The 55505-nt window shown below is 66.8% G+C and carries 55 protein-coding genes and 1 pseudogene (2 of these 56 only partly in view); 12 read left to right on the forward strand and 44 right to left on the reverse strand.

Annotated features, from left to right (window positions below):
• A protein-coding gene (locus DRB17_RS04810; protein WP_114581045.1) for an AEC family transporter crosses the window boundary here: on the forward strand, window positions 1-749 show its 3' portion. 163 nt of this gene lie to the left of the window's left edge; 749 of the gene's 912 nt are visible here — the last part of the coding sequence; its start codon lies beyond the left edge, outside the window; it ends in the stop codon at window positions 747-749.
• Between the two features lie 9 nt (window positions 750-758).
• Here the strand turns inward: DRB17_RS04810 and phoB are convergent, their stop codons facing one another.
• From phoB to DRB17_RS04850, 8 genes are all read right to left on the reverse strand, one after another.
• On the reverse strand, window positions 759-1478 hold the full coding sequence (phoB, locus tag DRB17_RS04815) for a phosphate regulon transcriptional regulator PhoB (protein WP_114581046.1): 720 nt from the start codon (window positions 1476-1478) through the stop codon (window positions 759-761).
• Window positions 1475-2230: a phosphate signaling complex protein PhoU gene (phoU, locus tag DRB17_RS04820; RefSeq protein ID WP_114581047.1), complete on the reverse strand. Its 756-nt coding sequence runs from the start codon at window positions 2228-2230 to the stop codon at window positions 1475-1477. Before phoU ends, phoB begins: the two co-directional genes overlap by 4 nt.
• A gap of 23 nt (window positions 2231-2253) precedes the next feature.
• Window positions 2254-3090, reverse strand: coding sequence for a phosphate ABC transporter ATP-binding protein PstB (gene pstB, locus DRB17_RS04825; protein WP_114581048.1), 837 nt, complete (start codon window positions 3088-3090; stop codon window positions 2254-2256).
• A 22-nt stretch (window positions 3091-3112) separates the two neighbouring features.
• Window positions 3113-4420 (reverse strand): phosphate ABC transporter permease PstA, encoded by a 1308-nt coding sequence (pstA, locus tag DRB17_RS04830; RefSeq protein ID WP_114581049.1) that lies wholly within the window; start codon window positions 4418-4420, stop codon window positions 3113-3115.
• Window positions 4413-5795 (reverse strand): phosphate ABC transporter permease subunit PstC, encoded by a 1383-nt coding sequence (pstC, locus tag DRB17_RS04835; protein WP_114581050.1) that lies wholly within the window; start codon window positions 5793-5795, stop codon window positions 4413-4415. The genes pstA and pstC overlap by 8 nt, the downstream gene beginning before the upstream one ends.
• Window positions 5796-5937: 142 nt before the next feature.
• Complete coding sequence (locus tag DRB17_RS04840; RefSeq protein ID WP_114581051.1) at window positions 5938-6984, reverse strand: PstS family phosphate ABC transporter substrate-binding protein; 1047 nt, start codon at window positions 6982-6984, stop codon at window positions 5938-5940.
• A gap of 308 nt (window positions 6985-7292) precedes the next feature.
• Window positions 7293-8747: an ATP-binding protein gene (locus DRB17_RS04845; RefSeq protein ID WP_241503744.1), complete on the reverse strand. Its 1455-nt coding sequence runs from the start codon at window positions 8745-8747 to the stop codon at window positions 7293-7295.
• Window positions 8748-8905: 158 nt separating this feature from the next.
• Window positions 8906-11185, reverse strand: a complete 2280-nt coding sequence (locus DRB17_RS04850) for an NADP-dependent malic enzyme (protein ID WP_114581053.1) — start codon at window positions 11183-11185, stop codon at window positions 8906-8908.
• 200 nt (window positions 11186-11385) lie between these two features.
• On the opposite strand from DRB17_RS04850, the gene DRB17_RS04855 reads away from it, so the two are divergent.
• The gene (locus tag DRB17_RS04855) at window positions 11386-12558 is read left to right on the forward strand and encodes a PQQ-dependent sugar dehydrogenase (RefSeq protein ID WP_161958703.1); all 1173 of its coding nucleotides are present in this window, start codon (window positions 11386-11388) and stop codon (window positions 12556-12558) included.
• Between the two features lie 12 nt (window positions 12559-12570).
• Here DRB17_RS04855 and DRB17_RS04860 read toward each other — a convergent pair whose 3' ends face one another.
• The 8 genes from DRB17_RS04860 to DRB17_RS20140 form a co-directional block, all read right to left on the reverse strand.
• The gene (locus DRB17_RS04860; RefSeq protein ID WP_206607782.1) at window positions 12571-13716 is read right to left on the reverse strand and encodes a M20 family metallopeptidase; all 1146 of its coding nucleotides are present in this window, start codon (window positions 13714-13716) and stop codon (window positions 12571-12573) included.
• 15 nt (window positions 13717-13731) lie between these two features.
• Window positions 13732-14442, reverse strand: a complete 711-nt coding sequence (locus DRB17_RS04865; protein ID WP_114581056.1) for an ABC transporter ATP-binding protein — start codon at window positions 14440-14442, stop codon at window positions 13732-13734.
• Window positions 14443-14448: 6 nt separating this feature from the next.
• Window positions 14449-15225: an ABC transporter ATP-binding protein gene (locus DRB17_RS04870; RefSeq protein WP_114581057.1), complete on the reverse strand. Its 777-nt coding sequence runs from the start codon at window positions 15223-15225 to the stop codon at window positions 14449-14451.
• Window positions 15222-16412: a branched-chain amino acid ABC transporter permease gene (locus DRB17_RS04875; protein WP_206607783.1), complete on the reverse strand. Its 1191-nt coding sequence runs from the start codon at window positions 16410-16412 to the stop codon at window positions 15222-15224. The genes DRB17_RS04870 and DRB17_RS04875 overlap by 4 nt, the downstream gene beginning before the upstream one ends.
• Before the next feature lie 4 nt (window positions 16413-16416).
• Window positions 16417-17337, reverse strand: a complete 921-nt coding sequence (locus tag DRB17_RS04880; RefSeq protein WP_114581059.1) for a branched-chain amino acid ABC transporter permease — start codon at window positions 17335-17337, stop codon at window positions 16417-16419.
• 104 nt (window positions 17338-17441) lie between these two features.
• Window positions 17442-18611 carry a branched-chain amino acid ABC transporter substrate-binding protein gene (locus DRB17_RS04885; protein ID WP_114581060.1) on the reverse strand — a complete coding sequence of 390 codons (1170 nt, stop codon included), beginning with the start codon at window positions 18609-18611 and terminating at the stop codon, window positions 17442-17444.
• Between the two features lie 216 nt (window positions 18612-18827).
• Window positions 18828-19427, reverse strand: coding sequence for a cupin domain-containing protein (locus tag DRB17_RS04890; RefSeq protein ID WP_114581061.1), 600 nt, complete (start codon window positions 19425-19427; stop codon window positions 18828-18830).
• A gap of 373 nt (window positions 19428-19800) precedes the next feature.
• Entirely contained in the window at window positions 19801-19965 is a 165-nt protein-coding gene (locus DRB17_RS20140; protein WP_153242357.1) for a hypothetical protein, read from the reverse strand.
• A gap of 342 nt (window positions 19966-20307) precedes the next feature.
• On the opposite strand from DRB17_RS20140, the gene DRB17_RS04895 reads away from it, so the two are divergent.
• Window positions 20308-20556, forward strand: coding sequence for a hypothetical protein (locus DRB17_RS04895; RefSeq protein ID WP_114581062.1), 249 nt, complete (start codon window positions 20308-20310; stop codon window positions 20554-20556).
• Between the two features lie 61 nt (window positions 20557-20617).
• Here the strand turns inward: DRB17_RS04895 and DRB17_RS04900 are convergent, their stop codons facing one another.
• The 11 genes from DRB17_RS04900 to rsmI form a co-directional block, all read right to left on the reverse strand.
• Entirely contained in the window at window positions 20618-21649 is a 1032-nt protein-coding gene (locus tag DRB17_RS04900) for a histone deacetylase family protein (protein WP_114581063.1), read from the reverse strand.
• Window positions 21646-22578 (reverse strand): nitrilase-related carbon-nitrogen hydrolase, encoded by a 933-nt coding sequence (locus DRB17_RS04905; protein ID WP_114581064.1) that lies wholly within the window; start codon window positions 22576-22578, stop codon window positions 21646-21648. The genes DRB17_RS04900 and DRB17_RS04905 overlap by 4 nt, the downstream gene beginning before the upstream one ends.
• A 69-nt stretch (window positions 22579-22647) precedes the next feature.
• Complete coding sequence (locus DRB17_RS04910; RefSeq protein WP_114581065.1) at window positions 22648-23688, reverse strand: extracellular solute-binding protein; 1041 nt, start codon at window positions 23686-23688, stop codon at window positions 22648-22650.
• Window positions 23689-23754: 66 nt separating this feature from the next.
• Window positions 23755-24546 (reverse strand): ABC transporter permease, encoded by a 792-nt coding sequence (locus tag DRB17_RS04915; RefSeq protein WP_114581066.1) that lies wholly within the window; start codon window positions 24544-24546, stop codon window positions 23755-23757.
• Complete coding sequence (locus DRB17_RS04920) at window positions 24543-25448, reverse strand: ABC transporter permease (RefSeq protein ID WP_114581067.1); 906 nt, start codon at window positions 25446-25448, stop codon at window positions 24543-24545. The genes DRB17_RS04915 and DRB17_RS04920 overlap by 4 nt, the downstream gene beginning before the upstream one ends.
• Window positions 25448-26557 carry an ABC transporter ATP-binding protein gene (locus tag DRB17_RS04925; RefSeq protein WP_114581068.1) on the reverse strand — a complete coding sequence of 370 codons (1110 nt, stop codon included), beginning with the start codon at window positions 26555-26557 and terminating at the stop codon, window positions 25448-25450. Before DRB17_RS04925 ends, DRB17_RS04920 begins: the two co-directional genes overlap by 1 nt.
• Before the next feature lie 135 nt (window positions 26558-26692).
• Window positions 26693-27655 (reverse strand): glutathione synthase, encoded by a 963-nt coding sequence (gene gshB / locus DRB17_RS04930; RefSeq protein WP_114581069.1) that lies wholly within the window; start codon window positions 27653-27655, stop codon window positions 26693-26695.
• 89 nt (window positions 27656-27744) lie between these two features.
• Window positions 27745-28581 carry a SirB1 family protein gene (locus DRB17_RS04935; protein ID WP_114581070.1) on the reverse strand — a complete coding sequence of 279 codons (837 nt, stop codon included), beginning with the start codon at window positions 28579-28581 and terminating at the stop codon, window positions 27745-27747.
• Entirely contained in the window at window positions 28578-29207 is a 630-nt protein-coding gene (locus DRB17_RS04940) for a BON domain-containing protein (RefSeq protein WP_241503745.1), read from the reverse strand. The genes DRB17_RS04935 and DRB17_RS04940 overlap by 4 nt, the downstream gene beginning before the upstream one ends.
• 37 nt (window positions 29208-29244) lie before the next feature.
• Window positions 29245-29628: a YraN family protein gene (locus DRB17_RS04945; protein ID WP_114581072.1), complete on the reverse strand. Its 384-nt coding sequence runs from the start codon at window positions 29626-29628 to the stop codon at window positions 29245-29247.
• Window positions 29625-30566, reverse strand: a complete 942-nt coding sequence (gene rsmI / locus DRB17_RS04950; protein ID WP_114581073.1) for a 16S rRNA (cytidine(1402)-2'-O)-methyltransferase — start codon at window positions 30564-30566, stop codon at window positions 29625-29627. The genes DRB17_RS04945 and rsmI overlap by 4 nt, the downstream gene beginning before the upstream one ends.
• Between rsmI and DRB17_RS04955 the strand changes: the two genes are divergently transcribed.
• Window positions 30566-31972 carry a penicillin-binding protein activator gene (locus DRB17_RS04955; protein ID WP_161958704.1) on the forward strand — a complete coding sequence of 469 codons (1407 nt, stop codon included), beginning with the start codon at window positions 30566-30568 and terminating at the stop codon, window positions 31970-31972. The genes rsmI and DRB17_RS04955 overlap by 1 nt on opposite strands.
• 18 nt (window positions 31973-31990) lie before the next feature.
• Here the strand turns inward: DRB17_RS04955 and hemW are convergent, their stop codons facing one another.
• Genes hemW through rph form a run of 3 tightly spaced genes read right to left on the reverse strand, consistent with a single transcriptional unit; the run spans window position 31991 to window position 34520 of the window.
• Window positions 31991-33199, reverse strand: coding sequence for a radical SAM family heme chaperone HemW (gene hemW / locus DRB17_RS04960; protein ID WP_421778455.1), 1209 nt, complete (start codon window positions 33197-33199; stop codon window positions 31991-31993).
• Window positions 33196-33795: an RdgB/HAM1 family non-canonical purine NTP pyrophosphatase gene (gene rdgB, locus DRB17_RS04965; protein ID WP_114581075.1), complete on the reverse strand. Its 600-nt coding sequence runs from the start codon at window positions 33793-33795 to the stop codon at window positions 33196-33198. The genes hemW and rdgB overlap by 4 nt, the downstream gene beginning before the upstream one ends.
• A gap of 5 nt (window positions 33796-33800) precedes the next feature.
• Window positions 33801-34520, reverse strand: a complete 720-nt coding sequence (rph, locus tag DRB17_RS04970) for a ribonuclease PH (protein WP_114581076.1) — start codon at window positions 34518-34520, stop codon at window positions 33801-33803.
• 206 nt (window positions 34521-34726) lie between these two features.
• Between rph and hrcA the strand changes: the two genes are divergently transcribed.
• Together hrcA and DRB17_RS04980 are read left to right on the forward strand one after the other, a co-directional pair.
• Window positions 34727-35797, forward strand: coding sequence for a heat-inducible transcriptional repressor HrcA (gene hrcA / locus DRB17_RS04975; protein ID WP_114581077.1), 1071 nt, complete (start codon window positions 34727-34729; stop codon window positions 35795-35797).
• A 40-nt stretch (window positions 35798-35837) separates the two neighbouring features.
• Window positions 35838-36530: a nucleotide exchange factor GrpE gene (locus DRB17_RS04980; RefSeq protein ID WP_114581078.1), complete on the forward strand. Its 693-nt coding sequence runs from the start codon at window positions 35838-35840 to the stop codon at window positions 36528-36530.
• A gap of 125 nt (window positions 36531-36655) precedes the next feature.
• Here the strand turns inward: DRB17_RS04980 and DRB17_RS04985 are convergent, their stop codons facing one another.
• The 3 genes from DRB17_RS04985 to DRB17_RS04995 all read right to left on the reverse strand — a co-directional run bounded on the left by DRB17_RS04985 (window position 36656) and on the right by DRB17_RS04995 (window position 40982).
• Complete coding sequence (locus tag DRB17_RS04985; protein WP_147274805.1) at window positions 36656-37285, reverse strand: hypothetical protein; 630 nt, start codon at window positions 37283-37285, stop codon at window positions 36656-36658.
• A 107-nt stretch (window positions 37286-37392) separates the two neighbouring features.
• Window positions 37393-39057, reverse strand: a complete 1665-nt coding sequence (locus tag DRB17_RS04990) for a tetratricopeptide repeat protein (RefSeq protein WP_147274806.1) — start codon at window positions 39055-39057, stop codon at window positions 37393-37395.
• Between the two features lie 23 nt (window positions 39058-39080).
• A complete protein-coding gene (locus DRB17_RS04995; RefSeq protein WP_114581081.1) occupies window positions 39081-40982 on the reverse strand; it encodes an Lcl C-terminal domain-containing protein in 1902 nt (633 codons plus the stop codon).
• Between the two features lie 325 nt (window positions 40983-41307).
• Here DRB17_RS04995 and DRB17_RS05000 point away from each other — a divergent pair, with 325 nt between their 5' ends.
• Window positions 41308-41775 carry a hypothetical protein gene (locus tag DRB17_RS05000; protein WP_147274807.1) on the forward strand — a complete coding sequence of 156 codons (468 nt, stop codon included), beginning with the start codon at window positions 41308-41310 and terminating at the stop codon, window positions 41773-41775.
• Between the two features lie 2 nt (window positions 41776-41777).
• Entirely contained in the window at window positions 41778-41990 is a 213-nt protein-coding gene (locus DRB17_RS19840; protein ID WP_147274808.1) for a hypothetical protein, read from the forward strand.
• Here DRB17_RS19840 and DRB17_RS05010 read toward each other — a convergent pair.
• The 6 genes and pseudogenes from DRB17_RS05010 to DRB17_RS05035 form a co-directional block, all read right to left on the reverse strand.
• A pseudogene (locus tag DRB17_RS05010) lies at window positions 41987-42535 on the reverse strand (IS1 family transposase); the annotation flags it as partial. The gene DRB17_RS19840 and the pseudogene DRB17_RS05010 sit on opposite strands and share 4 nt — an antisense overlap.
• A 59-nt stretch (window positions 42536-42594) precedes the next feature.
• Window positions 42595-44187, reverse strand: coding sequence for a bifunctional phosphoribosylaminoimidazolecarboxamide formyltransferase/IMP cyclohydrolase (purH, locus tag DRB17_RS05015; RefSeq protein WP_114581085.1), 1593 nt, complete (start codon window positions 44185-44187; stop codon window positions 42595-42597).
• A 95-nt stretch (window positions 44188-44282) separates the two neighbouring features.
• Window positions 44283-44963: a B3/B4 domain-containing protein gene (locus tag DRB17_RS05020; protein WP_147274809.1), complete on the reverse strand. Its 681-nt coding sequence runs from the start codon at window positions 44961-44963 to the stop codon at window positions 44283-44285.
• The gene (locus tag DRB17_RS05025; RefSeq protein WP_114581086.1) at window positions 44960-46693 is read right to left on the reverse strand and encodes a heparinase II/III family protein; all 1734 of its coding nucleotides are present in this window, start codon (window positions 46691-46693) and stop codon (window positions 44960-44962) included. The genes DRB17_RS05020 and DRB17_RS05025 overlap by 4 nt, the downstream gene beginning before the upstream one ends.
• Before the next feature lie 3 nt (window positions 46694-46696).
• On the reverse strand, window positions 46697-47362 hold the full coding sequence (gene rpe, locus DRB17_RS05030) for a ribulose-phosphate 3-epimerase (RefSeq protein ID WP_114581087.1): 666 nt from the start codon (window positions 47360-47362) through the stop codon (window positions 46697-46699).
• A gap of 42 nt (window positions 47363-47404) precedes the next feature.
• Window positions 47405-48607 (reverse strand): TauD/TfdA family dioxygenase, encoded by a 1203-nt coding sequence (locus tag DRB17_RS05035; protein ID WP_206607784.1) that lies wholly within the window; start codon window positions 48605-48607, stop codon window positions 47405-47407.
• A 115-nt stretch (window positions 48608-48722) separates the two neighbouring features.
• Between DRB17_RS05035 and DRB17_RS05040 the strand changes: the two genes are divergently transcribed.
• On the forward strand, window positions 48723-49619 hold the full coding sequence (locus DRB17_RS05040; RefSeq protein WP_114581171.1) for a LysR substrate-binding domain-containing protein: 897 nt from the start codon (window positions 48723-48725) through the stop codon (window positions 49617-49619).
• Here the strand turns inward: DRB17_RS05040 and rsmB are convergent.
• Window positions 49616-50941: a 16S rRNA (cytosine(967)-C(5))-methyltransferase RsmB gene (gene rsmB / locus DRB17_RS05045; protein WP_114581088.1), complete on the reverse strand. Its 1326-nt coding sequence runs from the start codon at window positions 50939-50941 to the stop codon at window positions 49616-49618. The genes DRB17_RS05040 and rsmB overlap by 4 nt on opposite strands.
• Before the next feature lie 44 nt (window positions 50942-50985).
• Complete coding sequence (gene htpX / locus DRB17_RS05050) at window positions 50986-51885, reverse strand: zinc metalloprotease HtpX (RefSeq protein ID WP_114581089.1); 900 nt, start codon at window positions 51883-51885, stop codon at window positions 50986-50988.
• Window positions 51886-52010: 125 nt separating this feature from the next.
• Here htpX and DRB17_RS20905 point away from each other — a divergent pair, with 125 nt between their 5' ends.
• Both DRB17_RS20905 and DRB17_RS05060 read left to right on the forward strand, forming a co-directional pair.
• Entirely contained in the window at window positions 52011-52268 is a 258-nt protein-coding gene (locus tag DRB17_RS20905) for a DUF1674 domain-containing protein (protein ID WP_114581090.1), read from the forward strand.
• Window positions 52269-52371: 103 nt separating this feature from the next.
• Window positions 52372-52833, forward strand: coding sequence for a c-type cytochrome (locus tag DRB17_RS05060; protein ID WP_114581172.1), 462 nt, complete (start codon window positions 52372-52374; stop codon window positions 52831-52833).
• Window positions 52834-52847: 14 nt separating this feature from the next.
• Here the strand turns inward: DRB17_RS05060 and DRB17_RS05065 are convergent, their stop codons facing one another.
• Window positions 52848-53183, reverse strand: coding sequence for a cupin domain-containing protein (locus DRB17_RS05065; RefSeq protein WP_114581091.1), 336 nt, complete (start codon window positions 53181-53183; stop codon window positions 52848-52850).
• 11 nt (window positions 53184-53194) lie between these two features.
• Window positions 53195-53872 (reverse strand): pyridoxamine 5'-phosphate oxidase family protein, encoded by a 678-nt coding sequence (locus DRB17_RS05070; protein ID WP_114581092.1) that lies wholly within the window; start codon window positions 53870-53872, stop codon window positions 53195-53197.
• 104 nt (window positions 53873-53976) lie between these two features.
• On the opposite strand from DRB17_RS05070, the gene pdxR reads away from it, so the two are divergent.
• Complete coding sequence (gene pdxR, locus DRB17_RS05075) at window positions 53977-55461, forward strand: MocR-like pyridoxine biosynthesis transcription factor PdxR (RefSeq protein ID WP_114581093.1); 1485 nt, start codon at window positions 53977-53979, stop codon at window positions 55459-55461.
• Here the strand turns inward: pdxR and DRB17_RS05080 are convergent.
• Window positions 55458-55505: the 3' portion of a bifunctional transcriptional activator/DNA repair enzyme AdaA gene (locus DRB17_RS05080; protein WP_114581094.1), read on the reverse strand. It continues 846 nt past the right edge of the window; only the last 48 of its 894 coding nucleotides appear in the window; the start codon falls outside the window, past its right edge; it ends in the stop codon at window positions 55458-55460. The genes pdxR and DRB17_RS05080 overlap by 4 nt on opposite strands.

Here is a 55505-nt window from a genome sequence, read left to right on the forward strand (position 1 = left end):
AGGCGACGATCCCGCTCAGCCAGGTGCAGGGCACGGCGATCTTCACGGTCGTGCAGTTCTTCGCGCTACTGGCCGTGGGTTGGTGGATCGGCGCGGGGCTTAAGCTGAGCCGGGAACTGCGGGTGATCGTGGCACTGGCCTGTGCCTTTCCCAACAGCGGCAACTTCGGCATCCCGGTGATCGAGCTGGCTTTTGGCCGGGATCTGGTGATCCATCAGGTGGTCATCACCTCGATCCACACGGTTATCATGCTGATCGTGACGCCGGTCCTTTTCGCCGGCGGCCAGGGCGGCTTTACCGATCATTTGAAGGCGATCTTCAAGACGCCGCTGATTCCGGCGGTCCTGCTGGGGCTGGGCCTGAACGCGCTGGGCTGGCGCCTGCCGCAGGTCATCGAGACGCCGATGGACACCCTGGGCAAGGCCTATGTCGGCATCGCGCTGTTCAGCCTGGGCGCGCAGCTTGCCGCGACGAACCTGCGCGTGCCCGTCGGATCCGCCGGCCTGGCGGTTGCACTACGCCTGCTGCTAGCGCCGCTACTGACGGGGCTGGCGCTCTTGGCCATGCCGATGCCGGCCGAGGTGAGGGCGCTGCTGCTGGTCGGCGCCTGCGCCCCCGTGGGGGTCCTGCTCACCATCTTTGCCGCCGAGTTCCGCGGCAATGTGGAACTATCGTCGGCGGTGGTGATCGCCTCGACCTTGGCGAGTCCGATCGTCGTCACCGGCGCGATGGTGGCCGTGCAGCTCTGAATCCCAGTTTCAGGGCGTTTCCGTCTGTTCCGCCGGCTGATTGGCGGGGTGGTCCAGCGCATAGCCCGCCGCGCGCACCGTGCGGATCAGGTCCGATTCCTCCCCGGAATTCAGCGCCTTTCGCAGACGCCGGATATGCACGTCGACGGTGCGCGGCTCGACATAGACGTCGTGCCCCCACACGGCGTCCAGCAATTGCTCGCGGCTGAACACGCGGCCCGGATGCTGCAGAAGGTGGCGCAGCAGGCGGAACTCGGTGGGACCCAGATGGACGTCGCGATTGTTCCGCCTGACGCGGTGTGCCGCCAGGTCCATCATCAGATCCTCGAAGGACAGCGTCTCGCTGGTAAGCTGCGGCTGCGAGCGGCGCAGCACCGCACGGATGCGGGCGATCAACTCCGCCGGCGAGAACGGCTTGGTGACGTAGTCGTCGGCTCCGCTATCCAGGCCGCGAACCTTGTCGGCCTCCTCTCCGCGCGCGGTGAGCATCAGGATCGGGGTATCGCGCGTCTCCTGCTGCCGGCGCAGGCGACGGCAGACCTCCAGGCCCGAGGTCAGCGGCAGCATCCAGTCCAGAAGGATCAGGTCCGGCCGCTCCTCGGCGGCCATCACCAGCGCTTCCTCACCGTCCTGCGCGGAAGCGACGCGGAACCCCTCCCTCTCAAGGTTGTAGCGCAAGAGGGTGACCAGGGCGGTCTCGTCCTCGACAACCAGAACCAAAGGCTTCATTCGTCGTCGCCTCCGTTGCCGTCTTCATCCGGACGCGGCGGCTCCATCACCGCGTAGGAGGAAGTGTCGCCCTTCGGGCGGCCGCCTTCGATGTACTCGCCGGTGACAAGGTAGTGCACGGTCTCGGCGATGTTGGTGGCGTGGTCGCCGATACGCTCGATGTTCTTGGCGATGAACAGCAGATGCGTTCCCGGCGTGATGGAGCGCGGATCCTCCATCATGTAGGTCAGCAGCTCGCGGAAGAGAGAGGTGTACATCTCGTCCACCTCCTCGTCGCGATGCCAGACGTCGATCGCCTTCTCCGCGTCCCTTTCGACATAGGCGTCGAAGGTGTCCTTGACGATGGACTGCACGAGGCGCGCCATCCGGGGCACGGTATAGACCGGCTGCACCGGCGGCATCTGGTTCAACGCCAGCGCCCGCTTGGCGACGTTCACGGCATAGTCGCCGATGCGCTCGGTGTCGCTCGCGATCTTGAAGGCGGCGATGATGTCGCGCAGGTCGGTCGCCACCGGCTGGCGCAGCGCCAGGATCCGCACCACCGCCTCCTCGACATCGTGCTCCAGGTTGTCGAGCCCGGTGTCGGCGTTGACCACCCGCCCGGCCAGGTCGCTGTCGCGTTTGACCAGGGCCTCCACCGCGGATGCGAGCTGGCTTTCCGCCAGACCGCCCATGCGTGCGATCTGCTGGTTGACGCTCTTGAGCTGCTCGTCGAACGACTTGACGATGTGTTCGTGCTGCTGTCTTGCCACGATGCCTCCTCGCCGGCCCCGCCTCAGCCGTAGCGGCCGGTGATGTAGCCGAGCGTGCGCTCGTCCTTGGGATTGGTGAAGATCGCCTCGGTCTCGTCGGCCTCGACCATCTCGCCCAGGTGGAAGAAGGCGGTGCGCTGCGAGACGCGGGCGGCCTGCTGCATATTGTGCGTCACGATGACGATGGTGTAGTTGCCGCGAAGCTCGTCGATCAGCTCCTCGATCTTCGCCGTCGCGATGGGGTCGAGGGCCGAGCACGGCTCGTCCATCAGGATGACTTCCGGGCTCACCGCGATGGCGCGCGCGATGCACAGGCGCTGCTGCTGACCGCCGGACAGGCCGGTGCCGGGGACGTTCAGGCGGTCCTTTACCTCGTTCCAGAGGCCGGCGCGCTGCAGCGAGGTGACGACGATCTCCTCCAGCTCTTCCTTGTTGTTGGCGACGCCGTGGATGCGCGGGCCATAGGCGATGTTGTCGTAGATCGACTTGGGAAACGGGTTCGGCTTCTGGAAGACCATGCCGACACGCGCGCGAAGCTGCACGACATCCAGGCGCGGGTCGTAGATATCCTCGCCGTCCAGGGTGATCCGGCCCGTGACCCGGCAGATATCGATCACGTCGTTCATGCGGTTGAGGCAGCGCAGGAACGTCGACTTGCCGCACCCCGAAGGCCCGATCAAGGCCGTCACCTCGTTGCCGCCGAGGTCCAGGTCGATGTCCTTCAGCGCCTGGTTGGTGCCGTAGAAGACGTTCACGTTGCGCGCCGCGATCTTCGCCGGCTGATCGCTTCCCGCATCGGGCGACGCGCCGGTCGCCTCGGGAATCTCGGTGGCTGCGGCAGTGGCTTGCAGTTCGGCCATATCGCTCTCCGCTAGATCGTCGCTACCAGCGCCGTTCGAAGCGCTTGCGCAGGAATACCGCGACCGCGTTCATGGTAATCAGGAACGCCAGCAACACCATGATGGCCGCGGAGGTTTTCTCGACGAATGCACGCTCGGGACTGTCGGACCACAGGAAGATCTGGACCGGCAGGACCGTCGATGCATCGGTGAAGCCGGACGGGACGGCGACCACGAAGGCCACCATGCCGACCATCAGAAGCGGCGCGGTCTCGCCCAGGGCCTGGGCCATGCCGATGATCGTGCCCGTCAGCACGCCCGGCAGCGCCAGGGGCAGCACGTGATGGGTCACGGTCTGAATGCGCGAGGCCCCGATGCCCAGCGCCGCCTCGCGGACCGACGGCGGCACCGCCTTCAGCGCCGAGCGCGCCGAGATGATGATCGTGGGCAGCGTCATCAGCGCCAGCACGATACCGCCGACCAGCGGCGAGGAGCGCGGAAACCCGAAGAAGTTGATGATCACGGCCAGGCCCAGCAAGCCGAACACGATCGACGGCACGGCAGCCAGGTTGTTGATATTGACCTCGATCAGGTCCGTCAGCCGGTTCTTCGGGGCGAATTCCTCAAGGTAGATCGCCGCCAGAACGGCCACCGGGAAACTCAGGAGCAAGGTGACGAACAGGGTCAGGAACGAGCCGACGGCGGCGCCCAGGATACCGGCCTGCTCGGGCTCGCGGCTGTCGGTGCCGGTGAAGAAGGTGGTGTTGAACTGCAGCTCGATAAGGTCCGCCTCACGCAGGCTGTCGTACCACCCAAGCGTCCGATCGTTCACAAGTCGGCGATTTTCGGGAAGCGTCCGGTCGACATAGCCCTTGTGCAGCATGTCGATTTCGTCGTCCGCCTTGACCCAGACCGTCTGCGTGGTGCCGACCAGAGCGGGGTTGTCCAGGACCATGTCCTTGATGGCACGCGGTGCCCCGCCACTGACCAGCCTGTGCAGCTCGCGCTGTTCGCCCATGTCCCGCACGGACGGGAAACGGCGTTCGATTGCCTTGAACACGAGCGCGCGATAGTTCGCGTCGGCCATCGCTTCCGGCGTATCGCCCTCCGCCATGATGACGGTTTCGTCCATATGTACGTCGAGCGCGATATGGGTCTGCAGGAACGCGCTATAGCCATTGAGAACGATGCTGCCCAGCAGTACCGCCAGCATCCCGACGGCCGCCAGGACGGCAAGCAGCCCATACAGCCGGAAGCGCCGCTCCGCCGCATAGCGCTTGCGCAGCCGCGCATTTGAAAGGTCGGGCCGGCGGACGGTCGCCTCTTCCGCCGTTTGCGCCATCTCACTCATACTTTTCCCTGTACTTGCGGACGATGTGCAAGGCGACGACGTTCAGGCAAAGCGTCGCCGCGAACAGCGTGATGCCGAGCGCGAAGGCCGCCAGTGTCTTGGCGCTGTCGAACTCCTGGTCGCCGGTCAGCAATGCGACGATCTGCACCGTTACCGTGGTCACCGCCTCCAGCGGGTTGGCGGAGAGGTTGGCGGCCAGACCGGCCGCCATGACGACGATCATCGTCTCGCCGATGGCCCGGCTGATCGCCAGCAGGATGGCGCCCACGATACCGGGCAGGGCGGCGGGAAAGACGACCTGCTTGATCGTCTCCGACTGCGTCGCTCCCATCGCGTACGCGCCGTCGCGCAGCGACTGCGGCACCGCGTTCATGACGTCGTCGGACAGGGACGAGACGAAGGGAATGATCATGATTCCCATGACAGCGCCGGCGGCGAGCGCGGATTCCGACGAGGCCTCCAGCCCGAAGGCCGCGACGGCGTCGCGCACGAAGGGCGCCACCGTCAGGGCGGCAAAGAAGCCGTAAACGACCGTCGGAACGCCGGCCAATATTTCCAGCAGCGGTTTCACCGTCGCCCGGATCCGCTTGGGCGCGTAATCGGACAGGTAGATCGCCGAGAACAGTCCCACCGGCACGGCGACAAGCATGGCGATCAGCGTGATCAACAGCGTGCCGGCGAACAGCGGCACCGCCCCGAAACTGCCCTCCGCCGCCACCTGCCCCTCGCGGATGGCGGTCTGCGGATTCCACTTCAGCCCGAAGAGGAAATCGAAGAATGGAACCCGGCCGAAGAACCGCATAGCCTCGAACAGAAGCGACAGGACGATGCCCAGCGTCGTCATGATGGCGATGGTGGAGGCGACGATCATCACCACCGTCATCACCCGCTCGACCCGGTTGCGCGCGCGCAGGTCCGGCGAGATCAGCCGCCGCCCGATGGCCAGCCCGGCAATCGATGCGCACAGCGCCACCACAAGCATGACGGCGCGGCCGATCTCGAAGACGCGATTATAGGCCGCCGCCGCCGCTTCCAGTTCCGGCGTCACCTCGCGGAAGACGTTATAGCCGGCGGCGATGTTCTTCACGTCGACGATCAGCAGCGCCAGCCGATCCGCCTCCTGCTCAAGCTGCTCGGCGGGCAGGTTCTGAACCAGCACATACTCGGCGACGTGCGGCTCCACGAAGAACCAGATGGCGGCGAGCAACACACCTGGAAGGCCGCACCACAGGGCGACGAACATGCCGTGGTAGCCGGGCAGCGAATGCAGATGCGCCGGGCGCCCGCCGCTCACGGCGAAGGCCCGCCGGCGCCCCACCCAGTAACCGAACCCGACAATGAGGACCAGCGCGATCAGATACAGCGTGACTTTCATCGTGAACCCGTCGCTGCCTGCCCGGTTATCGATGCCGTCGTGAAGAACATGGTCGACCGAAAGTAGCTAAGGAAATCGGCTGAAAGCCCAAGGCGAGCGGCCCCGGCCGGGAACTCGATCCCCGGCCGGGGCCAAAGCTGCATCAACCCATGAAGTCGTCGGGATTCAGCGGCTCGAAGCTCCGCGCCTTCTCTCGCCACGCCTTGCGCTCGTCGTCGGGCAGCGGGATCAGGCCCTTCTCGACCAGATAGCCGTAGCGGCCCCAGGTGCCTTCCTTGGTGAACTCCTCAACATACTCCTTGATGCCGGGGATCACGCCGACGTGCGCGTTCTTGACGTAGAACCACAGCGAGCGCGACAGCGGATACTTGTCGGAGGAGATGTTCGACACCGTCGGCTCGAAGCCGTTGACCTTGGCCGCCTGGAGCTTGTCGCGGTTCTGGTCCAGGAAGCTGTAGCCGAAGACGCCGAAGGCATTCTCGTTCGCCGTCAGCTTCTGCACGATCAGGACGTCGTTCTCACCCGCCTCGATCCAGGCGCCGTCGGCGCGGTAGGTCAGGCAGGCCTTCTCCATCTCGCCCTCGGGCAGGCTGGCGACCGTCTCGAACTGCTCACAGCCGGCCTCCATCGCCAGTTCGTTGAAGGCGTCGCGCGTGCCGGAGGTCGGCGGCGGGCCCAGGACCTCGATCTTCCGATCCGGCAGGGAGCCGTCGATATCGCTCCACTTCTGATTGGGGTTCATCACCAGCTTGCCGTCCTGGGGGACCTTCTCCGCCAGGGCCAGCCAGATCTGCTTGGTCGTCAGGCTCACAGCCGAGGCATCGGCCGAGTTGGCGATCACGATGCCGTCGGAGCCGATCTTCACTTCGGTGACCTGCTTGATGCCATTGTCCATGCACCGCTTGACCTCGGACGCCTTGATGCGGCGCGAGGCGTTGGTGATGTCCGGGTGCTGCACGCCGATACCGGCGCAGAACAGCTTCAGGCCGCCACCCGAGCCCGTCGACTCGATGACCGGGGTCTTGAACTCGGTCTCGCGGCCAAAATGCTCGACCACGGTGCTGGCGAACGGATAAACCGTCGACGAACCGACGATGCGAATCTGATCGCGCGACTGTGCCGAGGCCGGCTGCGCGGCAACGGCGGCCACTGTCGCCATGGCAGCAATCGCAAGGCTCTTCTTTATCACGGTTGCAACTCCGTCTGTCTTGGAGTGGACTTGCCGCTCCATACCGCTTGCCCGGCACGAAACGGCTGGCCGCCCTATTCCCTCAACGGCCGTGCGCGAGTCCTAGCCCCGAACGGCCTCGCTTTTACTACAGGGCCATGACAGTTTGATGACAGCCAGCGCCTGACCATTTCCGGCCCTCAAGATACGAGTGAATGCTAACAATTTGATATTCGGGGCCTTTTGCGCTCATCCAGCGTGAAGGCGGAACCAGGGGCGGGCGTTCATGACGGTCGTCGCGCGGCGTTAACGGCCTGTCACAGTTGGCTTTATTCAGCCGCCTGATCACTTGATTCCGGCTCCCCGGTCGGCAGGTACACGGTGAACCGCGTTTCCTGCCCCGGGGTGCTGTCGATCTCAAGCTGGCCGCGATGGCGGTTGACGATGTGCTTGACGATGGCAAGCCCAAGGCCGGTGCCGCCAAGCTGGCGCGAACGCGCCTTGTCCACGCGGTAGAAGCGCTCCGTCAGGCGCGGGATGTGCTCGCGGGGAATGCCCTCGCCCTGGTCGATGACCGAGACGGCGGCCCCGCGCCGGGCGCGTCGGGACGGGCGCCCGGTCGAGCGGTCGGCGGGCTGCGCCACGACCCGGATCGGCGTACCCGCCCGCCCGTACTTGATGGCGTTGTCCACGAGGTTCTGCAGGACCTGGGTAAGCTGGTCCTCGTCCCCCACGACCGTCAGGCTGCCGCGATCCGGGGTGTCGACCTCGATGGACATGTCCTTTTCCCGGGCTTTCAACTCAAGCGCACCGACAACGCGGTCGATGACCTTGCGCAGATCGGCGCGCTCCGTCGGCGGAGTGTGCTCGTCCAGCTCGATGCGCGACAGCGACAGCAGGTCCTCCACCAACGCCGACATCCGCTTGGCCTGTTCCAGCATGATGTCCAGGAAACGGTCGCGCGCCTCTGCATCCTCCTTGGCGGGCCCCTGCAACGTCTCGATGAAGCCCAGCAGGCTGGAAAGCGGCGTGCGCAGCTCGTGGCTGGCGTTGGCGACGAAATCCGCGCGCATCTGCTCGGCACGCCTTATCGCCGTGACGTCGTGCAGCGTGACCACCGCGACGCCCCCTTTCGGCCCGGTTTCCCGCAAGGCCGCAACGCGGGCGCTGAAGTAGCGTTCGATCTCGCCCGGCGAGGTGAACTCCACCTCGCGATGGCCTTTTTCTGCAAGCACCTTGTCCACGGCCTGCAACAATTCCGGATTGCGCAGGACGGTTGCCAGCGGGCGGTCCTCGATGTTCTCTCCGAAGAGATCCCCCGCAGCCGGATTGGCCCGGGTGACGACACCGTCGGCATCGATCAGCAGAAGGGGATCCGGCAGACCTGAAAGAACCGCTTCGTTGCTGTTGATGGCCGCCCGCAGCTCCCGCCGCCGGACCTGACGTTCCCGGGCGCTTTCGGCGATGGCCTCGGCCAACTCGGGATCGATGCCGGGCGACGTCACCTGCGGCGGCTCGGGCAGCGTCGCATCGCGGTCGAGCGCGGTGCGAAGCATCTCCACGAATCGGCGCAGGCTCGCCATCTCGCTGGAATGCCGCGCCAGCAGCGCGGCGATACCGCCGGCGGTCACCACAGCGGTGACGATCGCGGGGATGAGCGGCATCACCCCGGCGACGCCAAGCACGGCCAGCGTCCCGACGGCCGGCGCGGACAGCAACGCCGTCGAGCGCATCAGGCGTTGCCTGTACTCCCGTCTGCCCGCCGCCCTTCCACGCTGCAGCATCACCGCTTCGCCTCCTCGCCTTTCCGTACGCCGCGACTGGAGGGCCCGCCGGGATATCCGCTGTCGCGCCGCGCCTCCAACCGCCTCAAGCCGGAGTATGTATCAGCGATACGGCAAGCATTATTACCACATGTGGATGAAATCTTGCCGCCGCGCCGTCAGCCGGTCCTGCGCTCCCGGATCGAATCATAGGCGGCAAGCGCCGCGGCGGTCACGGTGTCGTTCACCGTCGAGCCCATCGGCACGATCTGCGCCGGCTTCGACAGGCCAATCAACAGCGGGCCGATCACCGTGCCGCCGCCGATATGCTGCAACAGCTTCGCCGAGATATTGGCCGAATGCAGCGCCGGCATGATGAGCACGTTGGCCGGCCCAGACAGACGGCAGAACGGATAAAGCTCCCGCATCAGGTTGTGGTCGAGGGCGACATTCGCTTGCATCTCCCCGTCGTATTCGAAATCGACCGTCATTCCATCCAGCACGTCGATGGCATCACGGATCCGCCGCGCCTTCTCCCGCATCGGGTTGCCAAAGTTGGAAAAGCTCAGCAAGGCGACACGCGGCTCGTGGCCCATGGCGCGCGCATGTGCGGCCGACTGCACCGCGATGTCCGCCAGTTCCTCCGCCGTGGGCAGCTCGTGCACCGAGGTATCCGCCAGGAACACCGTGCGCCCGCCCTGCAGCACCATGGACAGGCCGAACACCCGGTGGCCCGGCTTGGAATCAAGCGCCCGCATCACGTCCTGGAACGACACGACGAACGAGCGGGTGAGCCCCGTTACCATCGCGTCGGCATCACCCTGCGCTACCATGCAGGCCGCGAAGACGTTGCGGTCCTGGTTCACCAGCCGCTGGCAGTCGCGATAGAGCATGCCGCGACGCTGGTGACGGTTGTAGAGATAGTCGGTGTAGGGCGTGTTGAAGTGGCTGAGGCGGGCATTGTGGATTTCCAGGCAGTCCGCCTCCACTCCGATGGACTGCATGGTCTCGCGGATACGCTCTTCGCGGCCGATCAGGATCGGCTGGCCGTAGCCGCCGTTGTAGAACGCGATGGCCGCGCGGATGACGCGCGCCTCCTCGCCCTCCGCGAAGACGACGCGGCAGGGATGCTGGCGCACCGTGTCGAAGATCACCTGCAAGCTGGCCGTCGTCGGATCCAGTCGCGCCGACAGCTCCTTGTCGTAGGCCTGGATATCCGCGATCGGCTTGCGCGCCACGCCGGTCTCGACTGCCGCTTTCGCCACCGCCTTCGGCACGGCGACGATGAGGCGCGGATCGAATGGCGCCGGGATGATGTAGTCGGGCCCATAGCGCAGCCGGCGGCCGGCGTAGGCCGCATCCACCTCGTCCGGCACGTCCTCCCGCGCCAGCTTGGCCAGCGCCTCGGCGGCCGCGATCTTCATCTCCATGTTGATAGTCGACGCACGGACATCCAGCGCACCCCGGAAGATATAGGGGAAGCCGAGAACATTGTTGATCTGGTTCGGATAGTCGGAGCGGCCCGTGGCAATGATGGCGTTCGGCAGGACCTCCTTCACCTCTTCCGGCAGGATCTCGGGATCGGGATTGGCCATCGCGAAGATCAGCGGGCGATCGGCCATGGCCTGGATCATCTCCTGGTTCACCGCACCCTTCACCGACAAGCCGAAGAGCGCGTCCGCGCCTTCCAGCGCCTCGCTCAGGGTGCGTCTGTCGGTCGCAACGGCGTGCGCCGACTTCCACTGGTTCATCCCGGCTTCGCGGCCCTGATGGATGACGCCGCGGGAATCGCACACCAGCACATGATCGTGGCGGGCACCCATCGCCTTCACCAGCTCGGCGCAGGCGATGCCGGCGGCGCCGGCGCCGTTGATGACGATGCGCACATCCTCGATCCGCCGGCCCGTCAAGTGCATGCCGTTGATCAACCCGGCGGCGGCGATGATGGCCGTGCCGTGCTGGTCGTCGTGGAACACCGGGATGTCCAGCAGCTCCTTCAGCCGCTGCTCGATGATGAAGCACTCGGGGCCCTTGATGTCCTCAAGGTTGATGCCGCCGAAGGACGCGCCGAGGAAACGCACGCAGTTGACGAATTCGTCCACGTCCTCGGTGCTGACCTCAAGGTCGATGCCGTCGATGTCGGCGAAGCGCTTGAACAGGACGGCCTTGCCCTCCATCACCGGCTTCGAGGCCGCAGCCCCCAGGTTGCCGAGCCCCAGCACCGCCGTGCCGTTGGAGACGATGGCGACCACATTGCCCTTGGCGGTGTAGTCGTAGGCCTGCTGCTCGTCCTCCTTGATCCTGAGGCACGGATAGGCGACGCCGGGCGAATACGCCAGCGAGAGATCGCGCTGGGTGGTCAAAGGCTTGGTCGGCCTTATTTCAAACTTGCCGCGCCGCCCGCGGGCGTGCAGGGCAAGGGCTTCCTCTTCGGTGATGCGGGAGTCGTTCTTGGCCAAACGGGACCTCCGGAAATCGGTTCGCGGCGGCGCACAATCGAATCTGCACACCACACTGAATTTTCCGTAGGTTAGACGTGTGTGCACAGCGGCGGCAAGCCTGCCTCGGCGGCGCCCCTCTCAAGGACCTGCCGAAAGCGCGCTTTCGAGGGCCTTATTCCCGTATGCCGCGCCATGCACGATGCAAAGGGAGAATGACCTTGAAGCCCTTGACCCTCGCAGCAACGGTCCTTGCGCTGTTGGCCTTTTCGCAGGTCCCGGCGGCCTGCGCGCAGACGCCCGAAGACAGCCCCGTCACGCTGGATCGCGTGTTCCCGGAGCTGAAGTTCGAGCGCCCGGTCGCGCTGATCCAGTCGCCTACGGCCGATGCCACCTGGTACGTGGTGGAACAACGCGGCGTCGTCTGGCGCGTCGAAGCCTCGCGGGGCAAGACGGACAAGACGGTCTTCGCCGACATTCGCGGCCGGGTCGAGGACGGACCGAACGAGGCCGGGCTGCTCGGCATGGCATTTCATCCCAACTTCGCCCGCAACGGCGAGGTCTTCCTATCATACACCACCGACGCACCGGGGCTGACGTCGCGCATCGCGCGGTATCGCTCGCCGGACGCGGGGACGACGCTCGACGTCGGCGGTGAAGAGGTCCTGCTTGAGCTGGAGCAGCCTTTCGGCAATCACAACGGCGGGCACATCGCCTTCGGACCCGACGGCTATCTCTACGCCGGTTTCGGTGACGGCGGCGCGGGCGGCGATCCCCACGGCAACGGGCAAGACCCCATGACGCTTCTGGGCACCATCCTGCGTCTCGACATCGACGACGGGAACGGCGAGTCCTATGGCATCCCGCCGGACAACCCCTTTGCCGGAAAAAGCGGCGGGCGGCCGGAAATCCATGCCTGGGGCCTGCGCAATCCCTGGCGCTTCGCCTTCGATCCCGAGACCGGGGCGCTATGGGCGGCCGACGTCGGCCAGAACCAATGGGAAGAGGTGGACGTCATCCGCCGCGCCGGCAATTACGGCTGGAACATTCGCGAAGGCGCGCATTGCTACCGCGCTGGCGACTGCGCGACCGACGGCCTGATCGATCCGGTGGCGGAATATTCGCACCGCGACGGCTGTTCGATCACCGGCGGACACGTCTATCGCGGCAAGACCGTCCCCGCCTTGGACGGGCACTATGTCTACGGCGACTATTGCAGCGGTCGCATCTGGGCAATGCCGGCCGGAACCCCGGATCGGCCGGGCGCGCCTCGGCTGATTCTCGACACCGATCTTGCGATCTCGTCCTTCGCGCAGGACCGCGAGGGAGAGGTGTACGTGATCGACCACGACGACGGCGCCATCTACCGCCTGGCCATGCGGGAACCGTCGTAAGCCCGGCGAACGCTATCCCGTCTGCCAGGCCTCGATCAGCCGGGTATAGGCGGCGACCGCCTGCTCGATGCGCGCGACCTCGCAATATTCGTCGGTCTGATGCGCCATCGCCGCTTCGCCCGGCCCCAGGATCAGGGTCGGAATGTCGCCGTAGGCGGGCGTCAGGATGGAGGCGTCGGTGAAATAGGTAGCCGTGCGGGCCTCGAACGGCGGGTCGAGGATATCCTCCAGCGCCGCGAAGCTGTCGCGCATCCACGGCTCGTCCGGCTCGGTCCAGACGCTGGGCAGGTCGACCAGCACCTCGATGGCATCGATGTCGGGCGCCAGATAGCGCTCCAGGTCCTGCTTGACGGCGGCGTGGTCGATGCCGGGGATGGAGCGGATGTCGATGCCGATCTCCGCCCGGTCCGGGACCGAGTTCAGGTTCATCCCCGCATGCACCGTCCCGACGTTCAGGCTCGGCGAGCCCATGACCGCGTGCGGCGCGGCGTTGAAGCCGAAGTCCGACAGCTTCGTGAGCACCCGCCCGGCCTTGTAGGCCGCATTGACGCCATGCTCCGGCATCGAGCCGTGCGCCGTCACCCCGGTGCACACGGCCTTCAGCCAGAACGCGCCCTTGTGTCCGCACATCGGATAATTCGACGTCGGCTCGGCCACCACCAGCGCCCCGACCGCGCCCAGCAGGCCCGGCTGTTCGGCCATCGCCCGCGCGCCGTCGGAGCCCGTCTCCTCCCCCGTCGTGACGACGAGTTCCACCCCGGGGCCGTTCGCGGCGGCCTCTTTGCACGCCACGGCGGCCGCGCAGAAGGCCGCCACCCCGGCCTTCATGTCGGTGGTGCCTCGGCCGTACATGCGGCCGTCGACGATTTCCGCGGCCAGCGGGTCGTGCGTCCAGGGCGCGGCGCCGAACGGCACGGTGTCCAGATGCCCGGTGAAGCCCAGCGCCCTGCCCCCGCGCCCGATGCGCGCGACGAAGCCCTCACGCTCCGGCGCCAGCCGGTGATAATCCACCTGGAAGCCATGGCCGGCCAGCAGCTCGCCCAGGCGGCGGGCAATGGCCGCCTCGTTGCCCGGCGGGTTGACGGTGTGGCTGCGCACCAACTCCTGCGTCAGCGCCACCGCGTCGATCGTCTCGCCCATGCGAGCTCCCTTCGTCATCCCGCCCGGCCTCGGTCAGCCGAAATAGGCGGCGTGAACCTCTTCGTTGGCGCGCAATTCCTCGGGCGTGCCCGCGGCGACGACGCGTCCCTTCGACAGGACATAGCCGCGATGGGCGATGGCCAGCGTCTGCCGGACGTTCTGCTCGACCAGGAAGACCGTGATGCCGCGCTCGTTGATACGCTGGATTATCTTGAAGTTCTCCTTTACGTAAAGCGGCGACAGGCCCAGCGACGGCTCGTCGATCAAAAGCATCTTGGGCGCGCTCATCAGGCCGCGGCCAATCGACACCATCGCCTGCTCGCCCCCCGACATCGTGCCGGCAAGCTGGTCTCGCCGCTCCTCCAGGCGCGGGAAGATCTCGTAGACCTCGGCAATGCGCTGCTGGATGACCTTCTCGTCGGTCTGCTGATAGGCGCCCAGGCGCAGGTTCTCCTCGGTCGTCAGCTTGGGAAACACCTTGCGCCCCTCGGGGATGCAGGACATGCCAAGTCCGACGATTCGATGCGTCGCCATTCCGGTCAGCGCGGCGTCGTTGAATTTGATGTTGCCGGCGCGCGGCGGCGTCAGGCCCAGGATGGAGCGAATCGTCGTGGTCTTGCCCGCCCCGTTGGAGCCCAGGAGGCAGGTGATCTCGCCCGAGCGCGCCTCCAGCGACACGCCCTCCAGGACATCGGCCTTGTCGTACGCGGTGTAGACGTCCTCAAGGATCAGGTTCGCCGTCATGCCACCCTACTCCGCACCCAGATAGGCTTCCTGCACCTCGCGGTCGTTTGCCACGTCCTGATACGTCCCTTCCGCGATCTTGCGGCCAAAGTTCAGGACGATGCAGCGATCCGTGATCCGCTCGATGACGCCCATCTCGTGCTCGATGATGATGATGCTGAGGTCCTTGATGCGGTCGCGGACCTCCAGGATGTCGTCCATGAGCTGCCGCGTTTCCTCGTGGGTCATGCCGGCCGAGGGTTCGTCCAGCAGCAGCAGCTTCGGGTGCGAGATCAGCGCCCGGCAGATCTCGATCCGGCGGCGGTCGATCATCGGGAAGCCGGCGACCGGCTCGAACATACGCTCGGCCAGCGGCGGGTCGAAGATCTTCACCAGCTCGTGCGCTTCCTCGTAGGACTCCTCGAACGCCTTGCGCAGCTTCTTGCGGGCGAAGACGTTGGCCCACAGGCCGTGGTCCAGTCGCTTGTGGTTGCCCACCATGATGTTGTCGAACACCGAAAGCGGCAGGCACATGCGCGAACGCTGGAAGGTGCGCGCGATGCCGGCGCGATAGACCTCTTGCGAGGAATAGGCGGTGATATCCCGGCCGTCGAAGGCCGCCGCGCCGTCGCTGAAGCCGTAGATGCCGGTGAGGACGTTGAAGAACGTCGTCTTGCCCGAGCCGTTCGGCCCGATCAGCCCCAGAATGGCGCCGCGCGGCATCTGCAGGTCGAGGGTATCCAGCGCCACCAGGCCACCGAAACGGCGGGTAACGCCCTTGCAGTCGAGGATCGCTTCGCTCATCGCGGCCTCCAGCCCGGGAAGTAGATGCGGTCGGCGCGCGGCAGCAATCCGTTCGGCCGGAAGCGCAGCACCAGGATCACCAGCGCCGCGAACAGCAGGAAGCGGTACTCCTGGATGAGCTGTAGCTTCTCCGGCAGCATCACGATGATGGCGCTGGCCAGCGCAATGCCCCAAACGCTGCCCATGCCGCCCAGCAGCACGATGGACAGCAGGATCAGCGAATCCGCGAAGGTGAAGTTCGTCGGCGCGATGAAGCCCAGGATCATGCCAAGCAGCGCGCCGGCGGTGCCGATCATGAAGTTGCCCAGCATGAAAGCGGTGATCTTCCAGCGCGCCAGATTGATGCCGAAGCAGGAGGCGGCCAGCTCGTCGATCCTGACCGCGTCCATGTTGAGCCCGACCCATGAACGCTCGATCCGCCGCGTCAGCGCGAAGGCCAGGATCGTGATGACCAGCGCCAGCAGGAAGTAGTTCATGTAGAACGACGCGTAAAAGTCGCCGATCTCGATGTTGCTGTTGAAGCCCCATCCGAACAGTGTCATCTCGCCCACGGCCAGTCCCTGCGGCCCGCCCAGGCTGTCGTTCACCTCCAGGAAGGTCTTGAACAGCACGGCGAAGGCGATGGTGACCACTGCGGCATAGTGCCCGCGCGTGCGCAGCACCGGCAGGATCAGCACCGAGCCCACGATGGTCGCCATCAGCCCGCCCAGCGGCAGGATGACCAGCGGCGGGATCGCCGTGTGCTGTGTCAGGACCGCCGCCGTGTAGCAGCCAACGCCAAGGAACGACGAACCGGCGAAGTTCAGGATTCCGGTATAGCCAAGCTGAACGTTCAGTCCCAGGCACGCCGTCAGGTAGAGCATGGCCATCGTCAGCATGAGCAGGGCGAAATGATCCTCCCGGAACACCCAGGCGATTGCCAGCGCGCCGATCACAATGGCGGTGTGCATGGTGAGCTCATGGTCGCGGAATGCCGCGCGGACGCGCTCCAGCAGGCCCAGCTTGCCGGCGCCGAGGACGGCGACGGCGGCGAATGCCAGCAGGCCGCCGACCGCGGCTTCGCTTTCCGCCATCAGGAAGACAGCCGCGAAGACGGTCATGCCCGCGATTGCAAGAATGCCGATGGGCAGAGCCGTCGGATCCTGCCGGCCGGCTGTTGCCGGCTGCGTGTTTTCCATTGCAGGCATGGCCTCAGACTCGCTCGCTGACCTTTTCGGGGATCAGGCCGGTGGGCCGCCACGCCATGATCGAGATGATCACAGCAAAGGCGAAGACGTCCTTGTAGGCGCTTGCAAACGGCAGCGCGACCGCGCCGATCGTCTGCAAGGCCGCGAACAGAAAGCCGCCCAGGATGGCGCCGTAGATATTGCCGAGGCCGCCCACGATCGCGGCGGCAAAGCCGATCACGCCCAGCAACAGCCCCATGCCGAAGTTGATCTCGTTGTAGTAAAGCCCGTTCATCACGCCGGCCACGGCAGCCGCGGCGGAGCCTATGGCGAAGGTGACGAGCACGACCAGTTCGAAGTTGATTCCCATGATCCGCGCCGTCTCGGCGTCCTGCGCCACGGCACGGATGGCCAGGCCCAGCTTCGTGCGGTTGATGACCGTGTGGATGGCGACGATCACCAGCACGCCGGCAATCAGCAGCATCAGACTATCGACTCGCAGATCGAAACCGCCAATCGGTATGACCGTATCCGGCAGCAGCCGCGGAAACCGTTTCGGGTTGGAGCCTTCCGGAAAGAACAGGCGCACGGCTTCGCGCAGCACCGTGCCCAGCATCATCGTTGCCAGCAGGATGTTCAGTGCCGGCGCGTTCGTCAGCGGCAGGATGAGATATTTCGCGATCGCCGCGCCCAGCAGGCCGACAAGGACTGTGGAGGCGATCACTAGCAGCACGATCTGAATCACCGGCATGTGAACGCCCGCGGCCTCGAGGCCGAGGAAGGTCGTGTAGCCGGTGAACGCGCCAACCATCAGCACGTCGCCATGCGAGAACTTGATGACATCCAGCACGCCGAAGAACAGCGTGAAGCCCACGGCCACAAGGGCATACATCATGCCCAGCATCAGGCCGTTAATCACGTACTGGCCAAGCAGTGCAAGGTCCATAAAGCGGCTCCGGATTGAATGCGGACGCGCACGTACGGCGCGGCGGAAGTGCCGGCGGCGGCCGGGAAACGGGCCGGCCGCCGCCGGGAATGCGGCCAAATGCGTTACATGCCGTTCAGCTTGCGCTCGCCGCTGGCGTACTCGCTGTCCTCCCAGACGACCCACTTGCCGTCCTGGACGACGAACTTGGTGATCAGCGCGACGGCGTTCTGGCCGTGGTCGTCGAAGGTGATCTCACCGACGATGGAATCACGCCCCTCCACCTTGTTCAGCGCGTCACGCACCTTGCGGCGATCCGGGCCGACCTCCTCGATCTTGTCGAGGACCAGGTTCATTGCCGCGAACGCGAAGGCGCCATAGGCCTCCGGCGGCTCGTTGTAGTTCGCCTTGTCGTACTGCTCCTTGAAGTACTGGCCACCCGGCAGCTTCTCGATCGGGGCGCCCTCGATGAAGGCGACGGTGCCCTCGGCCAGCTCGCCCAGCCCCTCGATGTAGGCGTCGGAGACGATGCCCGAGGTGCCCTCGAACTGCGCGTCGATGCCCAGCTTATCCATCTGCGAGCGGATGCGCACGCCGATGGGCGTCAGGCCGCCGAAGTAGATCACATCCGGGTTCAGTGACTTCGCCTGCGTCAGCTCGGCCGTGAAGTCCTGCTGATCCGCCGTGACGCCGAAGGTGGCCAGCACCTCGCCGCCGTTCTTCTCCAGGCTCTCGGTGAAGTACTTCTTGTGGCCCTGGCCGTAGTCCGTGGTGTCGTGGATGACCACCCAGGTCTCATAGCCTTGATCGGTCATGAACTCGGCAGCGACCTGGTTCTGATTGATCATCGTGCCGTTGACGCGATGCACCTCGGGGTAGTCGTTGGCATAGGTGATGTCCGGCAGCACCGCGCCCCAGACGACCACCGGCAGGCCGAACTTGTTGTAGGTGTCCACCGTGCCCATCGCCACGGCCGAGCAATAGTGCGTGACGCCGGCGACCACATCGCGGTTCGCCGCCGCGCGCGTCGCGACCTGCACGCCAACGTTCGGCTTGCACTCGTCGTCGAGCGTCAGCAGTTCGTACTCGTACTTGGCGTTTTCGTCCTGATTGCGAAGTTTGACGGCAAGGTCGGCGGAGTTGCGGCCACCCAGGCCGTTTGCCGCGACGCCGCCGCTCAGCGGCCCGATAAATGCGACCGTCACCTTCTCCTTGGCGACGGCCGGGGTCTGCGCAACGCCGGCCGCCAGCGCAAGCGCCGCCGCCGTCGCGAGGAAAGAGCGTCCGAGCTTCATTATTGAAGCCTCCCGTTTGTCTGGCGAATTCCCCTGTCTCGCCGGCGGGCCCGACCGACGCCGTCGCGGGTTCTCAAGTGCCCTGTCGAAAGCCGCCCGTGCCCGTCCACCGGACCGCTAGAGCCTGACAAAGGGATTACCCCCAGGTCAACAGTGTTGCCTAAACTTAAACGCATCTGTTTGCCGGCACCCAGGCTGAGAGCGGCTTTCAGGCGATCAGAATGTCGGCGGAGTGTTCACCCACAACACCCTTGCCACCTCGGGTCCGGGGTTGCGATAGCCGTGCCGGCGCTGGCTTTCGAAAAAGAAGCTGTCGCCTTGCTCCAGCACACTGGTCTCGCCGTCCACGGTCAGTTCCAGCCGGCCTTCCAGGATATAGCCGACTTCCTGGCCGACGTGACGGATCGCGCCGTCGCTGCCGCCGCCGGGGGCGACGATGTGAACGGTGGCCTGGAGCAGGTTGCCCTTGGTGTAGGGTGCCAGGCGTTCCAGTTCCACGCCGCTGCGCTGGCGCAGGGAGTCCGTGCGGATGACGGGCCGGCGGCCGGCGCGCGCGACCCACTCGGCATCGTCCGCGGTTTCCGCGAACAGCTCGGAGATGTTGGTTTCCAGGACGCCGACGAGGTTGTGCAGCGTCGTCAGCGAAGGGTTCACGACGCCGTTCTCGACGCGCGAGAGGAAGCTGGGCGAGCAACCCGCCTGGGCCGCGAGCGTACGTAAACCCAGCCCGCGAAGCTGGCGAAGGTGGCGGATGCGGACCCCGATGCGGGAGTTCGAGATGTCGCTATCTTCCTGAATGTCCGCTTTCTTACTCATCACCCGGAAGCCTAACGGGAAGTTCCGGTTACGCAACAGTGTTTCACGGCACGTCAGGCGTGCCATGCTCGCAATACCAGTCGATGCAACCTCGGATCACACGGCCTGCACTGGTTCTACCTGCGACGACCGCTGCGCGGCGCCATCGATCTGGCCGCGTTACTGGTGGGGGCGACACTCCTCGTGGCCGGCTTACTAACACCCGACGATTGCAGACGGCTCGGGCTTGGCCTGCTCCTGCTTGTCGGAATCACGTTTGTGCAACTACCCGCGCTGTTTCGCTCACGCCTGCTGGTGCGCCGCCATAACATCGAGGTTCGCGAAGAGGCCCTGGCGCGTCGGGAGCGGCAAGCACATTGAGCTGCGCCGGTGCTTACTCCTGCCGGGCCTCTTCCTTGTCGACATCGGAATCGGCGTCGTTACCCTTGCCGATGTAATAGCCGGCCCCGCCGCCGGCGGCCCCGGCGACAAGAGCCGTGCAGCCCGACGTGGCAGCCGCGAAGGCCGCAATGGCAACGATTGCGATAAAGCGCGTCATCTTCGTCTCCGTACCCGTTGAACCGCCGCACCCTAATCACCCGGTTCGGGTTCGGCCCGTGACCATTTTCTAACCCGCACCGACATCGAAAGGCACGGATGCCGCAAACGACCGGATCCACCCGCGCGAAATGGCGATCCCGGCTGTCGCGAGTTACGGCCTGCGATCGTATGATCGCAACGCATAACAAAAGGCTAATCCCTGCATTCGACGCAAAGGGAACCGAGTGCGGCGTACTGGCGGCGGGCCGGGACAATCACGATTTCTTCTGCAACGGATCGAGCCTAAGACGGCATTGGGCCGCCGGGGCAGACAATCGATCCCGCATATGGACATTCAAAGATGACGACCTTCGCCAGGAAAACGCTCGCGGCCGCGATGCTGGCCTCGACAGCGTTGACCTTCACCGCGACCGGCGCCTTGGCCGGTGAAGGACAAGGTGCGGACGCCCGCGCGTATAAGCAGGTTGCCAGGATGGTCGAGAAATCCAAGCAGGAGTCCGGGATCAGGGTATCCAAGGGCCTGACCGCGGAAACGACCTTCGTTTACACGCCGTATCCGACCGTGTTCATGGGAACCGGCGGCAAATAACGGATAGACCGGACCAAACCTGCGTGCTTGTGCAGCCCCGCGAAGGCGGGGCTGCGTGTTTTCATCCCCCCTCGAAAGCGGCCAGCACGCCAAGGGCGTTCACGCCGATCTCTTCCACCGCATAGCCACCCTCCATCACGAAGACCGTCGGCCGCTTCAAGCCGGCAAGGCGTGCCCCGATCCTCGGGAACTCCCCGCTGGAAAGCCTGAAGCGCGAGATCGGGTCGCGTTCGAAGGTATCGACGCCCAGCGACACGACCAGGACGTCTGGGCCGTAGTCCTCGATCCGCCGGCAGGCGGCGTCCAGCGCCTCGGCATAGGCTGGCCACTCGGTTCCCCAGGGTAGCGGGAAATTCGCGGTGTGGCCCTCGCCCGCACCGCTGCCGGTCTCGTCGGCATGGCCCAGGAAGTACGGGAATTCCTGGCGCGGGTCGGCATGGATGGAGGCGAAGAAAACGTCCGCGCGATCGTCGAAGATGGCCTGCGTCCCGTTGCCGTGGTGGTAATCGACGTCAAGGATGGCAACGCGCGGCACGCCCTGATCGCGCAGCCATTGCGCCGCGATTGCCGCGTTGTTCAGAAAGCAGTAGCCGCCCAGCAGATCGGCCGCCGCATGGTGTCCCGGCGGCCGGCCGAGCGCGAAGGCCGACGGCGCGCCCGCGTGCACCAGCGAGGCGGCCGTCAACGACACCTTCGCGCTAGTCGTGGCTGCCTGCCATGTCCCGGCGGTAATCGGCGTTCCGGCGTCCATCGCGTAGTAGCCGATCTTGCCGTCGATGTTCTCGGGGCGCGCCTGGCGCAGGGTGCGCACCGGCCAGATCAGCGGCAGGGCATCCCGCTCGCCGCCGTGCTCGGCTTCCCACGCGTCCCACGCGTTCTCAAGGAAGTCCAGATAGCCGGCGTCGTGCACCGCGGCCAGCGGTTCGCGCCCGAAATCATGCGGCGCGACAACCTCGCCAAGCCCCTCCGCCTTGACGCGCGCCAGGATCATCTCCGCGCGTTCGGGCTTTTCCACCACGGGCATCAGATAGCCGTCGGTCAACTCGCCCCGGCCATGCTGCCGGTGGTGGTTCTCGCTGTAAACGGTCTTCATGTCGTCTCGTCCAGGATCTCGATGTGATCGGCGGTCCAGGCCCCCGGCCAGACCTCCGCCGCGCCCTCTCGCAACGCACGGATACGGTTTACCGGAATATCGGATACGAGCACCGGCCCACCCCCCTCGACCTCCGCCGCCGGCGCGATTTCGTCGCGGACGCCCGTATAGCCGAGATCGGGCTCGCTTGGAACGTAAACCGCCGCACCGCCCGTGTTGCCGTCGCGCGGGCGTCCCGTGGCGGCATCCCCGATCACGCCGACCGCCAGCACCGCCGCCTGAAGTTCGACGGCGCGCGCCCGGGCGCAGCTATGCACCCTGTAGTGGCCCGAGAGACGCTCCGTCATCGACGGCACCAGCAGCAGGTCGGGGCGATACGGCGCGATACGGCTGGCCAGGGCCGGCAGTTCCACGTCCAGGCAGATGGCGGTGGCAAGGCGCAGGCCGTTCCATTCGACGAACTGGAATTGCCCGCCGGGGTTCAGCATCCAGCCGTCCGGGTCCTTCTCGCTCGGCGTCAGGCACAGCTTGTCCTGATGATAGCGGCGGCCGTCGGGCAGCAGCAGCCAGGCGCGATTGACGAAGCCGACATCGCCGTCGCTCTCGCCCGCCTCCGCCCGCCAGGGCCAGCTTCCCGGCAGCAGCGCCATGTTGTGCCTGGCGGGAAGGTCGGCCACGGCGGCCAGCGCATCGGGCGCCTGCGCCGCCATCCAGGCGATCTCCTCGCTTGCCGGCAGATCGTCGGGGGCGAACGACAGCCATTGGGCCGAGGCGTACTCCGGCATGACGAATATCTCGGCCCCCTGCGCGCGCGCCGCCGCCATGCGGGCATCCACTTCGGCCGCCCAGGCGCCGATGCCGTTCAGTGGCCGCGCCAGATTGGTGGCCCAAAGAGCCACCTTCACATCCCCTGCCGTCCTGGCTGTCATTCGCACTCCTCTCGACGCACGAACGGGCCGGACGTGATCCGCGCCCGGCCCGCCCGCGCAGACGTCAGTCTACTTCTTCAGCGTGGTCCAGACCTTGTCGCGCAACTCCCGCGCCGCGGTCGAGCATTCCTTCGACGGCCGCAGGCGGTCGGCGTATTCCTTCGGCATATTCACCGCCGGGTCGCTCTTCAGCGATTCGTCGAGGTATTCGCCCGAGCCCGCGATAGCGTTCATGTAGCCGGTGTAGTTGGTCGCCACGGCGGCGTTCTGCGGGTCCATCATCCAGTTGATGAAGGTCTTGGCGTTCTCCGGGTTCGGCGCGTCCTTCGGAACCACCATGTTATCGGACCAGAACGCCAACCCCTCCTTCGGATAGATATAGGTGATGCTCTCCCGCTGCTCCTTCGCGCGGTGGGCGGCGCCGTTCCACATGTGATGCATCACCACCTCGCCGGCAACCATGCGGTCGATGGTGCCCGTCGAGGAATAGAGCGCCAGATGCGGCTTCTGCGCCATCAGCAGGTCGAGGATCTTCTGCGCCTGGGCCGGGTCCTCGGTGCAGACGTCGATGCCGAGATACCGCGCGGCCGCATTGTACATCTCCACCTGGTCGTTCAAGGCCGCGATCTTGCCCTTCAGTTCGTCGCGCGGCTTGAAATATTCCTCCCAGGTCTCGTCAAGTTCCGGCGCCTTCGCGGTATCGTAGGCCAGCCCCGTGGTGCCCCACATGTACGGCGCTGAATACTCTCGACTGGGGTCGTAGCTGGGGCTGTCGTGCGGTGACTGGACGTTCTTGAAATTGGGAAGCTCGGCCGTGTCGATCTTCATCGCGAGATCTTCCTCGCGCATCACGTCGACCATGTAGCCCGACGGGAAGACGATGTCGTAGCCCGCCGCGCCGGCCTGGAGCTTCGCCAGCATGGTTTCGTTGGAATCGTAAACGTCCAGCGTGACGTCGATGCCGGTCTCGGATTCGAACTTCTCGATCAGATCGGGCGGGAAATAATTCGCCCAGTTATAGAGAAACAGCTCCTTCGCCTGCACCGCCGAAGTGCCGAACGTCATCGCCGTCGCCGCCAGCGCGGCAAGCACGCCTCCCTTGAACCGCATCGTCCTGCCCTCCCGTCTTCATGATTGTGGGTGTGCGGTGAAGTCTCGCTTGCGCGCTCCAGCCGGTCAACGCTGGCGCTGAACCAGGAACGACAGCGAGACGAACAGGATTGAAACCAGCAGCATGAGCGAGGAGAGCGCGTTCACCTCCGGCGTCACGCCGATCCGGATCATGCCGAAGATGTAGACGGGCAGCGTGGTGGCGCCCGCGCCCGCGACGAAATACGTGATCACGAAGTCGTCCAGCGAGATGATGAACGCCAGCAGCGCGCCCGAGAGGATTCCCGGCCACAACAGCGGAAGCGTCACGCGGCGGAACGCGCGCCACGCGTCGGCGTAAAGGTCGGACGCCGCCTCGCGCAGGGACGGGTCCATTCCCTCCAGGCGCGCGCGGATCGGCAGATAGGCGAAGGGCGTGCAGAAGACCGTGTGGCCGATGATGACCGTCAGCAGGCCCAGCTTGATCCCCACCAGTATAAAGAACAGCAGCGTCGCCACCGCCGTCACGATCTCGGGCACGACGAGCGGCAGGCCCATGACGCCGTTCACCGCCGCTTCGCCGCGAAAGCGGCCGCGCGCCATTCCCAGAGCCGCCAGCGTCCCCGCCACCGTCGCGATGAAGGTCGCGGAGAACGCGACGATCAGCGAGTTCCTGGCGGCGCGCAGGATGTCGCCGTTCGACAGAACCTCCACGTACCAGTCGGTCGTCAGGCCGGTCCAGATCGTCACCGTCCGGTTCGCGTTGAAGGAAAGCACGATCAGGATCACGATCGGCAGGTAGAGATAGGCGAAGAACAGCGCCGCCGCCGGCCGGACGCCGGCGAAGCGCCACAGCGGATTGCCGCCGCGGCCGCTCATGTTCCGCCTCCCGGCGCACGGCGGAACCGCAGGGCGTAGGCCATCATCGCCAGCAGCACGATTGCCAGCAGCGCGAAACCGAGAGCCGCGCCGAACGGCCAGTTCCGCGCCGCGCCGAACTGGTTCTGGATCAGGTTGCCAATCATCAGCGACTTGGAACCGCCCAGCAGTTCCGGCGTGACGTACGCCCCCAGGCAGGGGACGAACACCAGAATACAGCCCGCGATGATCCCCGGCAGCGCCAGCGGGACCACGATCCGCGCAAGCGCGCGGCGGCGGTCCGCGCCCAGGTCGAAGGCGGCCTCCACCAGCCGCAGGTCCAGCTTCTCCAGGCTGGCGTAGATCGGCAGGACCATGAACGGCAGGAACGAATAGGTCAGGCCCACGCCGATGGCAAACGGCGTGTAAAGTACGTCGATCGGCTCTTGCGTAAGCCCCAGCCAAGCGGCCGCGTTGTCGATCAGGCCATTGTTGCGCAGCAGGATGATCCAGGCGTAGTTGCGCACCAGCAGGTTGGTCCAGAACGGGATCGTCACCATGAAAACCAGCAGGTTGCGATACCACCTGTCATCCTGGAGCGCGATGTAGAGCGCCGTCGGAAAGCCGATGGCCAGCGCCAGAAGCACCGTGACGCCCGACAGCACGAAGGAGCGCAGGAATATCTGCAGGTAGTCGGCGTTCACCGACAGGCTGCCCATCAGGTCGCGCTCGAACAGGAACTTGATGTACGCCTCGGCGCTGTACGTGCCCCATTCCACGCCGCCGTGCGTACCCTTTTCCAGGATCGACACGTACGCCATCAGAATGAGCGGCAGCACCATGAAGCCGCCGATGATGGCCAGGGACGGCGCCAGCAGGGCCGTACGTTGCGCAAGTTGGGAACGGCGAAGCGCGGCCAGCATCAGTCCACCAGCACCTGCACGGCCTCGGGCGGGATGCGCAGGCGTACGCTGTCGCCACTGGCGAACGGACTGGCCGCGCCCTGGCGGTTCTGCACGCGCACCAGTACGGGCTCGGGCAGGCTGTCGATGTTAATCCGATAACTCGTGTCGGTGCCGAAGTAGACCACCGTCTCGACCACGCCTCTGAGGCGTCCAGTGTCCTCGCCGGCCTCGGCGTTAACGGGCTCCAGGTCCACCCGTTCCGGCCGTACGGCAAGCGTCACCCGCTCGCCTTCGGTATGCGCCTCGGCGTGGCGCGTCGTGACCATGCCGCCGACATCCAGCTTGATCTGGATCTCGCCATTAGCCGCGCGGCCAAGCACGCCCTGGAGAAAGTTGGTATCGCCGATGAAGTCGGCCACGAAGCGCCGTGTCGGCCGCTCGTAGATCTCCGCGGGCGTGCCCACCTGCAACACCTTGCCGTCCTGCATCACGGCAAGCCGGTCGGACATCGTCAGCGCCTCTTCCTGGTCGTGCGTGACGAAGACGAAGGTGATGCCGGTTTCCACCTGAAGCCGCTTCAATTCGATCTGCATCTCCTTGCGCAGCTTCAGATCGAGGGCGGAAAGCGGCTCGTCGAGCAGCAGGACCTTCGGCCGGTTCGCCAACGCGCGGGCCAGCGCGACACGCTGCTGCTGGCCGCCGGAAAGCTGTGCCGGCTTACGCTGGCCATAACCGGCCAGCTTGACCAGGGAGAGGACCTCCTCCACCCGCCTTTCGATGTCGCCGCGCCGCCAGCGCTGCATCTCCAGCCCGAAGGCCACGTTGCCCGCGACCGTCATGTGCGGGAACAGCGCGTAGTTCTGAAACACGGTGTTCACAGGCCGGCGGAACGGCGGCAACCCGGCCAGATCGTCACCGTAAAGCCCGATAACGCCGGCCGTCGGCTGCTCGAACCCGGCCAGAAGGCGCAACAAGGTGGTCTTGCCGCAGCCGGAGGGCCCCAGAAGCGTGAAGAACTCCCCCTCGCGAATCGCCAGGGATACATGGTCCAGGGCGTGGACGGCCTCCGCGCCCTGCCCGAAGACCTTGGTGATGTCCCGGATATCGATGGCGTTCGCTTGCGGCACCGGTTTGCGACACCCTCCGCGTCACTACAAATCCGAAGCGGGCGCCCGCCGCCTCAATGCGGGAAAGCCTAGATACCGCCGACGATCCTGACAAGCCGAACGGCCGGCGCGCCCTTCAATCGAACGGGGCCGTACCTACTCGGGCAGCGCGTGCGCCTCGGCCAGACGGGCCTCAACCGAATCCCAGATTTGGCCTTCCAGGTTCGTCTCGTCGAAGCGGTCGATCTCCTGCAGGCCAGTGGGGGACGTCACGTTGATCTCGGTAAGGTAGTCGCCGATCATGTCGATGCCGACGAAGATCTGGCCGCGTTCCTTCAAGGTCGGGCCGATCGCCTCGCAGACCTCGCGGTCGCGGCGGGTCAGCACCGCCTTCTCGGCCCGCCCGCCGACATGCAGGTTGGCGCGGGCGTCGCCCCTGGGCGGAACCCGGTTGACCGCGCCCGCCGGCTCGCCGTCGATCAGGATGATGCGTTTGTCGCCCTTGCGGATATCCGGCAGGTAGGCCTGCACCATGATCGGCTCGCGGTAAATGCGGGTGAACATCTCCAGAAGCGCGTTCAGGTTCTCGTCCTCCGTCGTGATGCGGAAGACGTCGGCGCCGCCGTTGCCGAACAATGGCTTCAGGATCACGTCGCGGTGCTTGTCGCGGAACGCCATGATCTCTTGCTTGTCGGAGGAGATCAGCGTCGGCGGCATGAACTCGGCAAAGTGGGTGACGAACAGCTTCTCCGGCGCGTTGCGTACTTCCGCCGGGTCGTTCACCACAAGCGTGCGCGGATGCACCTTCTCAAGCAGATGAGTGGCGGTGATATAGGCCATGTCGAAAGGCGGATCCTGGCGCATCATCACCACGTCCATCGCCGCCAGATCGATGGTCTCCCATTCGCCATAGCTGAAATGGTTGCCGGCCTCGCGCTTCAGGCGCATGGGCCGCGCACGGGCATAGACCCGCCCCTCGCGCAAGCTCAGCGCGTTCGGCAGGTAGTGGTACAGCCCGTGGCCGCGCTTCTGCGCTTCCAGGCCAAGCACGAAGGTGCTGTCCGCCTCGATGTCGATGCCTTCGAGCGGGTCCATCTGGAAAGCGACGGCAAGGCTCATCGCGTGCAGTCCCCCTGGATGTCTGCGGTTCTCGCGCCGGACGTTATAGCTGCCGGAAAGCGCATTGTCGCGTCCGGATTGCGCACGGCTCAGTTGAGCCGGCTGCGCAGCTGCGCGATAAGCTCGCGAGCTTCCTCCCGCTTCGCCGGATCGTCGCTCAGTTCGACGAACTGCTCCAGCGCGGTCGTCGCCGCCCGCAGGTTGCCCTGGTGGGCGTGCAAGAGTCCCGCCTCACGCCAAAGCCGCGGCTCGCCCGGCGCGAACATCAGCATTCCCTCGATCACGCCTATCGCCTCGTCCGCCTGCTGCGCCTTGAGCAGCCGCAGCTTCCGGTTGTTCTGAAGCCGCAGCAGGATGCCCTGGTTGCCAATCGTCTCGTAGTGGCTGGGATCCAGCTCGGCGTCCTCGCCCGCAACCGCCTTCAGCAGGCTACGCAACTGCTGGGCGCTCAACTCGGTCAGGCCAGTGAAGGGGTCGACCACCGCACGCTCGCCGCCCGCATCGAGGCGGAGCAGGAAATGGCCGGGGAAGTTGATGCCGCCGATCTCCCATCCCTGCGCCCGCGCCGTGTGGATATAGAGGATGCCCAGTGCCACGGGCAGGCCGCGTCGGCGGTCGATCACCCGCATCAGGTTGGCGTTCTGCAAATCGTCATAGGTTTCCCGGTCCCCGTGATAGCCGTACCGCTCCACCAGAACGGTGCGCAGGATGGCCAGCCGCCGGGCAAGCGGGGGCGCCGGATCGTCGCCCGCAAGGTCAGCGGCGTCACGGGACAGCAGCGAGAGGTGATGGCGATAGTGGGCGAGACCGCGCTCCGGCGTCTCCAGCGCGGCAAGTGCCAGCGCACCCTCGCTGAGGTCAATATCGCGGTCGTCCAGACCGGCGATACCGCGAAGGATCTCCTCGGCTTCGCGCGGCGGCGTCAAGTGGTTCCCTCGCCCGGGGCCGCCCCGGCCTCGGCTGCATTCTTGACCCGGACATAGCTGACGACCTTGCGCACGTGGGCAAGGTTGCGCGCGTGATTGAGCACCCGGTCCAGCTCGGCCTGCGTCTGCGCCACGCCCAGCAGGTAAATGACGCCGTTCACCGTTTCGACCGAATAGTTGATCGAACTGACGTCGCCGTCGAATAGCAGCTTGCTTTTGAGCTGGGCCGAGATCCAGGTATCGCGCGCAAAATCCTCGATCCCGCCGCCCTTCGACACCTCTACCTCGTTGATGACCTCCTTGACGCCATCGGCCTGCCAGGCCAGCCGCACGGCATCCGAACGCATCTCCTCGCTCGGGACGACGCCGGTGACCAGCACGCGGCCTTCCTGCACCTGCAGGGAGACCTTGCGGTACATCTCCTCGTCTTCCTGCAGCCAAAGATGGTTGATTTGGACGCGGATGTCGCTGTCCGCAATGGCGCCGGAGATTCCGCGGTCCTGCGCCGCGGCGACGCCGGCGGTTGCACCCGCCCCGGCGGCCACGCCGACGGGCGAGCACGCCGCCTGCAACAATCCCAGAACGACGGCGGCTCCGACTGCGATACGACCTAGCACGATGTCCATTCCCCCTTGCAGCGGCATGGTGCCGTGACACACGGCTTCAAGTATTAACGGCCCGATCCCCGCCTCGCCAAGCGTCGATCACGTGTCGCGGCGCTTGTCCCGGCACGATCAGCACCGCGTCAAAGCGCAGGTCGCAGTCCGCCAGGGCCGGGTTGCGTTGCAGGAATATCTCCGCGGCGCGGCTGATTCGGGCCCGCTGCCGGGCGGTGATGGCGGCCAGCGCGTCGGCCAGGTTGCCGCGCGCCTTCACCTCGACCACGATCAGAAGTCGCCCGCGCCGCGCGATCAGGTCCACCTCCCCCGCGGGGGTGCGCAAGCCGCGCGCCAGGATGCGAAAGCCCTTCAGCCGCAGCCACAGCGCCGCCAGCCACTCCCCGCGCCGGCCACGCCCGCGCGCGGCCTGCCGCGCGGCACGGCTCACGAACCGCGCTCCGCCTTGATGTCCAGGGCGCGGGCATAGACCTGCTTCCTGGGCCAGCCACTGTTCCGCGCGACCTCCGCCGCCGCGTCCCGGACGCTCATGGCTTCCAGCGCATCGCGAATCCAGGCATCGACGGTCTCGGCGTCGGCGATCGAATCGGCCGCGTCCGGCGGCGCAATGACGACGGCGATCTCCCCCTTTGGCGGGGTTTCGTAGTCATCCGCCAACACGTCGAGCGGCGCGCGGCGGACCTCCTCGAACCGCTTGGTCAGTTCGCGCGTGACGGTGGCCTCCCGCGCGCCAAGCACCTCGGCCATGTCGCGCAGGCTGGCGCGCAGGCGCTTCGGCGACTCGTAGACGACGAGCGTCGCCTTCAGGTCCTTCAATTCCGTCAGCACGTCGCGCCGCGCCTTGCTCTTGGCGGGCAGAAAGCCCTGGAAGAAGAAGCGGTCGCTCGGCAGGCCCGAAACGACCAGCGCCGCCATCGCCGCCGATGCGCCCGGCAGGGCCGTCACGCGCCCGCCCGCATCCTGCACCGCGCGGACCAGCTTATAGCCGGGATCGGAGATCAGCGGCGTACCGGCGTCCGACACAAGGGCCACGGCGGCGCCCGCCTCGATACGGCGGACGATCTCGGGGCGGCGCTGCGAAGCGTTGTGTTCGTGGTATGACAACATCGGCCGCTTGATGCCGTTGGCGGCCAGCAGCTTGCCGGTCACGCGCGTATCCTCGCAGGCGATGACCTCCGCGCCGCGCAGGGTTTCCAGCGCCCGCAGCGTGATATCGCCCAGATTACCGATCGGTGTGGCGACGACATAGAGGCCTGCCGGCAGCGTTGCCGGAACTTCCCCCGCCTGTTGCGGCGCATCGGCCGCGCCGCTAGGCTCTCCCTCGTCCAATTTCGAGGGCGGCCGCGGCAACTGTGAGCTTTGGGACATTGCAAACGCACCGATGGCTGAACACCGGGCGCATCGTTCTGGCCGCCGTTCTTGCAGCGGCGCTGACGGCCTGCGCCCAGCAAGGCAAGGTAGATCGCGGCGATGAGCCGGGGCAAGGGCAACCTGGGGCCGAAATCATCGAGCTGGATTCGGACCGCGCGCCGCCCACCTCCGAGGAGCTTGAGCCGCAGCCGGACGGGCCCGGGACGGGCGAGGTCGAGCTGACGCCGCCCGACGGCGTCGCCGCGCGGCATAAGGTGGCGATCCTGCTGCCGCTCAGCGGGCCGCGGCACGAGCTTGGCAATGCCATGCTCCAGGCCGCGCAGCTTGGGCTGTTCGACACGGCGGGCGAAAACTTTGCCCTCATCGTGCGCGACACCGAGGGCACGGCCGAGGGTGCGGAAGCTGCCGCCCGCGAAGCCGTCGATGCCGGCGCGGAACTGATCCTGGGTCCCATCTTCTCGAAATCCGTGGAGGCCGTGACCCCGGTGGCGCAGAGCGCGGCGGTGCCGGTGATGGCATTCTCCAACAACCGCAAGGTGGCCCGGCCGGGGGTCTATGTCCTGGGCTGGCTGCCGTCGGAGCAGGTGGAGCGCGTGCTTGGCTATGCCGTCAGCCAGGGCCTGCGCCGCTTTGCCGTGCTGGCCCCAAGCAACGATTACGGCGACCTGATCGTGAACGCGATGGAGACGTCTGCGCGCCGCCTGGGCGGCGAACTGGCGCGGGTGGCGTATTACGACGCCACCTCTCCCGATGTCTCGGCGCCGATCAAGCGCCTCTCCGATTACGAAGAGCGCCGGGCCGCGCTGCGCCAGCGGATCGCGCAGCTTGAGAACCAGGGAACGGCGGCGGCAAGGGGGGAGCTTGAGGAACTCAAGACCATGGACGCGCTGGGCAGCGCGCCCTTCGACGCCGTCATGGTTCCCACCGGCGGCAAGGAGCTGCAAACCATCGCGCCGACCCTGCCCTTCTACGACGTCGATCCGGACGAGGTCCGCTTCCTCGGCACGGCACAGTGGAACGACCCCAGCCTGGGCACCGAGCCGGCACTGATCGGCGGCTGGTTCGCCGCGCCCTCGCCGGACGGCTGGAATAGCTTCAAGACGCGTTACAACCGGACTTTCGGAAGCGTTCCGCCCCGGCTGGTGTCGCTGGCCTATGACGCAACGGCTTTGGCCGCCCTGCTGGCCAGGCGGGCCGCGAACGACGACACGCGCGAGCCCGGCAAACCGGTTTACGACCCCGCGACACTGACCATGGCAAGTGGTTTTGCCGGCGTGGACGGTGTGTTCCGGATGCGTCAGGACGGTCTGGTCGAGCGCCGCTACGCCGTGATGGAGATGCAGCGCAACGCCCTGAAGGTCCTCGACCCGGCTCCTACGGACTTCCGCACCCTGACGTACTGAGGTTCTTGCCTCTATCCGCTATCCCAGAAGGTGGCCCAGCAGCGCGTTGAGGCGCAGGCGGCCCGCCGGTGTGGTGCGGATCGCCGTTTCGTCGATCCGGAGATAGCCAGCCTCGGCGAGGGCCGCAAGCTTGTCCGGGTCCAGAAGCGCCTCGGGTTCCGCCCCCAGTTCACGCCGGAAGGCCTTGCGAGCGATGCCCTCGTGCAGGCGCAGGCCCATCATGACCATTTCGGTAAGCCGCTCATCCGCCGATAGCGGCGAATCCTGCTGCGTGGCGTGGCCAGCGTTTTCGACGGCCGAGAGCCATGCCTCCGGCGCGCGGTGCTGGCGCGTCGCCGTCTTCGCGCCGTCCAGGGTCAGGCGGCCGTGCGCGCCCGGCCCAACGCCGATGTAGTCGCCATAGCGCCAGTACGTGAGGTTGTGCCGGCATTCCGCGCCCGGCCGGGCGTGGTTCGAGACCTCGTAGGCGGGCAGCCCGGCGCGGTCCAGAATCTCCCGCGTCTCCTCGTAGAGCGCGGCTGCGGTGTCGTCGTCGGCGGTCAGCCGCTCGCCCCGCTGCCAGGCGGTGTAGAAGCGCGTGCCGGGCTCGATCGTCAACTGATAGATGGAAATATGCTCCGGCCCCTCGGCCAGCGCGCGCTCAAGTTCGCCGCGAAGGCGCGCGACGTCCTGCTCGGGCCTGGACGTCATCAGATCGAAGGAATAGCGAGGAAAACTGCGCCGCGCCAGGTCGACCGCGGCCAGCGCCTCGGCGACGGAGTGCTGGCGTCCCAGGAACTTCAGCGCCGCGTCGTCCAGCGCCTGCACCCCCAGCGACGCCCGGTTCACGCCGGCGGCCCGGAACGCGGCGAAGCGTTCGGCCTCGGCGGAGGTCGGGTTCGCTTCCAGCGTGATCTCGATACCGGGATCGATCTCGAAGTGCGCCGCCACGGCATCGATGACGGCGGCCACGGTATCCGGGTGCATCAGCGAGGGCGTGCCCCCGCCGAAGAAGATCGACGTCACCCGCCGCCGTCCCGCCCGTGCCGCGTAGTGCGCCAGCTCCCGCAGCAACGCGCGGCGCCAGCGGCCGTGGTCGATATCCACGCGCACATGGCTGTTGAAGTCGCAGTAGGGGCACTTCGACAGGCAAAAAGGCCAATGGACGTAGATGCCAAAGCCCGGATCGCGGTCCACGGCCCTCACCATATCGGTCTGCATCGCGGTCTCGGCGACGGCGGGGTTCATCCTTCCAGAATATCCTCCACCAGCTTCTCGAACGCGCGGGCGCGATGGCTGATGCGGTGCTTGTCCTCGGGTTCCATCTCTCCGAATGTGGTGTCGAGACCCTCGGGAACGAAGATCGGATCGTAGCCGAATCCGCGGTCCCCGCGCGGCGGCCACACCAGGGTTCCCTCGACCCGGCCCTCGTAGGTCCGCACCGCGCCGTCCGGCCAGGCGAGGCACAACGCGCAGACGAAGGCCGCGTGCCTGTCCTCGGCGTCGCCCAGTTCCTGTTGCACCCGTTCCATGGCGACGTTGAAGTCCTTGTCCGATCCGGCCCAGCGCGCGGAATAGATGCCCGGCTGCCCATTCAGGGCGCGCACGTCCAGCCCGGAATCGTCGGCCAACGCCGGCAGGCCGGACGCCTCGGCGGCATGCCGCGCCTTCAGTTCCGCGTTCTCGGCGAAGGTGCTGCCGGTCTCCTCTGGCTCCGGGACGTCGCAGTCGTCGGCGGAGAACACCATGACGCCATAGGGCCGCATCAGGTCCGCGATCTCGTGCACCTTGCCGGGATTGTGGCTGGCGATGACCAGCCGGTCGCTGTCCAGGCCGACGCTCATAGGAACTAGCCTCCTTGGATGGCGGCGTGCTGTGCCTGCGTCAGTTCGGCGACGCCGCGCTCGGCCAGCGTCAGCAGGTTGTCGAAGGTGGCGCGGTCGAAAGGCTCGCTCTCCGCCGTCGCCTGCACCTCGACGATCTGGCCCTTGCCGGTCAGGACGAAGTTGGCGTCGGCCTGGGCGCTGGAATCCTCCTCATAGTCGAGGTCGAGCACCGGCTCGCCGTTTACCAGCCCGCAAGAGACCGCGGCCACGGAGTCGGTCAGCGGGATCTGCTGGATGGCCTTGGCTATACGCATGAAGTCGAAGGCCTGGTAGAGCGCGACGTAGGCGCCGGTGATCGCCGCCGTGCGGGTGCCGCCGTCGGCCTGGATGACGTCGCAGTCGATCTGGATGCTGCGCTCGCCGAAGCCCTGCAGGTTCGTCACCGCCCGCAGGGAACGCCCGATCAGCCGCTGGATCTCCAGTGTGCGCCCGCCCTGACGGCCGCGCGCGGCCTCGCGTGCGCCGCGGGTGTGGGTGGCGCGCGGCAGCATTCCGTATTCGGCCGTCACCCAGCCGCGGCCGCTGCCGCGCATGAAGCCGGGCACCCCCTCGTCGATCGAGGCGGTGCACAGGACGTGCGTATCCCCGAACCTGGCAAGGCAGGAGCCTTCGGCGTGTTTGCTGACGTCGGGCTCCAGCACGACGTGGCGCATCTCGTCGGCGGCGCGGCCGGATGGGCGCATACGGTCACTCTCCTTCATTACGGCGGTCGACGCCATATATCCTTGGGGATCGATCGGGCGGCGACGCTAGCCGAACACCAGGGTATCGTCCACCCTGGCGGGGATTCGGAAATGCCGTCGCCCGACGGGTATATCCGATCCCGCCCGCGTTGACGGGTTTTTGCGGACTACCTAGATTCACGGAACGCGAAAGGCGCGGGACTTTCATGACAAACCAGAGCAGCAGATTGCGCACGGACAGATCCGAGTTGGCAGCTCTCAACGAGCGCAGCCGGGACATCTTCCGTCACATCGTCGAAGCCTACGTCGAGACCGGCGCGCCGATCGGCTCGCGCACGCTGTCGCGCCAGCTCGGCATGCACCTCTCGCCGGCCACGATCCGCAACATCATGGCCGACCTGGAGGACGCGGGCCTGCTATACGCTCCGCACGCCTCGGCCGGCCGGCTGCCGACCGAGATGGGGCTCCGGCTGTTCGTGGACGGGCTTCTGGAATACGGCAATCTGAGCGAGGAGGACCGCAAGCGCATCGAGGGCCGCTGCGCGGCGACGGGCCGCAGCCTGTCGCAGGCGCTGGAGGAGGCAAGCACCATGCTCTCCGACCTCTCGCACTGCGCGGGCCTTGTCGTCGCGCCGAAGATGGAAGAGGCGCTGAAGCACATCGAGTTCGTTTCGCTGGGACCGGGACGTGCGCTGGTGGTCATGGTGACCAGCTCCGGCGCGGTGGAGAACCGCATCATCGACGTGCCGATGGGCCTGCCGGCGTCCTCCCTGGTGGAGGCGAGCAACTACCTGACCTCCCGGCTTGTCGGGCGCACGCTGGGCGAGGCGCAGGCGGCGGTGGAAAGCGAGTTGCAGCAGGACCGCGCCGAGTTGAACGAACTGACGACGAAACTGGTCCAGGCCGGTCTCGCCGACTGGTCCGAGGGCAACCAGGGCGCGTTGATCGTGCGCGGCCAGGCACAGTTGCTGCAGGATATCACCGCCATCGAGGACCTGGAGCGGGTGCGAAAGCTGTTCTCCGCGCTGGAGACCAAGGAATCACTGCTTCGCCTCCTGGACCTGGCCGACGATGCCGAAGGCGTGCAGATCTTTATTGGCGCGGATAACGAACTATTTGGCATGACGGGTTGCTCGATGGTGGTCGCGCCGTATACCAACTCGCGCCAACAGTTCGTCGGCGCCATCGGCGTGATCGGCCCGACGCGCATCAACTACGCGCGGATCATCCCGATGGTCGACTATACCGCAAAGTTACTCGGCCGGCTGGTCGGCTAGAAACATCGAATCACGTAGGAAGAGGACACAAGGCAAGCCCATGACGGCAAAGGAGCAACGCGCCAATCAGGAGCACGAGGCCGAGCCGCGCAACGGCACGGCCGAGGGTGAGCAGCCCGACAACGCCGAGGCCGCCCGCGCGGAAGCCAACGCCAAGGCCGCGGCCGAGAAGGCCGCTCGCCTGGCGGAGACCGAAGCCGGCGAGGCCGAGAGCCAGGAGACGGCGGAAGGGGACCCGATGACGGCGCTGCGGAACGAGGTCGACGATCTGAAGGAACGCCTGCAGCGCGCCGTGGCGGAGACCGAGAATGTCCGCCGCCGCGCCGAGCGCGAGCGCCAGGACGCGGTGAAGTATGCCGCTTCCCCGCTGGCCAAGGACCTGCTGAGCGTGGCCGACAACCTGCGCCGCGCCCTCGACAGCGTGCCGAAGGAGGCCGCCGAGCAGGACGCGAACACGAAGAACCTGCTGGCCGGCGTGGAGATGACCGAGAAGGAACTCTCCGACATACTGGCCAAGCACGGCATCCAGCGCGTCAAGGCGGATCCCGGCGACCGCTTCGACCCGCACCGTCACGAGGCCATGTACGAGGTTCCGACCGACGAACACGCCCCGGGCAGCATCGTTCACGTGGTGCAGAACGGCTACATGCTGCACGACCGCCTGCTGCGCCCGGCCCGCGTCGGCGTGGCCAAGGCCGCCAACGGCAGCGGCGGCGTCGACACCAAGGCTTGAGCAACGGAAAGCGGGTCTGTGGCCGCCGGTCGCAAGCCCGCTCTTCCCGCCCCGATCCCAAGGCGCTCCTCAGTCAGCTTCGCGAACAGCCCCTCCCGGAGCGGGGCGACCTCGGCGGTGGGATGCTATTCGCTCGACACTTGATCTATCAAACGCTGGAAACGATCGAGAAAGGGGTCTTCGCCAACCGCCATCGCCGCAACCCCGGAATTGACGGGGACGATCCAGTCACGCCCGGCACGCGACACGCCGCCGCTGATGTCCGAGCCCTCGAACTCCAATAGCCGGACAGACCCATTGGCGTCATGCAGGTGAATCGTGGCGGCCGCCGTAGCGCCGAAAGGTCCCCTTCCATCGGCCTCGATCATCTGGATCGAGCGCACTTCCCCGGTTTCCGCGAATGCGATTGCGGCGGACGGCAGGTCGCCACGGTCCACCATTCGGTGATAGACGGATTCGCGTCCCTCGTCGCTGAAAACAAGCTTGTCGCCGCCCTCGAACCGAAACGCAAAGGTGAGAGGATCGTCGTTCTCATGGTCGAAGGTTATCTCGTCTCCCTCGACCCCGAATTCGGAACCGACGAAAACATCCATCCGTCCACTGTCGTCGGTGAAGACTTCGAAGACACGCCCATCGCGCCGCAGAACGAAGATATACTGGGAATTCTCCGCCTTGGGCTCCAGACTGCCGGGAACCAGGTACCAAGTGCCGTACAGGCGTTCATCGGCGAGGGCGAGCGAGGCGATCAGGGTCATCGCGACCGCGAGGATGGTGACCTTCATATATTCCCCGGAAACTGCAATGTATGGGTCTGACGTTAAAGGGTGAGCCTTGCCGTGAAGGCAGCGGGATATCCCCGCCCTCACCGACGCGGCGCGATCGGCTGGGCCGCCTCCCTCGCCACGCGTTCGAAGTACGCCGCCTCCTGACCCTGCCGCAAGGCGAAGGCCATAACGTTTGCGCCGAGCGGGATGCCCCAGGCGGTGCCGTCGCGTCGCAAGGCGCCCTTGAACCGAGCCCCGGGCATATGGACCAGCGCGACCCGGTCGTCGCCGTTGCGAAGGTCAACCAACACCGTCTCGGCGTCGCCGAAGAAGTCCTCCGCGTTGGCCCGGCGGTAGGATTCCACCTCTCCTGTCAGTGCGAGACGTAGAAGAGCCGCGTGGAGATGCTTGTCCGCCGGCATCCGCTTATAGACGAAATCCCCCTCGTCGTTCGAGAACACGACCGTATCGTCATCTTGGAACGCGAACGAAAACCGGCCATCCGGTGCCTCGGCCGTTTCGTGGTAGCGGAAGCGGGCGACGCTCCCCTCCACCTCCATGCGCGTGCCGGTGCTGGGCTCCATATCGCCGGACTTCATGCGTGGGATCGTGGCCAAACGCCCGTCGACGTGAAGCGCCTCGGCCCCGTAGGACTCGTCGAAAGAGGTGCTGCCGTCTTCGCCCACCAGATACCAATAGCCATAGAGGCGAGGATCGCCCTGGCAGTTGCCCGGCGCGGCACAGACACCTTCACGCTCGCCGTCGCCGTCCGCCCCCTGCCTCGACGCCTGCTGCGACCGAGGAAGCGGCGACGCGTCCGCGGCCGTAACGCCCCTGGCCGCCGCGCTCTCGTAAAGCTTGCGCGCCATATCCACGTCGCGTTCGACGCCGCGCCCTTCCTCGTAGAGCCGGGCCAGACGGACCTGCGCCTCCGGAATGCCCGCGTCCGCCGCACGCCGATAGAGTTCCGCCGCCTTGCGCGCGTCCTCCGGGCGGCCCTGGCCGGTCTCGTACAGGCGGCCGAGATCCAGCGCGGCCCCGCTCACGCCGTTGGCGAGCGCCCGTTCGAGCCAACGCGCCGCCTCCTCGAAATCGGGGGAGCCGGCAACATCGCCCGTGAGGTGAATCCGCCCCATCACCAACTCGGCCGGCGGATGACCGGCCGCCACGGCCTCCTCCAGGAGAGACAGGCCGCGTGCCTCGTCCGCCCCTACCGCGATGCCCTCAAGCAGCATCACCGCCATGCCGTAGGTGCCGTGCGTGCCAATCTTCCCGGATTCCCGCGATGCCTTCTCGTACAGACGCCATGCTTCCTCGGGATCGGACACACCCCCGGCACCCCCGCGATAGAGATCGGCCAACGCGGCATAGGCCGGCGGAAAATCCTGTCCGGCGGCGCGGCGCAGCATTCGGACGGCACGGTCGAAATCAAGTTGCCGCAGCGAGGGATCGGAGTAGACCAACCCAAGCACGTACTGCGCCTGCGGTACGCCCTGATCGGCGAGATCCTCCATCATGGCCACACCCGCCACGACGTTGCCCTTCCCGCCTTCGCCGGTCAGGTAGCCGTACGCCGTATCGAATATCGTACGTATCTCGCGCTTGTCGGGTGCCGCTTCGAGCGAGTCGTCCAGTGCGCGCAGCGCCTCCAGGCGTTGCGCGCTGTCGGCGTGCGTCGTCTGCCCCGGCGCGATCAGCGCCAGACACAGACATGCGGCGGCTATATATAAATGGTTCGTCGGCGCGCCGAATCTATTTCTCAAAATATCCCCCTGCTTTTGCACGCTTATTTTCCGTTTCGTACAAGTAAAAGATAATAATCTTCCGAATTGCTACTTACTCTTTCGCTTTTTTTATTAAAATATATACTTCTTCCAATTGAATTTCCCGATCTAAAATCGAGAGAATACATGACATTGAAGGTGCCCCCGGCGCTGTCGGTTTCAACACCGCTGGTAGATGAAAGATAGCTTACGTCGTCCCCAATGGTGGTGATATCGAAGACGCCGGTATGAGAATAGTTCGTGTAATCGCGATACGTATGGCCGGTGAAGTCGTAGCAGTATCCGGGCGTAGGTCTCTCCGGGGCCGGGTTGTCCATCATCCTGTAATAGTCCGGGTGATCCCAATGGCGGCAGTAGACGAGCGTTTCCAGTTCCTCGATCGTCGGGACGCGCCAGTCGCTGTGTCCGGCGAACGACACCTCGCCCGGACGCGGTAGCGTGTCCACGTAGACGCGCTTGCGATCGCCTTCGCAGCGCGGCCTGACATGCTTGCCCGGGTGCGCCTCTCTCGGCCACTCGACGAATTCCCTTCCATAGGTGCACAGCATCCATTGCAGCCCGGTCACGACGTCCGTGACCGTGCCGTTGCCGTGATCGCGGTATCGCTGGGCCACCAGATCGTCCCCGCCGCCGGGGTCGAGAGCATCTTCCAGGGCGCGCCACTTCGCCTTCACGGCGTCGCTGACGGGCGGGTCGGCGGCAAAGAAGGCCCGCGCTTTCTCCAGGTCGTCGTCCAGACCCGACGGAAGTTCCAGATGCCATTCCGACAGCCGTGCCGCAACCTGGGGCCCGAGATCGCGCAGGTAAGCCGCCGCGCGCCTGTCGGCAGCGGCGGCGGGCGCGTTCGCGCGCACGTCCCGCCATGCGGCAACCACCGCGTCCGAAAGCCGCTCGCGATGGGACGAGACCACCGCGTCGATCTCCTCGGCTTCCCGCGCCAGCTCCTCGGTCAATCCTTCGCGGCGCACGTCGTCGGCAAAGTCCGAGACGATGCGGGACAGCTCCTCGTCGTAGACACTACGCACGCCATCGAGCAAGTGCAGGGCCTCGGGTTCGGCCCGCCGGATCGCGCGCAGCAGGTCATAGATGTGGACGCGGAAGTCGCCGGTTTCGAGATGGACGATCGGCGCCTGTCCCCGGACGTACTCGGAATAGTCGTAAAGCCCTCGGTCGTGATAGTTGTAAAGCAGGCGGCGCATCACCTCCTTCGCCTCCTCGCGCCCGAGCAAGTGTTCCTTGAAGGAGTCGCGCGCGAACGACGGCCTGACCATGCCACGCCGCGTGAAGGTCTCGCCCCAGTCCGGGCTGCCGGGAACGGTCCAGCCCCATTCGCCCGGCTGTCCCAAAAGGCCCTGATAGGCGCGGTAGATCGATACGTCGTCGAAGATCGTGTCCGCCTCGGGCTTGCCCTGTCGCAGGGCGGCGGGCAACCGGTTGAGCGCATCGCGGCGGAGCACCGCTTGAAATGAGAAGTCGTAGATGCGCGCCATGTCCATCAGATCGCGCGATACCGTGACATGGTCGTGTCCGTTCCAATGCACGGTACCGTCGGGCAAATTGCCCCTGGCCGCGATGGTCAAGAACGGGATCACGCCGTCCTCCGCCGTCAGATTGATGCGGGCCAGGCGCGGCGCCTTGCCGACGAAAGCCCACACCGGCTCGCCCACCAGCACCCACAGCCGGTACTTCAGCCGCATGAGCGGCTCGCCCACCACGGGTTGGAAGATGCCCACCACGCCTGGGCGGAAGGAGAAGGTGCCGCTGACGCCGCTGCTGTCGATCTCGCCCTTGGCGATGATCGCGAAGTCGTCTTCCTCGTCCGCCGCGCGGGAAACGCCCGGCCACGGGATGCCGATCACGGCGATGGCGAGAACGAGAACAAGTCGACGCAGCGCGAGGCGCATCCGGATCTCCCTGCCGGTTCTTGCTCCGTCAGGGAGCAGATTGGACGCTCAGACACCCCACGCGTCCGAGGGAATCCAAATGACCCGGAAAAGTCAATGGAAGTCCCGCCCGGTCAATGTCTCAATTTGAAAATGGAAATTTGGTAGCGTATCAACCACCAAAATGGTTGCGGGCAGGCGCCCCAGTGCTGCTCTGGGTTTGAAAGGATGATTAGGGTGCGGTACACGCTTCCCTCCACTTATGGGGGAAATCGTGTCGGCAGCGAGTCGTGGGCGCGCCGCTCAGCGCTATAGTGATTTTCTATATGAAGCGCAAGTCGCGGCAATGGCCACGCTGGAGACGGCCGTCGCGCCATTTCGGCTGACCGTCATCACACGCGCGGCCGTTGAGGCATGGAAGACGCATTGGAAGCCCATCAACAATCGGGAACTCCCCGATGGTGGATGGGATTGGGAAGCGATCCGACAGGAGTATAGAAACGACCACAAACGCTTTGAGCTGGCGATTTGGGGCGAAAATGAAGAGCTGTGCGGCCTCGCTATCGGTACGCGTAACAAGACAGCCGCCAGGCTTGATGCGATCGAAGGAAGCCCCTCAGATTCGCATCCCTTAAAGGGGCAAATTTTGTTAATCGGTTTGCAAGCTCTATCATGCTATGCTCAGAAAACGGGTCGAGCAGAGGCGTGGCTTATGGAGCCAGTTGAGGGGTTGGTCGAAATCTACGAGCAGGATTTCGGGTTCACCCTTGAACGGCCGCGTAAGTCCGCGCCATATTGCCGCCGGAGGGTTTAGAGATGACCGGGCTCATGAAGTTGCTAAAATCCCATGCTCCGTGGCACCGCCATGAGGGGCACGCCGATGATAATGGCGGCAGCGACGGCCATGAGCCGCGCCCGATGATCGGTCTGTATGGCCAGCTTAGCCCTGAACAGCGCAAAAGAGCGCGCAACGTAAAGGTTCGTGAGCGCTCGGGCCGCAACGATATGCCAACCGTTAAACACGGCTAGTCGTTTTCGCGCTTTTTGTACGGCCCGCGCGACCCCGAAGCTGCCGCCCGAGCATCGATCAGCCCGACGATCCATTCCATGTCGTGAAGCGTGTCGGTAAGGCCAGCGGCCATCGCGCGCGACACGCCGCCAAGGCTCTTGTGCTGGCGGCAGAAGTTGTACCACACGAAATACAGCGCCAGCGCGTGGCAGTGGTTCTCGACCTTCTTTGAGAACGCATTGGTCAGCCGCGTGAAACGGCGCATGCTCATCCGCATGGTGAGGTTCTGCCGCTCGACGTAGGACGTGCTGACGTGCTTGCGGTCGGGGTCGCTCTCGGTGTCCTGCTTGCGCGTACCGATGCACACCGCCGGGCTATAACGATCCTTCGCGGCCTCAGGGGCCGTACCGTACAGCTTCACGAGCTGCGCAAAATCCACATTCACGCCGAATGTACCTTCAACAGCTTCCAGGTACGCCTTGTGGCCGTCCACCCGGTTCGCAAGGCGGCTCGCCACGTCCTGTATGAAGTCGTTCGCATCTTCGGCATCGCGGCTGCCGACAAGCCCGGCCATTTTCAAACTGAGACACTACCCTGGCGCAATTTGCCGCGCATCGCCGGTCTTCAGTGACGGAAGTGCCGCATGCCGGTGAAGACCATCGCCAGGCCCTTGTCGTCGGCGGCGGCGATCACCTCGTCGTCGCGCTTGGAGCCGCCGGGCTGGATGACCGCGCTGACGCCGGCCTCGGCGGCGGCCAGCAGGCCGTCGGCGAAGGGGAAGAAGGCGTCGGAGGCAACGACCCCGCCCTCGGTGCGGCTGCCGGTCTCGCCGGCGGCCTCGGCCGCTTCACGGGCCTTTCGAGCGGCGATGCGGGCGGAGTCGACGCGGCTCATCTGCCCGGCCCCGATGCCGACGGTGGCGCCGTCCCTGGCGTAGACGATGGCGTTCGACTTGACGTGCTTGGCCACGCGGAAGGCGAAGATCATGTCGCGCAGCTCGGCCTCGCTGGGCGCACGGCGGGTGGCGGTCCGCACGTCCTCGGCGGCAACGCGCCCGCCGTCGCGGCTTTGCACCAGCAGGCCGCCGGCCAGGGTCTTCGCGGTCATGCCCGTTGCCGCCGGGTCCGGCATCGCGCCGGTGACAAGGACGCGCAGGTTCTTCTTGGCGGCGAAGACCTCGCGCGCGCCTTCGTCGACCTCGGGCGCGATCACGACCTCGGCGAACAGTTCGCCGACAGCTTCCGCCAGGGCGCGGTCGACGGGCCGATTGACGGCGATGATGCCGCCAAAGGCGCTGACCGGATCGCAGGCCAGCGCCTTTCGGTAGGCCTTTAAAACGTCCTCGGCGACGGCCACGCCACATGGATTTGCATGCTTGACGATCACCACGGCGGGCTCGTCGAACTCCGCCACCGCCTCGAACGCGGCGTCGGTGTCGTTGAGGTTGTTGTAGGACAGTTCCTTGCCTTGAAGCTGCTCGGCCGTCGCCACGCCGGGCCGGCGGCCGCCCGCCTCGCCCGTGGCATAAAACGCTGCCGTCTGGTGCGGGTTCTCGCCATAGCGCAGAACCTGCCGCCGCGTGCCGGCCAGCGACAGTTCGCGCGGGTAGTCGACGCCCTCCTGCCGCGCCATCCAGCCGGCCACGGCCGCGTCGTAGCCGGCGGTGTGGGCGAAGGCATCCGCCGCCAGCCGCCGCTTCAGGGCGTCCGAAAGCGCGCCATCGTTGGCGGCCATGTCGTCCAGGACGGTTTCATAGTCGTCCGGGCTTGTCACCACGGCGACGAAAGCATGGTTCTTTGCCGCCGCGCGCACCATCGCCGGCCCGCCGATGTCGATGTTCTCGACGCAGGTCTCGCGGTCGGCGCCCGAGGCGACGGTCGCGGCGAAGGGATAGAGGTTGACGGCCAGCAGGTCGATCTCGGGAATGCCGTGCTCGGCCATCGCGTCGCGGTGCGCGGCCACGTCCCGCCGTCCCAGCAGGCCGCCGTGAATGCGCGGATGCAGCGTTTTGACGCGACCGTCCATGATCTCGGGAAAGCCGGTCACCTCTGCCACCTCCCTGACTTCCAGCCCGGCCTCGCGCAGCGTGCGCGCCGAGCCGCCGGTGGACAGCAGCTCCACGCCGCACTCCGCCAGGACGCGGGCGAAGTCCACAAGACCGCGCTTGTCGGAGACGGATAGCAGGGCGCGGCGCACCCGAGGTTTCGAGTCGCTCATCGGAGGCTCCCGGTCAGGCTGACGGATAGGTGGTGCGGTCTTACGGCCCCCAACGCAACGGCGTCAAGTGCGCGCCCCCGCGAAGCGCGCCGCGCTCAGGCTGCGGCGGCTTCGTTCGCCACGAAGGCGGTTTCCACGTCCTCCGCCGCGGCGAAACGGCGCAGAAGGTCGGCCGCGCGCGCCACGGCCGGGTCCGGGTCGGCGGGCTCGCCGAAGCAGATCAGCACCATCAACAGGCGCCGCGTATCGGCCGTGATGGCGGTGCGCACGCTGTCGCTCGTCGGGCTGCCGAAGGGTCCGTCGGCGTCCGCGAAGAGCGGCAGGCCCGCCAGGTTCAGATCCCCGCGCCCGATCCCCTCATAGCGCTCGCCCGCCTCGCCGGGCCGGAACAGCACCGGCGGCGACAGCTTGTCAATGTCATAGGCGCCGATGGAGATGCCGGTTTCCAGCGAGACGACGTTGTTCACATCGACGACCGAGTTGACGCGGTAGATGCCCTTGCCCTGCTTCGCCCGGCGCAGCAGCGCCTCCGCCGCCGGGCGGTAGCGGGCCGGATCCTTGCCCAGCGCCTTGTAGGCCCGGCGCGCGGCGGCGATGGCCGGTACCTGCGACGGTGCGCCCTCGCCCAGCGCGGCGACGCGCTCCGCAGCCGTCTCGTCCAGCAGCCGGCCAAGCTCCGGCTCGGCCTCGACAGGCCGCACGGACGCCTCGATGCAGCCCAGGCGCACCGGCACGCCCGTGGCGGCGAAGCGGCCAGCGACGGCGATATCGATCACGTCTTGCCCCCTTCGCGCTTCAGCGCCCACTTCACGGTGGTCCGCCGCTCGTCCGTCCGTGCGCGCAGGACCACCTGCGTGCTGCGCCGCACCTCGTCGGGCCGGCCCAGGTAGACGCTTTCCTCCAGCGCCATTTCCGCCCCGGCAGCACGCAGGCGCCAACCGCTGCCGCCCGGCGTGCGCAACAGCACGGCCGAGCCGTCCTGAACCAGCCCGGCCTTCACATCGGGATGCAGGTGGAAGCGGATCGCGATGGGCGTGCCGGAGGGCGCACCGTCCACGGTGTCTTCCCCGCGCAGGTCGTCGCCCTCGGTGGCCAGATAAAGCCGGCGCTCGTGGAAGGCGCCATGCGTGCGGCGGTAGCCGTCGTGGCGCATGTCCAGCCAAGTGGCGCCCTCGCCCTCCTCCCGACGGCAGATCACGTCCTCGGGCCGCCGGCCCAGGCCGCCACGGGGTAGAAGCTCGCTGGAGTTGGTTTCGCCCAGCGTCAGGGTGGAATGCGCCGCCGTGGCCCGCTGCACCTCTTTCCAGCGCGCGTCACCGTGCTGCGCGCCGCAGTTGACGATTAGGCGGTCGCGGCCGTGGCTCATCTCGAACGACAGCGTGCCGGCGTGGGCATGCGTATCGCAGCCTGCCTCGGGCGGCTGGCCGGCGTCGACGATCAGCAGCGTGCGCCCGGCCTGCATGCGCTGAAAGCCGCTTTGCGGCGCGGCCATGTGGGCGCGGCTGCGCCCGCCGGCGCGCTGCTGCGTCATGTCCAGGAACACCGCCTGCTCTTCCTGCGTGTCGTTGAACAGGGCCAGCGTGCGGTCGGCGTGCTGGTACATCTTCAGGACCGGCACCATGCCCTCGATCGCCAGGGTCAGGCTGCGCGTGCCGTCGTGCCCGGCCGCCGCAAGCGCGGCGCGGATGTCGATCAGGTCACGCAGCACGGCCAAGTGCATCGACGGGCTGCGCTCCACATGGCCGCCGTCGGCCAGGATCTGGCGCGGCAGTTCCGCCTCCATCATGGCAAGGCCGCGACGTAGCCACCCCTCGCCGTCGGGCAGGCACAGGCCGGCGTAGACGAGACCTTTCAGGGCGGCGATCAACTCGGCGCCGGTCAGGCCCGCGGGCAGGCTGCGATAAAGGTCCCGCGCCTGCCGCGCCAGAGAATCCAGTAGCTGCGTGCAGAATGCGACGTCGGCGCTGGCGGCGAAGAACTCGTACTGGCCCAGCCAGTTGGCGATGCGCCGGCCAGTCGTCGCGGGCGCCCAGGCCTGCTCGCGCGGGCCGGGATGGCGGGCGATCCAGTCCCCGACCAGCTCACGGGCGCGGCGCCGGGCGGCATCGCCGCCCAGGACCCGCAGGTCGCGCAGCCACCCGAAGGCGTGCAGTTCCGCCACCCAGTCGCCCTCGGCCCCGATGGGATTCCAGAACGGCGCCGGGTTGGCCAACGTCCGCCCGGCAAAACGGAAGCGGTTTTGGATGATGCCCTGGCCAAGCTCCGCCGTGCCCGGCCAGGCGTCGCCCGGCTGGCGCAGCAGGTGCGAGGGCGTGCGGCCGCTCAGTGTCCAGCGATAGACGGCGCTGGACCGATACGGCCGCTTCAGCGCGAAGAGCGTCCGTTGCCACTTCAACGCGGTGGGCAGGCGGATGAACGCGCGCAGGCTGGCCGGCAGGCCCGGCCGCCGCGTGGGGCGGGGCCCGGCGGCCGGCGAGGTCTGCTGCGCCGCCGCCTCGCCGTCCATATCTCAGCCCTGTCCGCGGAGCCGCGCGATGTTGCCGGCGTAGGCGTTCGCGCCGCCCTTGAACGTCGCGGAGCCCGCGACCAGCACATCCGCCCCGGCGGCCACGGCCTCCGCCGCCGTTTCGGCGTTGATGCCGCCGTCCACCTCCAGATCGATGGCGCGGCCCGAGGCGTCGATCATCTCGCGCAGCCTTTTCAGTTTTCGTTTCGCACTCGGAATGAACTTCTGGCCGCCGAAGCCGGGATTGACGCTCATCACCAGGATGAGGTCGACCATGTCGATCACCTCTTCCACCGCGGAGATGGGCGTGCCCGGATTTATCGAAACACCGGCCTTCTTCCCCTGCGCCTTGATCGCCTGCAGCGAGCGATGCACATGCGGCCCCGCCTCGGGGTGCACGGTGATGATGTCCGCACCCGCTTCGGCGAAGGCCGCGATGTAGGGATCGGCGGGGGCGATCATCAGGTGGACGTCGAACGGCAGGTCGCTGTGCGGCCGCAACGCCTTCACGACGTCCGGGCCGATGGTGATGTTCGGCACGAAGTGGCCGTCCATCACGTCGATGTGGATATAGTCGGCGCCGGCGGCGCTGACGGCGCGCACCTCTTCGCCCAGGCGGGCGAAGTCGGCGGAGAGAATCGAGGGGGCAATGCGGGTCGGTTGCTGCATGCACCCTTGACTATCAGCAAGCCCGAACCCCCGCAAGCGGGCTTACGCGCTCTCCGATAGGCGCGTCGTGCGCTCCAGCACGCGCAGCCGGCTCATCACCAGGTCGCGGTCCAGATAACAGCCCTGCAGGTGCCGTCGGCCGCTGTTCGGGTCGAAGGCATCCCGGCCGTGCAGGACGCGCAGGTTGTCGAACGCGATCATTTGCCCCGGACCCAGCGTGAAGCGGATCATGAAATGCGGGTCGCGCAGCATCGTCCAGAATTTCCGATAGGCCGCGTAGAACGCCTGCATCCGCGCCGGCGGAACGTCCAAGGCGTCGCGGATCCAGTTGTTGAAGCGGATCTCGCACAGCGCGCCGTCGGCGTCGCGGCCGATTGTGGGCGCCCGGAAGCGGATATCGGACTCCTCGTCCTGGAAGCGGAAATCCACGGGCTGCGTCGCCAGCACCTCGAAGGCCTCGGGGTCTTCGCGCTGCAGGGCCTCGGCCACGGCGAAGCCGTCGGTCAGGATCGACGCGCCGCCGGTGGCGCCGTTCTCCAGGCAGTAGAGAAGCTGAAAGTCCGGCGGGCGCTGCCAATTCGGCAGGTCCACGTGCGGCTCCAGCTTGATGGCCGTGTAGGCGGCGTTGTTCGGATTCGGCTTCGAAACGACATCGAAGGTATGGCCGAAATTGGTCTCCCGCGCCCAACCGACGCGCCCGACAACGTCCAGGAGCGAACCCTCGGCCGTGGGCCCGTCGCTCAAAAGCGCGAGACCGTGTTCGGAGAGCGCGTGCAGCCAGCGCCGCAAGCCGGCGTCACTCTCCATCAACTCAGCATAGGACACCGAGGGAATGGCGCCCTGCATCTCGGCGCCCCAGGGCCGTGCCCGGCGGCTCTCGGTGTCCGCCGCGCGATTGGTGTAATCGCGCTCCCGCAGCCAGGCCGGGTCGAACAGGCTTTCGTGCCAGCCGCCGTTCTCGGGCCACAGCAGGCGCAAGGCACCATCCGGGCGCAGTTCGACGCGGGGCGGGTCCAATTCCTCCGGTAGGTCCAGCAGCTCGAAAGTGCGCTCGCGCGTCTGTGGGTGCCGGCACTGCGCGCAGGCACAGTTGTCGCGCAGCCAAAGGTGGTGGAAACGGCTGGTGCGCCCGTCATCCCAGGTCAGTGCAACGGCGCCGTCCTCCGCCGTTGCCGCCACAATGCGCTGCGCCGCGCGCGATGGCGCGAATTCCCCCATATCGACGATAGGGCCGTCCGGGGTCATGCCGGGTCTCCTGTCCGTGTCTCCTTACGCCTCGAAGAATTGTGTCCTCGCCCGGGCTTGCGCAAACGATTAATCTCGCGGCTGAGACTTAGACAAACTTATGGGCCGCTTCCGCATGAGTGGGTCGCTTCCGCCGCTGAACTGGCTGCGCGCCTTCGAGGCCGCCGCCCGCCACATGAGCTTTACCGAGGCCGCACGCGAACTGGGCGTCACGCAGTCCGCCGTCAGCCAGCAGGTTCGCTTACTGGAAGGCCGGCTGGGCCAGCCCCTGTTCCGCCGTCTGGCACGCAGCCTGGAACTGACCGAGGCCGGCCGCGCCTATCTGCCGAAAGTGCATCAGGCGTTCGAGACGCTGGGCCACGCGACGGAGGAAATCTTCGGCAGCCGCGACGACCGGCCGCTGACGGTGCGCGCCACGCTGGGCTTCGCCGCGCTGTGGCTGGTGCCACGCCTTGGCCGCTTCCGGGAGGCCAATCCGGACGTCGCGATCAACCTTGTCACCAGCCTGTGGCACGACGCGCGGGGGAGCGAGGGCATCGATCTGGAGATTCGTTACGGTACGACAACGGAATCCGATTTCACCGCCGAGCAACTGACCGAAGAATGGCATTTCCCCGTCTGCACGCCGGCCCTGGCGGCTCGACTGTCCGCGCCTGGCGACCTTGCCGGCTATACGCTTCTTCATACGGTCGGGTTCGAGACCGGCTGGCCGCAGTGGTTGAAGGCCGCGGGGGTTGCAAGCGAACCGTCGGAGCCCGGCCGCGTGAGCTGCGATACCAGCGTCCTCGCCCTCGACCTCGCGCGAAGGGGCGCAGGCGTGGCGCTGGCGCGCACCACCTATGCCGAGGAGGCGCTGGCACGCGGCGACCTTGTGGCGCCCTTCGATCTGCGGATTCCGGCGGAGGGGTTCCATCTCCTGACCCCGCGCCGCCGGGCCTTGCCGCCGCACACCAAGGCGTTCCGGGACTGGCTGTTGTCGGAGATCGCGGCGCCTGGACCGAACCGGGACTAGCTCTCGCGCTTGTGCAGGCGGCAGGCGTAGAAGCCGTCCATCCCGCCGCGCTCCCCAAGGTGGCAAGGCAAGGTGCGCAGATCGCCTGCAGGTGTGATCGCCTCCGAAAGTCCCCCGATTTCCTCCGGTCGGACCGGGACGCGCTCCAAATCGTTTCGGCTTTGCAACAATACGTCGACCTGCTCGGACCCTTCCGCCGGCTGAAGCGAGCAGACGGCGTAGACCAGCGTGCCGCCCGGTGCCAGCATCTGCGCCGCTGCCGCCAGCAGGTCCCGCTGAACCGCCGCCATGGACGGCACATCCTCCGGCCGCTTGAGGCGCGCGATGTCGGGATGCCGGCGCAGAGTGCCCGTAGCCGTGCATGGCGCATCCAGCAGGATCGCCTCGGCCGGCTGCGGCGGCGTCCATTCCGTCAGGTCGGCGGCAACCGTCGCGGCGGCCAGGGAAAGCCGGTTCAGGTTCTCGCCAAGCTGCTGCAAGCGCTGTTTGGAGCGGTCGACCGCCAGCACCGTGGCGCCGGCGGCGGCAAGCTGCGCCGTCTTCCCGCCGGGCGCGGCGCAAAGGTCGAGGATGTGCCGGCCGCTGACGTCGCCCAGCAAGCGGGCGGGCAGCGCGGCGGCCGCGTCCTGCACCCACCAGGCGCCGTCGCCGTAGCCCGGCAGCCGCCGCACGTCTCCCGAGCCCGGCGGCAGGCGCAGCGTGCCCGTCGGCAGAATCTCGGCCTCCAGCCGCTCGGCCCATGCCTCCCGGTCCGCCTTGACGGAGATGTCGAGCGGCGGCTCTTGCAGGTGCTGCGCGGCGATGGCGCGCGCCGTTTCCTCGCCATAGGTCTCGCACCACGCCTGCCACAGCCAGCGGGGCGTGTTGCGGCGCTCGGCGTCCTGATCGGCCAGGATGGCCTCGCGCTCGCGCACAAGCCGCCGCAGCACGGCGTTGAGAAGCCCCTGATGCGGGCCGACGCGCACGCCGGTGGCCAGCGCCACCGTCTCGCCAACGGCGGCATGCGCCGGCACGTCGAGGAACAGAACCTGCGCCGCGCCCAGGCGCAGTAAATCCTGGACCGCGTTCAGCTTGCCCTTCAACGGCCTGTCCAGGCAGCGGGCGATGGCGTTGTCGAGCTGGCCCACCCGGCGCAACACCGTCGTGGTGAGAAGCCTGGCGAAGGCGCGGTCGCGCGGCTGCAGATCGCGAAGCCGGGGAATGGCGGCGCCGGCATCCTCCAGGGTTTCGCCCTGGCGCAGGATGCGGCGTATCCATTCGAAAGCGGCGCGGCGCGACTCGCGTCCGGCCGAGCGGTTAGGAGTGTCGGGAGATTGCGTCATGGGCGGGGTCTAGCACGGCCCCAAGCCGGCGACCAACGCCGTTCTCAGCCCCAGGGGCTCGCCGGGCGATTGCCGCCGCCGCTGCCTGTCTTGCCCCACTCGCGGGCCAGCGCTTCCAGCCGGGCCACCCGCTCGCTCGTGGCGGGGTGCGTGGAGAACAGGCTGCCGAAGTGCTTGCCGGACAGCGGGTTGATGATGAACATATGCGCCGTCGCGGGGTTCTTCTCGGCCACGCGGTTCTCGTGCGACTTGGCAGCGCCCGCGATCTTGTCCAGCGCCGAGGCGAGCCACAGCGGCTGGCCGCAGATCTCCGCGCCGGCCCTGTCGGCGGCGTACTCGCGGGTGCGGCTGATCCCCATCTGCACCAGCATCGCGGCCAGCGGCGCCAGCAGCGCCACCAGCAGCGCGCCCATGCCGCCCAGCGGATTGTCGCGGTTGTTGCCGCCGAACAGGCCCGCGAACATCGCGAAGTTGGCCAGCATGGAGATGGCGCCCGCGATGGTCGCCGTGATGGTCATCGTCAGCGTGTCGCGGTTCTTCACGTGCGCAAGCTCGTGCGCCATGACGCCAGCGACCTCCTGGCTCGACAGGCGGCGCAGCAGGCCCGTTGTGGCGGCGACGGCGGCGTTCTCGGGATTGCGCCCAGTGGCGAAGGCGTTCGGCTGGTCGTTGTCGATGATGTAGACCTTCGGCATCGGCAGGGAGGCGTTCTCGGCCAACTGTGCAACAATGCCATGGAACTGCGGCGCGGTGTTCTGATCCACCTCGCGCGCGTGGTACATCCGCAGCACGATCTTGTCCGCGTTCCAATAGCTGAACAGGTTCATGCCCAGCGCCAGCACGAACGCGATCAAAAGCCCGCCCTCTCCGGCGACAAGCCAGCCGGCCGCCAGAAAGATCGCGGTCAGGGCCGCAAGAAGCACGAATGTGCGAAGCGTATTCATCACCGTTCGAATTCCCGTGGATAAGCTCCATGGTGAGCCGCATTTTATCTGGGCGGGGCGGAACTGCCGTTCAAGTCTGCCCGGCGTTGCCTGCGCCGCCGCCACATGCCATATCGGAAAGTGCCATGACCAAGCTGTTCAAAAGCCTCGTTCCCAAGCCGGCGAAACGGCGCGCACCGCAAGCGTCGGGCCGTCAGCCCGCCCACCCCGTCGACCGCGAGAAGCTGGAGCAGGCCGCGCGCGCCGGGGAAGCCGATGCATCCACCGCCCCGGCCACAACGGACGAGACGGCCGGAAAGCCGAAGGAGATCGGCGGCCCCGACGGTCCCGAGCCCACGCGCTATGGCGACTGGGAACGCGGCGGCATCTGCTACGATTTCTGATCGACACGCATAGCCCACCAAGGCGCTTGACGTTCCTCCAACTGGAAGGCGGAAAACCTACGGCGGTATTCGCATCCAGATGGAAGGAACCGGAAACGTGGCGATGCGTTGGAAGCTGGCTGTCGCGGGTGTCGCCGTCGCGGTTGCCGCTGGCGGCTGGGCGGTTTTCGAAGGTGGGCTGCTCCAGGAGCCGGCGAAAGCGGATTCGCTCTCGCAGGCGGACCTCAAGCTGGGCGGGCGGCTCTATCAGCAGAACTGCGCGACATGCCATGGCATGAACCGGCAGGGACAGCCGAACTGGCGCGAGCGGAAGCCGGACGGAAAGATGCCCGCCCCGCCGCTCGATGGCTCTGGCCACACGTGGCACCACCCGGATGAACAGCTTCTGGCCATCATCGACCAGGGCGTCGAGGCGCTGGCCCCGGACGGCTACGAATCCGACATGAAGGGTTTCGGCGACCGGCTCGACAACCGCGAGATGCGCGTCATCCTCGGTTACATCAAGTCGCAGTGGCCCGAGGACATCCAGGAGCGCCAGGCCACCCTCGACGACCGGCAGGGTTAGGCGGCCGGAACGGCCTATTCCCCGCCTTCGGGGCCGTAGAACATCACCCAGGTCTCGAAATCGTCGCTGAACTCCTCGAAGCGGTGATCGTCGCCCGCCGCCGCGAACAGAACGTCGCCCGGCGCGAAGGGCGTGCGCTTGCCGTTGCGCATGAACGTGCCGGTACCCGAGAGCACGACGTAAAGCTCGTCCTGACGATGCGGCTTCTGGGGGTCGTGACCGCGCGGGGCATAGTGGCGCAGGGTCATGGTGCCGTGGCGCATCAAAAGCGCCGAGCCGCGGCCCGGGTCCGGCTCGACGTTTCGAGCCTGCTCCGCCGTGATGCGCCAGCCGCCTTCCGGTTCCGCCATATCCGCCTCCCTCAATCGAAACGAATGTGCTTCAGGTAATCGGGTTCGCGAATGCCTTGCCGCATCGCCGGGTCCGCCTCGGGCCGGCCAAAGGCGCGGTGCGTCGGCAGCACGCCGGCCCACACGGGCGCGTCCATGTCCTCCGCGTCGTCGCTGGGCGGCCCCTGCCGGATCTTGGCCGCAACCTCGCGCAGCTCCATCCGCATGACGGCGGTGGCCTTCATTTCCTGTTCCGTCGGCGCGCGCAGCTCGGCCCAGCGGCCGGGCACCAGCCGTTCGGTAAAAGCCTCCAGCGCGTGCAGCTTCTCGTCCGTATCCTCGATCTCCTCGGCCGTGCCATAGGCCACCACCGAGCGGTAATTGAACGAGTGATGGAAGCCGCTGCGCGCCAGGACCACGCCGTCGAGCAGCGCGACGGAGAAACACACCGGGACGCCGACCCCGACGCGGCGGATCATCCGGCTGGCACTGGAGCCGTGCCAATAGACATACGCGCCGCTGCGCCAATAGGCCGTCGACGTTACGTAAGGCTGGCCGTCGAAGACATAGGCGACGTGGCACATCAGTCCGGCATCCAATACGCCGTGCACGGCCTCCCGGTCATAGCGCGCACGGACGTTGTTGCGCCGGATCCGGCTGCGGTCCGTCTTGGCGTAAGCGTCCGGCGCGGTGCCGTCGGGCGGGGTCATGGTCGTTCCTCCTGTCGCTCGGTTTCGCCGAGTATCCCGGCAAAGCGGTTGTGCCGCGAGGGCCGCTTGTGTCTTTCTATAGGGACCGTTTTCAAGAGGACATCATGCCCCGCCGCGCCGACCGCAGTGCGCTGGTTTCGCTTTCCCTTGACGCCGCCGGCGCCACGCCGCTGCACCGCCAGCTATATCGCCAGCTTCGCGAAGCCATGCTGGCCGGGCGGCTGGCGCCCGGTGCCCGGTTGCCGTCGAGCCGGGCGCTGGCGCGCGAACTGGGCTGCGCCCGCAACACGGTGTTGAGCGCGTTCGACCAGCTTTTCGCGGAAGGCTATCTGGATGGACGCTCCGGCTCTGGCACCTATGTCAGCCGGGTACTGCCGGAGGGCCTTTTGCCGAAAGAGGCTTCGCCGGCGGAGAGCGAAGATGCGGGCCGGCGGGTCCTGTCGCACCGGGGCCGGACGCTGGCCGCGCTCTTCCCGGTGCGCGGCGAACGGCCATCGGCTTTCGAGCCCGGCGTGCCCGATACCACGCTGTTTCCCTTCGAGCTCTGGCGCCGCCTGTTGACCCGGCCGTGGCGCGGGGACACGGGCGCGTTGACACGCCATGGGGATGCGGGCGGATACCGTCCGCTGCGTCAGGCCATCGCCGATTACCTGCGCGGGGCGCGCGGGCTGGATTGCGACTGGCGGCAGGTGTTCGTCACCAGCGGGGCGCAGCAGGCGTTGGACATCGTCGCACGGCTGCTCCTTGACCCTGGCGAAGCGGCGTGGGTGGAGGAGCCAGGCTATGGCGGGCTGCGCGGCGCATTGACGGCCGCCGGTGCGCGAGTGGTGCCGGTGCCGCTGGACGATGAGGGGCTGGACATCGCCGCCGGCCGGAAGACAGCCTCCGATGCGCGGCTGGCGGTCGTTTCGCCGTCGCATCAATATCCGATGGGCACCGTGATGAGCCTGCCGCGCCGCCTGCAACTGCTCGACTGGGCGCGGGCGGCGGACGCCTGGATCGTCGAGGACGATTACGACAGCGAGTATCGCTATGCCGGACCGCCGCTAGCGGCCTTGCAGAGCCTCGATCGCGGCGGCCGGGTGATCTATCTCGGTACCTTCTCGAAGGTGCTGTTCCCGGGTCTGCGCATCGGCTACCTCGTCGTGCCGGACGATCTGGTGGAACCGCTTGCAAGGGCGCGGCGGGCGCTGGACGACCATCCGGGCATCGTGGCGCAGCCGGCCCTTGCGGCGTTCATCGCGGAGGGGCACTTCGCCGCGCACCTGCGACGGATGCGGCGTCTTTACAAGGCCCGGCAGGACGCGCTTGTCGGTGCGGCGGAGCAAGAGCTGGCGGGCTTGCTGGAGGTCGCGCCCGATGCCGCCGGGATGCATCTGGTGGCGGCCCTTGCCCCTGCCCTGGCGGCGCGGATGAACGACTGGCAGGCGGCGGCGCGGGCGCTGGACGCGGGCGTCACGGCCCCCGCGCTTGCCGATTATCACTTCGCCACGCCCTACCGGCAGGGTCTTCTGCTGGGCTATGCCGGCGTGCCGGAAAGCGAGATCGCCCCGGCTGTCCGACGGTTGGCGCGGGCGCTTGCCGCTTAGGGCGAGGCGGGGTCGCCGGGCGGTGTCGTCCCCTGGCTCTCCCG

It is taken from the genome of Ferruginivarius sediminum, from assembly GCF_003344765.1.
Classification (GTDB): domain Bacteria; phylum Pseudomonadota; class Alphaproteobacteria; order Kiloniellales; family Rhodovibrionaceae; genus Ferruginivarius; species Ferruginivarius sediminum.

Excerpts from the sequence above, each read along its gene's own strand:
- phoB (WP_114581046.1), bottom strand. The coding sequence starts at position 1,478 with ATGAAGCCTTTGGTTCTGGTTGTCGAGGACGAGACCGCCCTGGTCACC.
- pstB (WP_114581048.1), bottom strand. The coding sequence starts at position 3,090 with ATGGCCGAACTGCAAGCCACTGCCGCAGCCACCGAGATTCCCGAGGCG.
- pstA (WP_114581049.1), bottom strand. The coding sequence starts at position 4,420 with ATGAGTGAGATGGCGCAAACGGCGGAAGAGGCGACCGTCCGCCGGCCC.
- pstC (WP_114581050.1), bottom strand. The coding sequence starts at position 5,795 with ATGAAAGTCACGCTGTATCTGATCGCGCTGGTCCTCATTGTCGGGTTC.
- DRB17_RS04845 (WP_241503744.1), bottom strand. The coding sequence starts at position 8,747 with ATGCTGCAGCGTGGAAGGGCGGCGGGCAGACGGGAGTACAGGCAACGC.
- DRB17_RS04860 (WP_206607782.1), bottom strand. The coding sequence starts at position 13,716 with ATGACGAAGGGAGCTCGCATGGGCGAGACGATCGACGCGGTGGCGCTG.
- DRB17_RS04865 (WP_114581056.1), bottom strand. The coding sequence starts at position 14,442 with ATGACGGCGAACCTGATCCTTGAGGACGTCTACACCGCGTACGACAAG.
- DRB17_RS04870 (WP_114581057.1), bottom strand. The coding sequence starts at position 15,225 with ATGAGCGAAGCGATCCTCGACTGCAAGGGCGTTACCCGCCGTTTCGGT.
- DRB17_RS04875 (WP_206607783.1), bottom strand. The coding sequence starts at position 16,412 with ATGCCTGCAATGGAAAACACGCAGCCGGCAACAGCCGGCCGGCAGGAT.
- DRB17_RS04880 (WP_114581059.1), bottom strand. The coding sequence starts at position 17,337 with ATGGACCTTGCACTGCTTGGCCAGTACGTGATTAACGGCCTGATGCTG.
- DRB17_RS04885 (WP_114581060.1), bottom strand. The coding sequence starts at position 18,611 with ATGAAGCTCGGACGCTCTTTCCTCGCGACGGCGGCGGCGCTTGCGCTG.
- DRB17_RS04890 (WP_114581061.1), bottom strand. The coding sequence starts at position 19,427 with ATGAGTAAGAAAGCGGACATTCAGGAAGATAGCGACATCTCGAACTCC.
- DRB17_RS20140 (WP_153242357.1), bottom strand. The coding sequence starts at position 19,965 with ATGACGCGCTTTATCGCAATCGTTGCCATTGCGGCCTTCGCGGCTGCC.
- DRB17_RS04895 (WP_114581062.1), top strand. The coding sequence starts at position 20,308 with ATGACGACCTTCGCCAGGAAAACGCTCGCGGCCGCGATGCTGGCCTCG.
- DRB17_RS04900 (WP_114581063.1), bottom strand. The coding sequence starts at position 21,649 with ATGAAGACCGTTTACAGCGAGAACCACCACCGGCAGCATGGCCGGGGC.
- DRB17_RS04905 (WP_114581064.1), bottom strand. The coding sequence starts at position 22,578 with ATGACAGCCAGGACGGCAGGGGATGTGAAGGTGGCTCTTTGGGCCACC.
- DRB17_RS04910 (WP_114581065.1), bottom strand. The coding sequence starts at position 23,688 with ATGCGGTTCAAGGGAGGCGTGCTTGCCGCGCTGGCGGCGACGGCGATG.
- DRB17_RS04915 (WP_114581066.1), bottom strand. The coding sequence starts at position 24,546 with ATGAGCGGCCGCGGCGGCAATCCGCTGTGGCGCTTCGCCGGCGTCCGG.
- DRB17_RS04920 (WP_114581067.1), bottom strand. The coding sequence starts at position 25,448 with ATGCTGGCCGCGCTTCGCCGTTCCCAACTTGCGCAACGTACGGCCCTG.
- gshB (WP_114581069.1), bottom strand. The coding sequence starts at position 27,655 with ATGAGCCTTGCCGTCGCTTTCCAGATGGACCCGCTCGAAGGCATCGAC.
- DRB17_RS04940 (WP_241503745.1), bottom strand. The coding sequence starts at position 29,207 with ATGGACATCGTGCTAGGTCGTATCGCAGTCGGAGCCGCCGTCGTTCTG.
- rsmI (WP_114581073.1), bottom strand. The coding sequence starts at position 30,566 with ATGTCCCAAAGCTCACAGTTGCCGCGGCCGCCCTCGAAATTGGACGAG.
- hemW (WP_421778455.1), bottom strand. The coding sequence starts at position 33,199 with ATGAACCCCGCCGTCGCCGAGACCGCGATGCAGACCGATATGGTGAGG.
- rdgB (WP_114581075.1), bottom strand. The coding sequence starts at position 33,795 with ATGAGCGTCGGCCTGGACAGCGACCGGCTGGTCATCGCCAGCCACAAT.
- rph (WP_114581076.1), bottom strand. The coding sequence starts at position 34,520 with ATGCGCCCATCCGGCCGCGCCGCCGACGAGATGCGCCACGTCGTGCTG.
- hrcA (WP_114581077.1), top strand. The coding sequence starts at position 34,727 with ATGACAAACCAGAGCAGCAGATTGCGCACGGACAGATCCGAGTTGGCA.
- DRB17_RS04980 (WP_114581078.1), top strand. The coding sequence starts at position 35,838 with ATGACGGCAAAGGAGCAACGCGCCAATCAGGAGCACGAGGCCGAGCCG.
- DRB17_RS04985 (WP_147274805.1), bottom strand. The coding sequence starts at position 37,285 with ATGACCCTGATCGCCTCGCTCGCCCTCGCCGATGAACGCCTGTACGGC.
- DRB17_RS04995 (WP_114581081.1), bottom strand. The coding sequence starts at position 40,982 with ATGCGCCTCGCGCTGCGTCGACTTGTTCTCGTTCTCGCCATCGCCGTG.
- DRB17_RS05000 (WP_147274807.1), top strand. The coding sequence starts at position 41,308 with ATGGCCACGCTGGAGACGGCCGTCGCGCCATTTCGGCTGACCGTCATC.
- DRB17_RS19840 (WP_147274808.1), top strand. The coding sequence starts at position 41,778 with ATGACCGGGCTCATGAAGTTGCTAAAATCCCATGCTCCGTGGCACCGC.
- purH (WP_114581085.1), bottom strand. The coding sequence starts at position 44,187 with ATGAGCGACTCGAAACCTCGGGTGCGCCGCGCCCTGCTATCCGTCTCC.
- DRB17_RS05025 (WP_114581086.1), bottom strand. The coding sequence starts at position 46,693 with ATGGACGGCGAGGCGGCGGCGCAGCAGACCTCGCCGGCCGCCGGGCCC.
- rpe (WP_114581087.1), bottom strand. The coding sequence starts at position 47,362 with ATGCAGCAACCGACCCGCATTGCCCCCTCGATTCTCTCCGCCGACTTC.
- DRB17_RS05035 (WP_206607784.1), bottom strand. The coding sequence starts at position 48,607 with ATGACCCCGGACGGCCCTATCGTCGATATGGGGGAATTCGCGCCATCG.
- DRB17_RS05040 (WP_114581171.1), top strand. The coding sequence starts at position 48,723 with ATGAGTGGGTCGCTTCCGCCGCTGAACTGGCTGCGCGCCTTCGAGGCC.
- rsmB (WP_114581088.1), bottom strand. The coding sequence starts at position 50,941 with ATGACGCAATCTCCCGACACTCCTAACCGCTCGGCCGGACGCGAGTCG.
- htpX (WP_114581089.1), bottom strand. The coding sequence starts at position 51,885 with ATGAATACGCTTCGCACATTCGTGCTTCTTGCGGCCCTGACCGCGATC.
- DRB17_RS20905 (WP_114581090.1), top strand. The coding sequence starts at position 52,011 with ATGACCAAGCTGTTCAAAAGCCTCGTTCCCAAGCCGGCGAAACGGCGC.
- DRB17_RS05060 (WP_114581172.1), top strand. The coding sequence starts at position 52,372 with ATGCGTTGGAAGCTGGCTGTCGCGGGTGTCGCCGTCGCGGTTGCCGCT.
- DRB17_RS05065 (WP_114581091.1), bottom strand. The coding sequence starts at position 53,183 with ATGGCGGAACCGGAAGGCGGCTGGCGCATCACGGCGGAGCAGGCTCGA.
- DRB17_RS05070 (WP_114581092.1), bottom strand. The coding sequence starts at position 53,872 with ATGACCCCGCCCGACGGCACCGCGCCGGACGCTTACGCCAAGACGGAC.
- pdxR (WP_114581093.1), top strand. The coding sequence starts at position 53,977 with ATGCCCCGCCGCGCCGACCGCAGTGCGCTGGTTTCGCTTTCCCTTGAC.